Source organism: Alphaproteobacteria bacterium, from assembly GCA_033762625.1.
GTDB lineage: Bacteria > Pseudomonadota > Alphaproteobacteria > UBA9219 > RGZA01 > RGZA01.
Window position 1 is genome coordinate 115,344 of sequence record JANRLI010000005.1, and the last position, 57,281, is coordinate 172,624.

Below are 57,281 nucleotides of genomic sequence, written 5' to 3' on the forward strand. Positions count from 1 at the left end.
TTTATCAAAGCACCGCGATGGCTTGATGAAAGCGATGCAGGATAAAGGTATTCAAACGCGCGGCTTTTTCTACCCCATGCATTTACAACCCAAATTGCGCAGCGAACCCGCCGCAACACTAGCGAACTGTGAAATGCTGTATGCGGAAGGCCAGTGCCTTCCCATCCATTTCCAGTTGCAAGACAGTGATTTGCAATTCATTTGCGGCACCATCAAAGATTATTTCAAGCAAAATAGCTGAACATGCGCCCTTTCGTGCAGTATTATGATGCCATATATAGCGACAAGGATTACCACGCGGATGCAGAAATTTTGCGCGGATTAGTGAAGCATGCGTCGCGCCCAAACATTCTGGAAATTGGCAGCGGTACGGGAAACCAATCATTACAATTATGCAAATGGGCAGATGTGACCGCGGTTGAAACCGATGCTGACTTTGCAGACGTGATGCAAAAAAAATGCGCCACGCAATCTGCGATTAAACTATTCCAAGGAGATATTGGAAAATTGGCCGCGCATGGTTTTGATGCCGCCGCGGCGTATTTCCATGTGGTGAATTACATACATGACGCGGATGCGCTTGCGCATTTATTCCGTGAAACCGCAAAACGCTTAAAATCCAATGCGCCGTTCCTGTTCGATATGTGGCATGCCGAATGTGTGTTGGCAGACCCTCCACGCGATACAACGCGTAGCAAAGACTTTGATAATTATCTGGGCAGTGGAATGGTTGTCCAAACCATTCTGCCGCAACTGGATGTTACAAGCCGTAAGGTAACATTAAATTACAAGATTGTACTTCAGGGTATCACGGGCGTAGCGCCATTTACAGAAACGATACGCTTGCATCTGTGGCAGCAGAATGAAATAGTTGGTGTGCTGCAACGTGCGGGATTTACAGACGTGACATTTTACGATGGTCGTTCGTATCCGCAGGCAGCAACTCCGCAAAGCTGGGCGCTGTGGGTTACCGCGCGCAAACAATAAGGGACTAACATGTTAAAACTCCACCTTGGCTGCGGTAAAAAGAAACTGCCCGGATACGTGAATATCGATATTCTGGAAAATTCGGCAGCAGATGTGCATGCGGATTTGCGTGATTTGCCCTATAAGCCCGAAAGCGTCGATATGATCTATTCCTGCGCGGCGATTGAACATTTCGGGCGCAATGAATGGATACCGCTGCTGCGCTATTGGGGAAGTTTGTTGAAACAAGGTGGCATGTTGCGCCTTTCCACCGCTGATTTCGATGCCTGTGTTGAGCAATATAAGCAGGATGAGAATCTACCCCAACTGCTTGGCCTTTTGATTGGCGGGCAGAAAGATGATTATGACTGGCACGGCATGATATTCAATTTTGATGTCTTGAAAGCCGGATTAGAGGAAGCAGGATTTAAGGATGTGCGCCGTTATGATTGGCGCGAAACCGACATCGGTAAGGCAGGCATTGATGATTACAGCCAGGCCTATTTGCCGCATATGGATAAAACCAATGGTCGCTTGATGATGTTAAATGTGGAAGCCACCAAAAAATGAAGCCGTACGTCACCATCTCCTTTGCCAATCGCAATGATAATTATGGCGGGTTTTTGGCTGAGCGCATCCAACTGTTCATTGATTACTACGCGCATTTCGTCAAACGCTGGCCCGACCTGTTTGAATTTGTGATTATTGATTACAACCCGCCTGCAGATAAACCCAAATTACGCGATGCATTCGATTGGAGCGTTTTGGGCCATGTGATGTATTGCGAAGTGCCACCGGAAGTACACTTGCAAATTCCGGGCGCCAGTGTGCGCAAGATACAGGATTACATCGCCCGAAACATTGGCCTGCGGTATGGCAGCGCACCCTTTGGCATGGTGCTTAATCAGGATATTTTTATCAGCAGTTCCATTTTGGAAGAAATTTCCAAAAAGCGTTTATCACCATTTCATTTTTATCGCGCCGATCGCTGCGATTTTAATTTAGATCCCTGCAAGGGAAAGCCCGCTGTTGAATTTGAAAAACTGGCAGCAGAAAATACATTCGAAGTGCATCGCCGCCATGCCAGCAATTATCATGATATAAGTGTAAAAGTTGCGCCGGAAATATTGGCCAAAAGCGGGTCCGTTCCCGAACCCGGCGATACGTTAGACCCCAATAATAATGTGATTTATTGCACCTCGACCCGCACCCGCAATATTGAAGATCGATTGCTGTTTGGCAAAAAAACTGCCGCTGCGAGTGATCATTGGCGCGAGCAATGTTATTTTCACCCTAACTATTATGTGGCGATGTGTTTGCATACCAACGCATCGGGTGATTTTGTGATTGCGCCGAAGGAAGCATGGGAAAAAATCCACGGTTTTCCGGAAGATCCGAATTTTTATATGCAGACCGATGCCTATGGCGTATTCCAGCTCTTTGCAGCGGGGTACGATCAGGCGATATTCATGCAACCGCACCGCATTTATCATGCCGACCATGACCGTTCGGGCAGGGCAGGGTTTGTGGAGCCTGAATACATTGACCATGAAAAGCATTTCAACGAAATATTGAAAGGCAAGGCATCGTTCTGTTTTAATGATGCGAATTGGGGATTAAGCCACTATGCGCTGCGGTTTAAAAACCACCCATGCCCAGAAACATTGCCAGCAAATTTCATTGTGGAAAAGTAGTGGAGAAATAAATGACGCATCCCGGTTCAACCTTGGAACACGGCAAGCTAAAGGTTGAAAAGACCAAGCTGGATGGCGTGTTGCTGATCCATCCGCCTACGCAGTTTTCGGATTTTCGCGGGCAATATGTGGAAACCTATAACCGCGAGCTTTACCACGCGGCGGGCATTACCGATGATTTTATTCAAGATGACGCATCGATTACCAAGAAACATGTGCTGCGCGGCATTCACGGCGATAATGTTACGGTGAAAATGATTTCATGCTTGGTGGGTGAAATTTATGTTGTGGTTGTTAATAATGACCCAGCATCGGCACAGTACCGCCAATGGCAAGGCTTCACGATTAATGAAACCAATAATTTGCAAATCTATATTCCGCCAAAATTCGGAAATTCATTTGTGGTGTTATCGGATGTAGCGCTATTCCATTACAAACAAACGACGACGTATAACCGCGCGGGGCAGTTCACGCTGATGTGGAACGACCCTGCATTGAACATTAAATGGCCGATTGAAAATCCGATATTATCGCAGCGCGATAGCGGAAAAAGTTAAATCTTAAATCGCTGCTTCCAGTTGTTCAAAGAAATGCACGAACAGTTCGTGTTCATGCGCGGCCAATTGCGGAATGGTCGCCTGTGCACTCGCATCCAAAGCGGTTACGCTATCAAACATCTCTGCAAGATGCAGGTTTTCTTCAGCGATTAGCCCTTTCAGGCTGAGCGTCTTTTGATGCTCATGCAATACGCTTTGATATAGTCCATACGCCCAATGCGCGCGCAGTTCAATCATCAGCGACACCCATAAATAACACGCATCGTTTTTTTGGGGCGCGGTAATGCTGTGCTCAATAAAACTATCCAGCTTGCCGAAATACATTTTGGCGGCAGCGGGGGCGAGGGTAGTTGTTGATGAATAATCATCGAGCGGTCGTTTCAAAAGCGCTTCGGCCTTATGGCTGAAAAAATAGGCGTGGCGTGCTTCTTCCGCCATGTGTTTTAGAACTTCGCTATTCGGACTTTTGGTAATGTGCGAGAGCATGATTTTACGGCTGCCAATATGCTCAAGCAGCGACAGCGTATTTAAAAAACGCCCATGCGTTTCATCGTTTTGAATAACGCGGGTAAGGAATGCGCGAAAACGCCCTTCAAGCGGCTGATTTAAGGCTTCCAGACCCGATAGCATCCAGGGCGTTGCCAATGACGCGTGTGATGCGGGCGAGGTGTTGCTCGCTAATGCAGTAGGGCGGGAGGACATAAACGGTATCTCCAAGTGGGCGAAGTAAAATATTGTTCGCTAAAAAATAAGTGTAAAGCTGCGACGCCACAGAAGATAGATAACCTTGCTCCTTATGGCAAATCTCGAATGCGATGATGGTGCCACATTGGCGCGGATTGCGGATTAACGGGTGGTTTTGCAATTGGTTAAGCTGCGCGGATTGCATGGCGCAAACATTCTTAATGATGCTGTCGGTATTATTTTCGCGCCATAGTTTGAGATTGGCCAGCGCCGCCGCGCAGGACAACGCATTGCCGGTATAGGATGATGAATGCCAGAAGGTTTTTGATTTATCTTTTTTATAAAATGCGTTGTAGATGGCATTGCTGCACAAGGTTGCGCCAAGCGGTAACAATCCGCCGGTAATTCCTTTTGATACGCACATGATATCAGGCGTTATGCCTGCCTGTTCGCACGCAAAACGCGTACCTGTGCGGCCAAAGCCCGTCATCACTTCATCGGCAATTAAAATGATGCCATGCGCTGCGCATAAATCGGAAAGCGTTTTCAGAATTTCTGGCGTATACATTTTCATGCCGCCAGCGCCGAGTACCAAAGGTTCAAGAATTAGCGCGGCAATGTCGCTTCCATTCGTTTTCAATAATGCCTTGAATGCATCAACCATGCTGTTAAACGGCAGACGTTCAACTTTGAATAAAAAGGGTGCGTAGATTTCATTGAACACAGAAGGCGCGCCCGCAGCCATCGCGCCGAAGGTATCGCCGTGATAACCATGTTCAAGCGCGACAATCGTCTGGCGCGGTTTACCGTTATGCGCATGAACGCCAATTGCCATTTTCAGAGCTGCTTCAACAGCTGTTGAGCCACTGTCGGACAGGAACACATAGTCAAAAGCGTTATTGGTGAATTCCAGTAATTCTTTTGCAAGTTCTTCAGCGGGTGCGTGGGTAAAGCCTGCAAAAATCACCTGATCGAGCTTGGCCGCCTGTTCTTGCACGGCGTTGACAATCGCGGGGTGGCAATGGCCGTGGGTGTTGACCCACCATGATGAAATGCCGTCGATAATCTCGCGGCCATCCTTGGTATATAGCGATGCGCCTGAAGCGCGATCAATGAACACTTCGCTATCTTGCAGCGCGTGCTGGGTAAACGGATGCCAGAGCGGAGAAGGGGTCATATAAAATCACTTTTATTGAAATTGCTGTTAAATAGTTCGGTCAGTGATGCCGCAGAAATTTCGTTAAGTACGGGAATATGGCCCAATAGTTTTGCCATAGAAAAATCGATGATGGTTTTGATGGTGTCCTTGTTTTCGGGCCCAAGAAAAATGATGCCGTGCAAGGGAATACCATGCACCTTTAGTGCCTGCACGGATAATAAAGTATGATTAATGGTTCCAAGTTCGGTTCGCGCGCACAGAATAACCGGGGCGTTCATTTGTTTGAACACGTCAATCATCAGCACGGTGCGCGTGACGGGAACCATCAATCCGCCTGCGCCTTCAATCAATAACGTGCGCGGTGTATGGGGCGGTTTTAGCTTGGCGATATCAATTACGCGGCCTTCGCTTTCCGCTGCAATATGCGGGGAAGCGGGCATTTCAAAGGAGTACACTTCATTATGAAAACGGTTGGCGGGAAGTTGGGTGAGTTTGCGCAGTGTGTTGGTGTCGGTTTCCGTGCCGCTTTGAACCGGTTTCCAATAATCGGCATCAAGCCCAAGCATTAGCATGGCAGAGGTCAGCGTTTTGCCAATGCCCGTTCCGGTTCCTGTGATAATAAATTTTTTGCTCATGCAATTTCCCACAAGGCTTTGCCAAGCGCGGTTACATCTTCCTTGCGCAAGCTGGCATTGAGCGTGATGCGAAGGCGCGATGAACCATTGGGCACGGTGGGCGGGCGAATGGCGCGAACATCAAACCCTTTGGCTTGCAAAGCCATGGCTGCGGCCAGCGCTTTTTGCTCCTCCCCCAAAATATAGGGGATGATAGGCGTGGGTGATGGCGGGGATGGAAAAACATTGCGCGCCAAATCACACAGCGCGAATAAATAGGCGCGTTGCTCATCAGCAGCGGCGCATAGTTGCAATGCTTTGCTAACCAATAGGGCTTGCAGCGGCATGGGCGCGGTTGAATAAATGAATGGCCGCGCTTTATTGATAAGGGTTTCTATGATTTCTGAAGATGCGCAAACAAGCGCCCCCGCAACGCCCAATCCCTTACCGCAGGTATGCAGCGTGATGAGGTTTGGCGAATGCAGCCCAAAGGTCAGCCCTTTGCCTTTTTCACCGAATACACCTGTGGCGTGCGCTTCATCCACTACCAACATCGCATTATATTTTTTACAAAGGTTGATGAGGTCAGCAAGTGGCGCAAAATCACCATCCATGCTGTAAATGCTTTCCACCACTATCCAGCAGGTCTTACCGGAATTATTTTTTAGATTTTCTTCAAATGCATTCACATCATTGTGCGGGATGCGGATATGTTTGGCGGGGTTGCTTTGAATGCCATCACGCAAACTGGCATGGATAAGCCCATCAAATAAAATTATATCATGCGATGCGGGCAGTGCAGTCATCAGCGCATGGTTTGCCGAAAAACCGCTACTGAAAAATAATGCCTGCTCACATCCAAAAAATTCTGCGGCTTCATGTTCCAATTGTTCATGCGCGGGATGATTGCCGCGCAGCAGGCGTGAACCGCCCGAACCGATATCTAGCCCGTTTTGCAGTGCTTCCATGGCGCAAGCGCGCAGCGCCGGATGCGTTTTAAACCCCAAATAGTCATTCGAAGTAAAATCTATGCCCATGGCTGGTGAAAGGGCGCGAAAACGGCCTTCTTCCTTCAGCCTAGACAGGGTTGCAGAGTAACGGTTCATGTCCTAATAATAGGGAAACATTTTAAAACCATCCAGAACCATTCAATAATCACATGCCAGATTGCACTATTTCGAATTCACCCACCCGTCATGACTGGACGGTTGCCGAAATTCAGGCTTTGCTTGAATTGCCGCTGTTTGAATTATTAGACCATGCGCGCGCGGTTCACCGTGCGCATCAGCCGAATGATGTGCAACTTGCAAGTCTGCTTTCGATTAAAACCGGCGGGTGCCCCGAAGATTGCGGCTATTGCCCGCAAAGTGCGCATCATGCCAAGGAAACCGGTGTTGCCAAAGAACGCCTGATGCAAGTTGATGCCGTATTGGAAAAAGCACGTGCGGCCAAGGCAGCTGGCGCGGCGCGGTTTTGCATGGGCGCGGCATGGCGCGAAGTTAAAGACGGCGCAGAATTCGATGCGGTATGCAAAATGGTCGAAGGCGTGCGCGAATTGGGTATGGAGGCCTGCGTGACCTTGGGCATGCTTAAGCAACATCAGGCTGAAAAACTGAAGGCAGCAGGTCTTACCGCATATAACCATAACCTTGATACATCGCCGGAATTTTACGGCAATGTGATAACGACACGTGATTACGATGACCGTTTGCAAACCTTATCGCATGTGCGTGATGCGGGCATTACGGTATGTTGCGGCGGTATTATCGGCATGGGTGAGACCACGCATGACCGCGCTAGCTTATTGCAGACCCTTTCAAACCTGACGCCGCATCCCGAAAGTGTGCCCATCAACGCATTGGTTGCTGTGAAAGGAACGCCGCTGGAAAAACAAAAGCCTGTTGATCCAATTGATTTGGTACGCATGGTGGCGGCTGCACGTATTACCATGCCAAAGGCGCGTGTGCGGCTATCGGCAGGGCGTTCAACTCTGAGCCGCGAAGCGCAGTTATTGTGTTTGCTCGCGGGTGCAAATTCATTCTTCTACGGCGAAAAACTACTGACCACGCCAAATAACGATACAATTGCTGATCTGGAATTGCTCAAAGTTGCTGGCCTTGCAGCGAGCGCATAAAACCAAGGCATAAAAAAAGGGCGGCTAGTGCCGCCCTTTCTATTGATACTGTGTAAGTTATCCAGCGATGTTTTGCGATACCATGCAATACAGCATTGGCAGGGACAAAACGAAGTTGGTACGTGAGGCTAGCATCGCGGTGCGGGCAGCCTTTGCTTTTGCTGCATCGTCAACGGTTACGATGCCCAATGCTTTTTGCTGGTTTGGCCAGATGATAAACCAGACGTTTGCAGCCATAATAAGTGCAAGCCACATGCCGATGCCGATGGTGCGGCTGCCTTCCAGGGTTAGCGCGCTGACGAGATAACCTTTGATATAGGCAACCAGCAAACCAGTTACAACGGTTGCAAGCGCAGACCAGCGGAACCAGAATAAGGCTTCTGGTGCAATGAATTTGCCAACCGCTGGTTTCAGTTCAGCAGGGATTTTCGGCATGGTGGGGATTTGCACAAAGTTGAAGTACCACAGCAAGCCAATCCACAAAATGCCGCATACGACATGCAGCCACACTGCGACATTGATGTGCAGCGTTACCATTTGTGCGGCGTCATTCATCAGGTTACTGTGCAATCCAAATAATGCTGCAAGGGCCAGCACGACGCTTAAGCCTAAAGCAGGGTAAAGTTTTTCAAGAATTTTTGTCATGGAAGGAAACCTTCTAAGGGAGGTGGTGGGTGGGGTATAAGAGTATGGGCAAGCCGGACTTCGCCGTCAATATGACTAAAAAGCGCATCACGTAATGGGCTTAAATAAGGCTTTCAAAATAACTTTTGCGTTCATTAAAATACGACATTAGCGCCGTGCGTGCATCTTTGGACAGCAGCGATGTGGGCACGAAAATATCTTCTTTCACAACGCGCAGGATTTTTTCATAACCAAGTTGCGCGAGCAGTTCCACAAGACCTTCCTGCACGGGCTCGTTTTCACATAATATAACGGGCTGCATGCGGCGCAGTGTTTCAACACCGCCGCGCACGACGTTCAATTCCCAACCCTGCACATCCATTTTGATAAAATTAATCTCGGATATCTTAATGCTATCCAGCGTTTTTAAATCGGCGGTGGTGGATGTCGCGCTGCGGTTTTCAAACGTGCCAAATGAACCTGCGCCGCTATTGTGCACATCGCCTGGCATGTAAAACGATTTTTGCGTAATGGTATCGGAAAGGCCGAAGGGATAGATAATCGCATTCCTGTCTGCCAGATTTTTACGCAGACATTCCACATTTTCCTTTCGCGGTTCAAAGCAGATGACTTTTTTGAATACAGTTGAAAGCGGTCGTGCCCATAACCCCACATGTGCGCCGATATCCAGTGCGCAATTCAGCGGTATATTGATGGCGCGGCAAACGCCCACCCCCATTTCCCGCTGCAAAATTTGGTAATCCCCATGTGCAAGAAACGACTGGAAATGCGTTTCATCATCAGGGAAATAATAGCCGTATTCCAATTTCATTGTGATTCTGGGCGTGTTTTGGCCGGGTTCGCTGCTTTATTAATCAATACCATGTTTCTTCGTTATCAGTAGCTTAACAGGGTTGAATGACGAGTATAGTGCATGTGCTGCAATCGCAATAACAGCCTTTTTGTTTTGACTGGAAAGCTCGGCTAGCCTATAAAAAACCACACTTTGCTTCTAGTGCATGAAGCGCATTTAACATTTATTTATTCTTTGTGAGGAAATCAATGAACAAGCTCGAACGCCAAATGCTCGACATTCTGAAACAGGGCCGTGATGAATACGGATATCTTGCTGTTAAAGCCGAGTTCGAAGCAGAAGGTACGCGCGTTGAAGAATTGCTTCGCCTGATTGAAATTGCTCGCAAAGCAAATGTTAAAATCGGTTTGAAAATTGGTGGCTGCGAAGCGATGCGCGATTTGCTGGAATCAAAACAGCTTGGCGTCGATTACATCATCGCGCCGATGGTTGAAAGCGTTTATGCCTTAAGCAAATTTATTGATTCAAAGAACAAGGTTTATTCGGCAGACGAACAAAAAGACACTGACTTCCTGTTCAATCTTGAAACCGAAACGGCTTATGGCCAATTGCAGGGCCTTGCTGATGAAGCACGCAAGCCCGGTGGTTCCAACGGTATTGTGTTTGGCCGCGTCGATTTCTCCCTCTCCAAGGGATTCTCGCGCGAGGACATCAACGAACAGAAAGTGACCGATTATATTCTTGAAACCGCAAAGGTTTGCAAAGCCAAGGGCCTTGATCTTGTCGTTGGGGGTGGCGTTTCCATGGATGCTATTTCCGCGCTGCGTCAGGTCAATAAAATCATCCTTACCCGTTTTGAAACCCGCAAGGTTATTTTTGACGGTAAGGCGATTGAACAAAAAGAAATCGACAGCGGATTGCTGAACGCGGTTCACTTCGAATTGCTATGGCTTCTTAACAAGCGCGAATATTACGGCGCTATTCAACGTGAAGATGCCAAACGCATCGACATGCTGGAAGCGCGCTGGAAGATTTTGCAGGCCGAAGCAGAAGCGCAAGGCAAGCCTGCTATCGCCCTTGCATCCTAAGCGTGTGCTGTGTCAAACAGCGCCACATCATCTGAATTGACCAAAGCCCCGCGGGTGCTGCTGTTTGGCGGCGCAGGGGCCATTGGCTCTTCGCTTCTTGAAAAATTTCTGGCCGAAGGCTGGCAGGTTATTGCAACCGGCCGACATGCGCCAACTGCGCCTGTTGCTGATGGCGTGACATGGCTGGAGCTTGACCCGTTTGCTGAAAATTTTGATGGCAGCGCGTTAGATAAGTATGGCCAATTTTCGGCAGTGTGCTGGGCCCAAGGCGCAAACATCAATGATAGCGCCTATGATGTGGATACGCAGCAGCACATGGAATTGTATCGCGCGAATTGTTTGTTTGTGGTGATTACCTTACAAAAATTGCTGAGCCGTAAACTGCTCTCGGATTCTTCACGTTTGTGCGTCATCAGTTCTATCTGGCAGAATATTGCCCGCCAGAACAAATATTCCTATTGCATCACCAAGGCGGCTTTGCAGGGGTTAGTGTTATCCGCTGCTGCTGATCTGGCAAGCGATGGCCATTTGATTAATGCGGTATTGCCGGGTGCACTTGATACACCGATGACCCAGCGGAATTTAAGCCCCGACCAGATCAAGCAACTGGAAACCGCAACCAAATTCAACCGCATGCCGAAGTTAAATGACGTATCGAACCTCGTGTTCCATTTATGCTCGCCCAATAACACCGGCATTACCGGCCAATTTATTGCATCGGATTTAGGATATAGCCATGTCCGCATTATCTGAGTCTATTTATAATTCAGACTGCGGCGTTAGCTTTTTGGCGTTTTTTCCGCTTCCGGTGCTCACGTACTTAAACGTACGCTGCGCTCCGGTTCTCAAAAACCACCAAAAATCCTTAGCCGCAGCAAAATTCTAAACAGACTCATCTGAGAACCACCATGCAGCAAAAATTCTCTATCTCATCATCAACAGGCAACTATGATGTTGAAGTTGCTTCCGGGCTTTACCAGCAATTCATGGCGCAGGGCCAGAATCTTATTGCCATCTGCGATGAACGCTTTGCCGCAGATTTTGAAAAGGCAGGCGTAAAGGCGATTGCATTGAGGTCGGAAGAAACCGTTAAAAGCCTTGATGCCATTCCCGCCATCATCACGCAGTTGCGCAAATTGGGCACCACGCGCGATACCTTATTACTGGCGGTAGGCGGCGGTATTGTTCAGGATGTTTCCGCGTTTTGCGCAGCGATTTATATGCGGGGTTTAGACTGGATCTATATGCCAACGACCTTGCTTGGCATGGCCGATAGCTGCATTGGCGGTAAATCATCCATCAATGTCGGTGAATATAAAAATATTGTTGGCACATTTAACCCGCCGCGCCGTGTATTAATTGATCCAGCTTTCACTGCAACATTAAACGCCGAACAAATCGCTGCTGGCATGATTGAGGCGGCAAAAATCTGTTATTGCCGCGGGCTGGATAGCTGGAATGCGTATATGGCAACCACACCATCCGCCACGATGGGTGAGGGCGGGTTTGCGCGCGTTATCGCAACATCCCTTGCTGCCAAGAAATGGTTCATCGAAACCGATGAGTTTGATAAGGGCGAACGGTTATTGCTTAATTTCGGCCACACCTTTGGCCATGCGTTGGAAGGTGCATCGCATTACCGCGTCAGCCACGGGATTGCAGTGGGCGTGGGGATGCTATGCGCGCTGGCGCTCGAAGAACGCATGGGTGCAAATTACGCATCGCAGCCGCATGTTGCGGTGATGCGCCAGCATGTTGAAGAATTGTTGGCGCTGGTAACGGATTTGCCTGCTGCATTGGAAGGCGTAACTGCGCCTGATCTTTTCGACCGTTTTTCATCCGATAAAAAGCATAAGGTTGATGGTTATCGCGTCGTCGTGGTTGCTGCAGATGGCCGCGCCCAATTAAAGACCTTGCCAAAAAATGATGAAAGCCGCACACATCTCACGGCCGCGATGGAACACGTTCTGACATCGCTTCGCAAAAAAACCAACCGCGCTGCTGCGTAACTTCCGATAGGACCCCATATGAAATACAGTGATTTATTGGCTGATTGGCTTGTTGAAGCTGGCTATACCACCTGCTTTTTTCTGGCGGGCGGAAACATCATGCACATTCTGGAATCATGCAGCCGCAAGATGAAGATGGTGCCGGTGGTGCATGAAGTGGCGGCGGGAATTGCGGTTGAGTATTTCAATGAATCCCAAAGAGGGGAAACCAAAAAAAGCGAACGCGCCTTTGCGCTGGTCACCGCTGGGCCAGGCCTTACCAATATTATCACCGCCATGGGCGGCGCATATCTTGAATCGCGCGAATTGCTGGTGATTGGTGGGCAGGTAAAAACGGCAGATTTGGCGCGCGGTAAACTGCGCCAGAACGGTATTCAGGAAATCGACGGCGTTGCGCTGGCAAAACCGGTTTGTGTGCTATCTACATTAATGGATGATGTTGTTGCGCAGGATAAATTTACCGACATGGCAAAAGCGGGTAGCAGCGGCCGCAAGGGGCCGGTGTTTATCGAATTACCGCTGGATATTCAGGCGCGTAATGTTGATGAAAAAACATTAAACAAACCAACCACGTCCAAAGCCACATCATTTAATCCGATTGCAAAGGGTGATCTGGAAAAACTGGCAGCGCGCATTAAAGATGCCAAACGTCCTGTATTATTACTGGGCGGCGGAATCGACCGCGATGTTGCGGCAAGCATCCATTTCGAAAAACTGGGAATTCCCGTGACCACCACATGGAATGGCGCTGACCGTGTGCCGGCGGATATGCCAAATTATTTTGGCCGTCCGAACACATGGGGCATGCGTTATTCGAATTTGGTAATGCAGCAAGCGGATGTGCTGGTTGCATTGGGCACACGCCTTGGCATGCAACAAACCGGATTTAACTGGCAGGAATTTGTGCCCGTTGGAAAAGTCATTCAGGTGGAATGCGATAAAGCCGAATTGGAAAAAGGGCATCCGGTGGTTGATTGGCCGATTTGCGGCGATGCGAATGAGGTTTTGAAATTTTTAAGCAGCGCAAACCTTGGCGAACATAAAGAATGGATTGACCATTGCCGTTTAATCAAAAAAGAACTCCCCATGGTGGAGGAAGGCAATACAACAGGTGAAGGATTTATCTCGCCATACCATTTTGTCAGCAAGCTTTCTGCCCTGTGCGAAAAAGGCGATGTGATTATTCCATGCAGCTCTGGCAGCGCTTTTACCAGCATGATGCAGGTATTTGAATTAAAGCAAGGCCAGCGAATGGTCACCAATAAGGGCCTCGCATCGATGGGGTATGGGCTTTCCGGCGCGATTGGCGCAGCCATGGCGGCAAATGGCCAACGCACGATTTTGGTGGAAGGTGATGGCGGCTTTTCGCAAAACATTCAGGAAATCGGCACGGCTGCTGCCAACAAGCTAAACCTCAAAATCTTTATCTATGATGATAATGGTTATGCATCTATTCGTATGACGCAGAGCAATTATTTTGGTGGCCGCTATGTGGGCTGTGATGGCGCAACGGGTTTGGGTTTGCCACACTGGGCAAAATTATTCTCGGCGTGGGATGTGCCAACAATGAATTTAAAACCCGGTTTTGAAAACGATGCCGCGTTCAAAAAAGCCTTTGCTGAAAAAGGTCCGGCTGCTTTTATCGTTCCGGTTGACCCCAAGCAGACCTATTTCCCCAAAATTACCAGCCGCGTTACTGAAAGCGGCGGCATGGTATCGAATCCCTTGCACCGGATGTCGCCAGACCTTCCTGAGGCGCAGTATGCCAGACTTGCCAAATACCTTGCTTAACGCTGGTTTTTAAGGGGCAAAAAGCGCTAAGCGGTGTTTGCCAGCCAGCCTAAATAATGCTATCAAAGCCCCACAAAAAAGATGGGTAACCGGACGAGCGAGGCAAGGCCATGGAAAGCAAACACAAGGGCATAAAAGCAGTGATTTTGGCGGGCGGCAAAGGTACGCGCCTTTCCGAAGAAACTGTGTCATTGCCAAAGCCACTGGTTGAAGTTGGCGGTCGCCCCATCCTTTGGCACATCATGAAAATTTATGCCGCGCATGGCATTCGTGATTTCGTGATTTGCCTTGGCTATAAAGGGTTCAAGATTAAAGAATATTTTTTGAATTATGGCTTGCACAATGTGGACATCAGCGTCGATACGCGTGGTGGCGGCGTGCAGCTTCATCAAGAATCCCAAGAAGACTGGCATATCACACTTGCTGAAACCGGCGAAGAAACCCAAACCGGTGGCCGTGTGCGCCGTGTACGTCGTTATCTGGATGATACTCAGCCCTTCTGTTTGACCTATGGTGATGGTGTGGGCGATGTGGATATTTCCAAGAGCATTGAGTTTCATAAGCAACATGGCAAGCTCGCAACAGTTACCGCTGTGCAACCGCTGGCGCGTTTTGGTTCGCTCGACATTCAGCCCAATGGTTCGGTCAAACAATTCGTTGAAAAACCTGTTACCGAAAGCGGCCTTATTAATGGCGGGTTCTTTGTATTAAACCCCAAGGTGATTGATTATATCTCCGGCGATGACATGCCGTGGGAACGTGACCCGCTCGAAAACATTGCAAAAGATGGGCAGTTGATGGCGTTTGAACATCACGGATTCTGGCAGCCCATGGATACACTGCGCGACCGCAATCATCTGGATGCGATGTGGGAAAAAAATAAAGCGCCATGGAAAATCTGGAGCGATGAAAAGCCAAAAGAAATCGCCAATGGTGGCAAGAGGCGTTTTGCATGAGCGGTGTAAATCCACACAAGGATTTTTGGCGCGGCAAGCGCGTATTCCTGACAGGGCATACGGGGTTTAAGGGTGGCTGGCTTGCGCTGTGGCTAAAGCAATTGGGCGCAGTGGTGCATGGGTTTTCGCTGCAACCACCTACCGTTCCAAATCTCTTTACGCTTGCCAATGTGGAAGGCGCGGTTAGTCATCAGATCGGCGATATCCGTGATGGCGAAACATTAAAAAGCGCAGTAAAGAATTTTAAGCCGGATATCGTGTTGCATTTGGCAGCGCAGCCGATTTTGCGTTTATCTTATGACGAACCCGTTGAAACCTATGCAACCAACGTCATGGGTACTGTGCACATGCTGGAAGCGGTGCGCGCGGCGCCATCGGTGCAGGTGACGCTCGTTATCACGACCGATAAATGCTATGAAAACCGCGAGCAAATCTGGCCCTATCGTGAAGGCGATGCGATGGGCGGCCATGACCCCTATAGCAGCAGCAAAGGATGCGCAGAACTTGTGGTCTCATCCTATGGCCATTCCTATTTCAACAAAGGTGAGCAGGTCATTGCATCTGCCCGCGCCGGCAATGTGATTGGCGGTGGCGATTGGGCACGCGATCGATTGATGACGGATATCATTGCCGCTGTTGCGCGCGGCCAAAAACCAGTCATTCGTAACCCCGGTGCAATCCGCCCATGGCAACATGTGCTGGAGCCGCTTTCGGGTTATTTACGCGCTGTAGAAGTGTTGTGGGAGCGTCGCCCGAAAAACGGAGCTGAAGCATGGAATTTTGGGCCGGAATCTGAAAGCGAAGTTTGCGTTGGCGATGTGGCCAATACGGTTTGTGAATTATGGGGCTTTAAGGCCGGACTTGAAATCACCCCGGATGCCCGCCGTTTGCATGAAGCAACCCTGCTGCGTCTCGATAGCAGCAAGGCCCGGGTTGAACTAGGCTGGAAGCCACGCCTTACCTTGCATGATGCATTAGCCATGACCGTTGAATGGTATAAGGCGCAGCAGGCAAGCGCGAATATGAACACGGTTACCCTTGCCCAAATTCAGGCCTATCACGACAAGATTTCAACTAATGCTGCTGGGCAAGCCCGCCCATTGGCAACCGCTTCTGTTTAAACACTTTAGGAAAAATAAATGAGTACTGCTGCTGCTAAAAAACATGTCTCCCCGCAATTCTCGAATGAAACCAGCGAAGCTGAAGCCCTGCGTACGCAGATTTTGGAGCTAACCAAGAGATATGCAGAACTTGCGCATGCGCCAAAACCATTTACTGCTGGTAAATCACCCGTGCCTGTTTCGGGCCGCGTATATGGCGCCAATGAAATGACCACGCTGGTGGATAGCGCATTGGAATTCTGGCTCACCACGGGTCGTTACAACGACATGTTCGAAGAACGCTTTGGAAAAATTCTGGGCGTGAATGCAGTTTTAACCTGCAATTCCGGTTCTTCAGCTAACCTTTTGGCTGCAACCGCGCTCACCTCTCATTTGCTTGGCGCGAAGGCATTAAAGCCAGGCGATGAAGTGATTACCTGCTCAACCGGTTTTCCAACCACCATCAATCCGCTCATCCAAAACGGATTAGTGCCGGTATTTATTGATGTCGATATTCCAACCTACAACATTCGCGCCGAACAGATTGAAGCCGCAATAACACCAAAGACCCGCGCCATTATGGTTGCGCATGCCTTGGGTAATCCGTTTGATTTGGATACCGTGATGGCGGTAGCCAAGAAACATAATTTATATGTTGTCGAAGATAGCTGCGATGCGTTGGGCGCGACCTATAATGGCAAGATGGTTGGCACGTTTGGCGATATTGGTACGGTAAGCTTTTATCCTGCACATCATATCACCATGGGTGAGGGCGGTGCGGTTTATACCAACAGCGCAGTGATGAAGCGCATTCTGGAATCGGTGCGTGACTGGGGCCGTGATTGCTGGTGCAAGCCGGGCATGGACAATACCTGCAAGAAGCGCTTCGGCTGGCAGTTGGGTGATTTGCCATTTGGCTATGACCACAAATATACCTATTCACATATTGGTTATAATTTAAAGATTACCGATATGCAGGCAGCCGTTGGTTATGCCCAGCTTGACCGTCTGGATGATTTTGTTGCCAAGCGCCGCGCGAACTTCACCTATCTGAAAGCAGGGTTGAAGCAATTTGAAGATGTGCTGATTTTGCCGGAGGCAACGCCGAAATCCGATCCGTCATGGTTTGGCTTCCCGCTATCGATGCGGGATGGCGCGAAGTTCAAGCGCGATGAATTGCTGGTTTATTTGAATGAAAAGAAAATTGGCACGCGGTTGCTGTTCGGCGGAAATTTATTACGCCAGCCTTACATGAAAGACCGCCCATACCGTGTTCATGGCGAAACGCCAAATAGCGATAAGGTGATGCGCGATACCTTCTGGCTGGGCGTTTACCCCGGTATCGGGAATGCCGAAAACGATTATATCGTGGATATGATCGGCGCATTTATCAAAAACGGCGGTAAGTAATGTCCAGCGTTGCGGGAAGACTGGAATTCCCGACAGCGCTGGCTGAAGTATTACGGGCAAGCCCATGTGATATCGTCATTACTGGTGGCGGCGGGTGGATAGGGCAGGCAGCGCTTGAAATGTTGGAAAGCGCGCTGGGCGATGATGTATTGAAACGAGTTTCGGTGTTTGGTTCATCTGCGCGTGATTTAACGCTGCGTTCCGGTCGTACTATTCCTTGTTTAGCGCTGGAGCATATTCGTGTGCTGGAAGCAGGTCCAAAGCTGTTTTTCCATTGCGCATTCTTGACCAAAGACCGTTTGCTGGGTCAAAGCGTTGATGCATTCATCGCCGGCAACACGGTGATTAGTGATTGCGTTGCAGCAGCCATTGAACGCAGCGATGCGCGTGGCATCTTTATGCCATCATCCGGCGCTGTGTATAAGCGCGACCGCTCTGTTCCGCCAAGTGGCGGAACAACCGCGACTACGCGAGAGCTTGATGACGATATGCAGGCTAATCCCTATGGGGTGATGAAGCATCAGGATGAAGAGCGGTTTTTGCAAATTGCCAAGCAAAAAAACATACCGGCATGTATTCCGCGCCTGTTTAATTTATCTGGCCCGTTCATCAATAAAATCGAACTCTATGCACTGGCATCGATGATTGCATCGTGCATGGGCGGAAAGGAAATTACCATCCACGCGCCACACCGTGTTTTTCGTTCATATATTCATGTGGCTGATTTGGTGGCGCTGGGGTTTGCCATGCTGCTCAACTCCAAAAAAGACGATGTGCCTGTGTTTGATACAGCCGGCGAAGAAGTAGTGGAACTGACCGCGCTTGCCGAAAAAATCCGCGAGGTAATGGGCAAGCCCCAAACGCCAATTTGCCGCCCTCATATCATCACCGATAAAGATGATGTGTATGTAGGGAATAGCAAGCCGTTTAACCAGATGATGGACCATCACGGATTGACATTACGCAGCATTGATGTGCAAATTCGGGACACCGCCGCCTATCTTGCTAGCTTAATCAAATGACACCCCAGCTTCCTGACGAACACCAGATTTATCCAGCGGCTTCGAATCCTTTTTATATCGTTGCGCCGCCTTATGTGCGCATATCGGCGGGTGTTCGCGTGCTGCATTTGCTGTGTCACAGTTTGAATAAGTTGGGTCATACGGCATATTTGCTCATGTACCCTGCGATGCCGTGGCGCGAGCACCAAATCTGCCCAGATTTGATGACGCCTGTTTTGAATCACGATATCGTCAAAAGTCATTTTGACCGCGGCCTTACCCCTATCATGGTCTATCCGGAAACGGTAACTGGAAATCCATTTAACAGCCCATGCGTTGTGCGGTATGTACTCAATTTCCCGGGATTGCTGGGCGGTGATAAAATATATGCCGAAAATGAATTATGTTTCAGCTATGGCGAAGTGCTGGCATCGCATACACGCAACCCTACGAATATTTTATTTTTACCAGCGATTGACACGCGTACTTATCACCCGCCTGCGGCGGGACAAAAACGCAGCGGCACCTGCTTTTATGCGGATAAATATCAGGTAGCGCATCAAGGCAAGCTATTTGACATTACCAAGGACAGCATCGAAATCACACGAAATAAGCCTGATAGCCAAACACCACAGCAAATCGCCGAACTATTCCGCAAAAGCGAATTATTTTACGTGTATGAAAACACCGCGCTGGCAATTGAAGCGGTGTTGTGCGGTTGCCCGGTTGTGTTTTTACCCAATGAACATCTTAGTGATATGATCGCTGTCAAGGAAATCGGCAAGGATGGGTATGCGTGGGGCGCTGATCCTGCTGAAGTTGCCAGAGCAAAGGCAACGGTTGAGCAAGGTGCGCAGAATTATTTAAACAGTTATAAAACCTATTGGGAAGATCTGGATAAATTCATCCAGCAGTCTAAAGCGCATGTTGCAGGCAAGCCTTATACTACCATGATCACCCTGCCAAATACCTTTGATGTGATACGACAGTCTTATTATGACCGTGGTCCAGCCCGTTTCTTCCAATTGGTATTACGCCGCCTGCGAGAACTTTTAAAAATATAATGGTTTCAGTGACGGTGAAACGATGCTTATCCACAAGCTAATTAATAAAATAAAGCCTAAATCAACCCCAAACCCTCATCGCTAATAAGGATTGCACTTACCGCCATATCCTTTAAAAAGAGGGGCTATTCCTCATTTAAATGGCTTAGATTTCTGTATGACACGCATCTCCGTCTGCACGCCCTGTTTCAATGAACGCGAAAGCATCCGCCGCTGCTATGAGACAGTGCGCAAGGTTTTCGAAGAAACCATGCCGGATGTCGAGCGCGAACATATTTTTGCGGATAATGGTTCAACCGATGGCACCGTAGAAATTCTGCGCGAAATTGCCGCCAATGATCCATGCGTCAAAGTCATTCTGAATATGCGCAATTTCGGAATCATTCGCAGTTCCATGAACGGTATTCTTAGCTCGTCAGGCGATGCCGTATTCATGTTCATGCCAGCCGATTTGCAGGACCCGCCAGAACTGATGCCGCAATTTGTGAAATTGTGGCGTGAAGGGTATGAAGTCGTATATGGCACCCGCGAAATTCGTGAAGAGCACCCGCTTATGCGTAGCGTTCGCGAGATGTATTACAAAGTTTTGCGTGCATTTTCCAGTGTCCAGCTGCCAATGAATATCAGTGATTACCAATTGCTGGATAAGCGTGTGATTGATGCGATGCGCCAGTTTGATGATGCGTATCCGTTCGTGCGTGCCATGCCGTTTCAATGCACATCGCGTACTATTGCTGTGCCCTATACATGGCGCGCCCGCGCAGCCGGTGTTTCGAAAAACCGCCTTTTTAATCTGATTGATCAAGGGCTAAACGGTTTTATTGCAACAACCCATGTTCCTATTCGCTTGGCGTTACTGGCAGGCTTTCTAATTTCCGCATGCAGCATTTTGTATGCGGTAGTGAATGTGGTTGGCAGTTTGTTTGCGCCAGAACCGATGGTGGGCGCGGGTATTCGTACGTTGATTGCAGGTATGTTTTTGTTCAATGGTATAATTTTATTCTTCTTGGGTGTTTTGGGCGAATATGTACTTTCCATTCACCAGCAAGTGCGCCGCCCGCCGCGCGTCGTTGAACGGGAGCGGATCAATTTCGATACCCCGCCGCGCACCCAGCAAAGTAGTGAAGAAACCGAACAGAAACAACGGCGCGCCAGCTAAGATGGTTATTGTTATTACAGGTGCATCGTCAGGGATTGGTGAAGCGTTATGCTTGCACTATGCCATGCGCGGGAACACCATTTGCCTGTTGGCACAGAATCTGACGGCGCTGGAAAACGTGGCTGAACGCTGCCGTGCGCAAGGTGCAACGGCGTTTGTATATGGCGCCGATGTCAAGGATGCTCCAGCGATGCAACGCGCAAGCGAAGCGATAATTCATGAGGCGGGCGTGCCGGATATTGTCATTGCCAATGCTGGTATCCGTATTGAAGACCCCGCAAGCTATGTGGGTTCAAATGCTGCCTATGAAATCATGATGGTGAATTATATTGGTGTCATTAATACGTTTGCTACCTTTATTGAGCCTATGAAAAAAAATGGAAAAGGGCATCTCTGCGCGATTTCAAGCATTGCCGCATACCGCGCTACACCCAACTCGGGCATTTATTCTGCATCAAAAGCGGCGGTAAATTTATGGACCGAAGCACTGCGTCTTAAACTTGTGCCACACCATATTCATGTGACCACTGCGGCATCCGGATTTGTGCGCACGGCGATGACCGCTGATTTATCGTTTCATATGCCAGGCATTTTATCCGCAGCGCAGGCCGCCGCTATTATTTCCAAGGCGATTGCCGATAAAAAAAGCCGCATCATGTTTCCGTGGCAGTCGCGTTTCATCTGGAGCATGTTTTGCGCGATGCCGGGATGGCTTTACGATGGCGTTATTTTATGTGCCAAAAAATACTGGCCGTCCCGCAACGATTAGAAATGCGTAAGGGCTGCACGTTTTGCATGCAGTGCCGTTAAAAAATCCCGTTTTCTATTATTTTTCCGCTGTTTTGCTTGTAGTTTTGCTAGGCAATTCATACAAAGAAAAATATACTTACCGGCTTCTTGGCATCACCGTGATGCTTTTTCCCCTAATGGATGCGCGCTGCTTTATGAAATTCGAAGATTATTCCCATACGTTTTTGCATTTTCATACAACAGAAGTGCCAGCGATATTAAAAAAATACCTTTCGGGCAATGTTGGGCTCGTGGATTTGGGGGCGGGCGATGGCAACTTGCTTATATCCCTAAAAACCGCAGGCCTGCTGGATCAGTTTTCCAAAGTTGTTGCCGTTGAACTATCCCAAGAACGCTGCGAGCGGCTTCGCACCTATACCAATTTCAAAGTCATCTGCGGGGATGCCACCAATGTCAGCGAGCTGGAACCAGAAAGCTTTGATTTTGTTTTATGCACGCAGGTGATCGAACACGTGGATGAAGCCAAACTGCTTGCGCAAATTTCAAAGCTATTAAAGCCGAATGGTACCGCCTATATCGCATCGCTGATTAAAGAAAAGCATGGCTGGTGGTATTATCGTACGGCGGATGGCAAATGGGCATTAGACCCCACCCATTTGCGCGAATATGAATCAGTCGAGCAATATGAAGCAGTGATTAAAAAGGGCGGATTTACCATTGTAGAAACAGTAACCAGCCGTTTGGAACTTTCAATCATTGAGTTTGTGCTGCGTAGAATTGTCGTTCCGCTGTTCAAGCCGGAGCATATTCACAGCTTCTTTATTCAATATCCATTTGCAGACTGGATACGCAGGCATTTTAACGTGCGCCCGCCCGGTTACCATATTGTTGAAACCATCGCGAAAAAAGCACAATGAATTTGATAGCATTAAAAGAAAAAGTGGTAATGCGGTATGCGATGATCGGTGTTGTTAACACTGTGTTCGGGTTCAGTTTTTTCCCTTTTTTCTATTGGCTGTTCCATTCCATTCTGGAAATCAATATTCTGGTTACATTAAGCCATTTGTGTTGCGCGTTATTTGCATTTTTTTCTCATAAATATCTGACCTTTCGTTCTGACGAAAAGGTGCATCTGGAAGGCGGAAAGTTTATCGTAACGCAGGCAATTACATGGACCATCAATATTGCTATGTTGAATGTGGCTATGGCGTTACTTGATTGGAGCCCGTTTGTCCTGCAAATGCTGATTTCGGTTTTTTTGACGATTAGTAATTATTTTGTTTACAAGTACTTTGTTTTTCTGTCGCCAAAAGGCAAGCCGCGCGAACAGCATTAATCTATTCCACCCCAACCTGAGAATTTCTGAATGTTATCTAGGTTATTTCAAACACTGGCAACCACAGCGGTTTCCAAACTAAGCAAAGCTTATCTGTGGGTTGGCAGTGCATTCAAGAAACATACCCGATTGTCTGCGGATGATTTAAGCATTGTCGGCGCTTATTGCGCAGCCATGGGCTTGGCAAGCTGGTCTATTTTCCGTTGGCTGTCGTTTGTTGCAGCGGATATTTCCTTTGAGTGGAATAGCGGTGTTGGCCCCACGCAGATCATCTTTAATACCACATTAATTACTTATGCAATTTTGGTGTGTTCGGTAATCGGTCTCGTTGCGTTGCTATGGGTATGCGAAGCGTTACCTTTCATGCGCCGTTTACTGGTACGGCTTGCCAACGCCTGCTCGGTGCTGCTGTTGCTGTGTTCATGTGCGGCGGTATTTATTACATCTTTGGTAATCGCGCGGATTTATTTTATTATTACATTCCTGGTTTTTGTGCCGCATGCGGTGTGCTTCTTTAAAAGTCAGACTGTGATTATGATGAAAAATCATTCCAGTGGCTTTATTCGATATGCCATGCCGTTAGTGTTATTTGTGCCGCTCGCTCTGGCATTCGCACTTGCCATCAAAGCGTGGTTTCCGGTGCAAATTCCGAATGATTATATTGAAGTAGCCGATACGGTGGTGTTGCATGGAAAGGATAATGTGCAAACAAAGACCATTAGCCGCTCCGATGCTGTGGATTGCATGGAGGCGGCCAAGTACCCAGATAGCAATTCAAAATCGAATGGTTCACAACTAAAGCCGCAGATAAAAAAATCTGCCAAGGATGATGCCAGCATTCCCAGATGCCGTTTTGATATATCGTCAACCCAGTTACAGAAGCTATATGAACCTGTTCTTAAAACGGGTACATGGCAAGCGCAGGCAGGGCGTTTATTATATCATCACTCGTACGTATTTGTTCCTGCTATTCATGCGCTTCACTATGGGTTGGCGTCACCCATTCCTTATCTTTACGGTCTTGGCAACACGTTGTTTCATGCCGCATTGCTGCATCTGACATCGCCTACCCTGACCAGCTATTTTGACACTTACCCGATTGCGCAATTGACGGGCATTTTGTGTATTATGTTATTGATTTCGTATATCTCGCGTAACAGCTATGCGGCCGTGGCCGGGTTAAGCGTTGTACTCGTTGCCTTGTTTCAGTTGAAGTTTGAATTTGTGTTATTGCCACCTGGCTTTAGCCCGCTGCGCTATGCGGGGTTGGCACTGCAAGTTGCATCGATTTTTCTTTTATTCCGAGGGACCTCGCTTTTACGCCCGTTTGGCATGATGCTGGCGCTTGCAGCCTCATTTTTCTGGAATGCAGAATATGCGATGATTGGCGCTGTTGGGCAGGGCATGGCATTGGTATCGCCGCAATACCGAATATCCGCATGGGGGCGTTTTGGCTTTCTGGGCTTGGCAGCATTGATCGCTGTTGGCGGCATGGTTGGAAATGGCTGGTATTCTACAGGTTACTTGCAGGGAATGGCGTTGGGGCTGTTTGGCCTTTTCCCGATGTTACCGACGAACTATTTCCTGGTGCTTTGCGCGCTGGTTGCTACGGGAATTGGGTTGCTTATATATGCGACAAAGCAATTTACGGCTAGTGAAGCGATGGCCCGCCTATGCGTGTTGCCTATTATGGCGTTATTGGTTGTTAAGTTCCTTTTCTATGCATTGGCCGTACATCTTTTCTATAGCATGATGTTTATAGTGCCGCTCGTACTGACATATATTGATTGGTCGAACCGTCGTCATTCATCGGTGACTGTTAACCGCCGCTGGATGGAGGCATCATTTGCGGCTAGTTTCGCGTTGCTGGCCTTTATTAACTCCATTACCTATTATTCAAGCGCACTTAAGTTCCGTGAAATCATGTCGGATCCATTTGGCACTTATCAGTGGTCAGGAATTGGCGAGCACTTTAACACCAATATTCCCCCTGAACCGATTGTTAGCCGCGTTGAAGCGGTGCGCTCACAATTGCGTGCGGGGGATAGAGTGTTGTTCCTGTCGCCGTTTGATCATCTGCTATCCTTTTATACCAATCCCCAGCATTACTGCGGACATTTTGAAATCGTGTTAAACCCAATAACAACAAAAATGGTGCGGTCACTTGTGGACTGTGCGCGTGATTCCACGCAGCTGTTAATAGTATATGACGAGGCGGAAAGATACGCATGTCCTGATGGATGGCGCGCGCAGTATTATGATAGGCCTTCATGCGAGTATAAACGAAATCTCAAGCAAAACGCGCTGACCATATTACGCGCGCTGGGTGATGATATTGTTCCGGTCACAAAAATCGGGCCGCTTACTTTTTACCGAAAAAACCATTAATCATATGGAAAGCATGCGATGTCAGGCATAACGACGCTCCCTCGCAAATGGATATGGTTCTGGATTACAGCACTGCTTGTTGCGGGTTCGGTAGCGGTTTGGCATCACATGCCCATCATGCCGGATGAAATTGCCATACGCGTTCAAGCGGGCAGATTTATTCAGGATCAGGGAATGGCAACCGGGCTTTTCGCATTATGTGCCAACCGGTTGCAAGCCGTACCGGGGATTTTTATTCCTTCAGCATGGCTATTATCATTGGGCGATCTCGCTTTCTCGCCGATTGATTTGCGCGTTATATCCATTAGCGCCTTGGTGTTATGCGCTGTTATTGCAATGCGGGGTGCTTTTAAAAATGCCAATCATGCAGCAATGCTTTGGATGGTTGCTGCATTTTTGGGTGTATCCGGTTCAACGCTGGTATTTTTCCGCTTCGAAGTTTTTTTGATCATCCATCTTTGCTTGTGTATGACAGCGTTACAGGTGCTCAAAAAAAATCAACCTGGAATCTTGCATCTGGTGTTAACAGGCGCGCTGCTTTTTAGCCTGCTCACCATGGGGTATGTTCACCCGCAAGCATTTCTGTTTATCCCTTTAACTGCTTATTTGTGCTACAGGCTAATATGTGGAACGCGTATTGACGTGGTTAAACTGTTTATTGGTCTTGCGCTGTTTGCAGGTATCGCGGTGACCATTCATTTCTTTTTTCAATTGTCATGCGTTGGACATAAAGAAATCGAAATCTTTTGGGGTGAAATGATTTTTGATATGTCGCGATTGGTATCGGCTGATTTTTTCAATATTATAAAAGAAAAATTCAAGCTCTTTGCATTTTCATTTACATACAACGATTCCTATACCATCGGCTATTTGCCAGGCATTACCAAGGATATGTTTGCAGCGCGAGGCATTCTAAATGCGGCTATTGTTATTGGTTTGTTGATGGTGATGGTAACAGGCGTAATGCTGGGATGCGCCTATGTATATCGCTTTGTTGCAATATACATCCTGCGCCGTCAACAACCGGCAGGGTTTGATTTGGATGCCGCGGTAGGATTCAGTTTTATCTTTTTTCCTTCGCTGTTTTATTTACTTTACGATGCGCATCTTTATTTTTACCGGTCTTTTATCATAAATTTTTTATTCGTTATTGCTGTGGTCATCGGCCTTTCCACGATTGATAACAAACTACTCAAGACAATAACTGCCTACGCGGGAGGGGTTTTATGTCTTGTTTGTGCATTTTCCATTTACACAAATTTTGCCTATTTTTATAAACCCATACAAACCTATGAGGGCCCTTCTGCATCGCTAGATCGCGATTGGGCACACGCACCTGAACGGCTAAACCGTTTTGCCCAGAGCTGCGGGATTGATTTGACCAAAGGCGGCGGGATTATTGATGATGTTACCTATGAGGGGGTGAAGCAGTACCCGCGTGTCTATCAAATTACCTACCTTGGGCTACAAATGGGGCTTGCTAAGATAAAGCCTGAAACGGTAATAACCACTTTAAAGCCTAATTATGTATTGGCGCGCTGCAGCGAAATGGAAGCGATAGGGCTTGGTTGGCCGGCTGATAAGCAAGAAGGCGATCTTTGCTGTAAACGCTATAGCCCCGCGTCAGAATAAACCATGACCAAAAAAGTCGCCATCGTTCAGTCAAATTACATCCCCTGGAAGGGATTTTTTGACATGATTGCCGCAGTAGATGAATTCATTTTATATGATGATATGCAATTCACGCGGCGGGACTGGCGCAACCGTAACCAGATTAAAACCCCGCAGGGGCTTTCATGGCTATCGGTACCTGTCCAGTCCAAAGGAAAGTACGACCAAAAAATCAGGGATACGGAAATCGATGGGACGGATTGGGCTGCATCGCATTGGAAGTCCATATCGCTTAACTATGCGCGCGCACCGCATTTCAAGGAAATCGCCGAATGGTTGCAACCCATTTACCAGCAGCAGACATTCACCAATCTGTCCGTTTTGAACCGCACCTTGATTGAAGCGGTGTGTAACTATCTTAGTATTAAAACTGTCATTAAAAATTCATGGGATTATAAATTAATAGACGGAAAAACCGAACGCCTTGCCGATTTATGCAAACAGGCGGGTGGCAGTGAATATATCTCTGGCCCTGCGGCCAAAGACTATATCGATGATACGGTTTTCGCCCATTACGCCATTAAACTGACGTGGTTTGACTACCAAGGGTACAGCGAATATCCTCAGCTTTGGGGTGATTTTGCGCATAATGTGAGCATTGTCGATCTGCTGTTTAATTGTGGCAAAGATGCCCCGCGCTATATGAGGTTTGTCAAATCATGAAGCTATCCCCATGAAACTATCGATTGTTGCCACGCTTTATAAATCGAGCGCGTATATTGATGCGTTCCACCAGCGGTGCAGCGCGGTTGCCACGGCCTATGCAGGCGATGACTACGAAATCGTACTAGTCAATGATGGCTCGCCTGATGATAGCTTGCAGCGCGCAATTGCCCTTTCGCAAAAGGATGCGCATGTGGTGGTGGTTGATTTGTCGCGTAATTTTGGTCACCACAAGGCAATGATGACTGGCCTTGCGCAGGCAAAAGGTGAGCGCATTTTTTTAATCGACAGCGATTTGGAAGAAGAACCTGAATGGTTGTCGTTATTCCAAGCGCAAATGGATGCTGAAGATTGCGACGTTGTGTTTGGCGTTCAGGAAAAACGCAAAGGCAACTGGCTTGAGCAATGTTCAGGCCCTGTCTATTACAGCATCTTCCGCTTGTTCACTGGTATCAATCAGCCAGATAATATCGTAACCGCACGCCTGATGACGCGCCGTTATGTCGATGCGCTGCTGCTGCATAAGGAGCGCGAGCTCAATATCGGCGGTTTGTGGATTATCACCGGCTTTAAGCAGACAACACAGGTTGTCAAAAAGCACGAAACCAGCCCCACTACGTATTCGATTGCGCATAAGGTGGGCCATTTGGTCAATGCGGTAACATCGTTCAGCAGCATGCCGTTGGTATTCACCTTTTATGCCGGGCTTTTCATTTCATTTGGCGCGCTGGTTTATATCGCGCATCTTGTCATTCATTATCTGTTTGGATCCGCGCCGCCCGATGGCTATACATCCATCATTGCATCGATCTGGCTGTTTTCTGGGCTGATTATTTTCTTTCTTGGGGTGCAGGGAATTTATATCTCCAAACTGTTTATGGAAGTGAAGCAGCGCCCCTATACCATCATCCGCCGCATCTATGGCCGCAACAACGGAGGCGGCTAATGTCCAGCGCTTCCAAGCTTGCGGATGTTGCAACCTATTACACAGAAAAACTGACCGCGCACGGGCAAACTGCGCGCGGCGTTGATTGGAATGGTGAAGAAAGCCAGAACCTGCGCTTCACGCAGCTGTGCAAAATTATTGATCCGGAATTGAAGGATTTTTCAATCAATGATCTGGGGTGCGGCTATGCCGCGCTTGTAGATTTTTTGGTACAGCGCCATCCGCATTTCTCGTATAACGGGTTTGACGTATCGCAAGCGATGCTGGATGCCGCGATGGAACGCCATAAGGGTAAGCCAACTATTCGTTTTGGGTTGGCAGATAAGCCGGACGCTGTAGCCGATTATGGTATTGCCAGCGGCATTTTTAATGTGCGGTTGAAACAGACTGATGCCGAGTGGCTTCAGCATTTTGAAGCGACGCTGGATGAATTGAACCGTACCAGCCGCCGCGGGTTTGCATTCAATGCGCTCACATCCTATTCCGATGCCGATAAAATGCGCGAAAACCTTTATTACGCATCCCCTGCGACAATTTTTGACATATGCAAGAAGCGCTATTCCCGTAATGTTGCGCTTTTGCATGATTATGATCTTTACGAATTCACGATTTTGGTGAGGAAAGCATGACAATTGAAGCAACGCTTCTGTTTTTAGTGACCCTGGTTGCATGTTACATCGCTGTTCGCAAAAGCGTTGCCTTGCAAGGATTGTCCGTTCGGTTTGCCGATGTTCTTCAGCGCCGCGCTTTTCCCGCGCCATCGGATTTTGAGCATATCAAATTTGCGTTTCTGCGCATCATTTTTGGCGGATTATTGTTGAACCGCGCAGTTCAGATATTCATTTATATGTTGCCGGAAGAATATGGAACCGCGGCTGGCCTGTGCGCAATCGCTACTATTGTTTCAGCGGTATTTGTTATGGTTGGCCTCTTCACGCAGTGGTCGTTGGTTTTTTCGATGGGTTTCCTGTGGCAAACCAGCGAAGGAATTTTAAAAAACTCTACCCTTGGCAATGATATTGCTGCGGCGCTGAGCCTTTTATTATTGCTTACCAGCGCAGGAAAGTTTTTGTCGGTAGATGGTTGGATACTGAGCCGATTGAAAAACAAATCATGGTGCAATTTGCTGCTTTATGATCATGACATTCCCAGCAAACGTACCATCGCCCTTGCCAAATTCGTATCGTTGTTTGCTTATTTTTTGGTATGTGTATTTTCCATCTGCGTGCATTTGCATGAATCCGCATGGATGACAGGGGTGGCTGGCCCTTATCTGCTCAGCAATAATTTTATGACTGCGCCGCATGAATTCTTCACACAATTATTTGTGCAATATCCGATTGCAGTCATTATCGCCAAATTCTCCCTTTGGGTGATGATGGTGTGGTATCCCACCATTATTCCGTTTGTGTTAATGGGCGGGATATTCCGGTGGTATATTGTGTATTGGGGCTTGGCGTTTTTGATCTTGTCGTCATTCGTATTGCAACTTGGCTCCCTTGCCGAATTTGAATTTGTGTTCTGGGCGGGGATTTTCTGGGCCAATACTGCCCTTGATAGTCGAAAAAAACTATCTGTCTATTATGACGACACCTGCAACTTATGTGACCGCACGGTGCTGGTCATTACTGTGCTGGATATTTTCAATCGTGTGGCACTGCGTCCGTTATCAAAACATACTGAAGAATTGCGCAGTTATGGCATAAGCCATGAAGCCGCGATGCAAAATCTTTATGGTATTCAGGAAGAAAACGGCACAGCCAAACCCGGCACAGTCACTTCGGGTACGGTAAAATTCGGATATGATTTTTATATCATGCTGGCAAAGAACCTGTTCCTGTTGTGGCCGGTTTTGCCATTCTTGTATTTAGGTAAAATTCTGCTGATTGGCCCTGCCATTTACAGCCTTGTTGCCCAAAAACGCCATGCCATGTTTGGGGTATGCAAACTTCCCACCAAGAAAGTAGAACGCAGCGCGCCCGTTACTTCAGATAAATTGCCGATTGCGGGTAACGCCGTTGTGTTGCATGTGATGTTGATGGCTTTGTGCTATATCGTAGCCATTCCGTATCCTTATCTTAATATTCAGGGCTTTGATAATATTGGCGCGAAAGCGGCAGCATTTTACGGGATTGCGCCGATTAATGTCTTTAACCGCGAAGATCTGCGTATGGCCGAAAACTGGTTCACGCTGCGTGATATTAAAAATGATAGCATGGTGCCGTTATTTGCCAAGGATGGATCACGCTTGCGCATGCACCGTTCTGATCGTGTTTATTTTGGCCATACGTTACTTTTCCGCAGATCGGTCATCGATAAAGAAGGATGTTTCTTTAATGAATGGCAGGCGCAGATGGAATACCTATCGAAGGTTTATCTGCATAGTATCAATGCACCTGCTGGTACATATCCATTTGAATATGTACAGTATAAACAACCCTTACCCAACGATGCCAAGGTGAACATAGGCGAATACGTATTGGAGCCCGTTACCACCCCATGCACAAAGACTTATGATATAGATTACAAACCATGAAACAAAAGCTGGTCATCTTTGGAGCAGGAGAGATTGCGCAATTGGCGCATTATTACTTCACGCATGATAGCGATTATGAAGTCGTGGCGTTTACGGCTGATAGCGCCTTTATCAAAGAGCCCGTATTCTGCGGATTACCCGTGGTGGCGTTTGAAGAAGTCGCACAGATTTACCCGCCATCCACCCATGATTTTTTTGTGGCGCTCAGCTATTCCAAATTGAATTTGCTTCGTAAGGACAAATACCTTGCCGCAAAGGCAAAGGGCTATCGGCTCGCCAGCTATATCAGCCCCAAGGCGAGTGTGTTGAATGATGGCCGTATTGGGGAAAATTGCTTTGTTTTTGAGGACAACACCATCCAGCCTTTTGCGCATATCGGCAATAACGTGACGTTATGGAGTGGTAATCATATTGGCCATCATTCAACGATTAAAGACCATAGTTTCATTTCTTCGCATGTGGTGGTGTCGGGCGGTGTAGTGATTGGCGAGCAATGCTTTATCGGCGTCAACGCCACGCTTCGTGACCACATCACGATTGGTGATCGCTGCGTTATCGGGGCTGGCGCTATTCTTCTTTCCAATGCGGAAGCCGAAGGCGTTTATATGGGCAGTGAAACGGAACGCTCCAAAGTGCCCAGTACACGCTTGAAAGCCATATAGATGGGTGCGTGGAAAAAACTTGGAAAGCTGTATTCCTTGCCGGAAGGCGGGGTGCACCCCAAACTTCTTTCCCATACCGCCAACCCGTTGCCTGTATTGCTGGATGGCGATGTCTATCGCATTTTTTACAGTAGCCGCGATAAGGATAACCGTTCATCTGTTGGCGCGGTAGATATGGATATTGTGAAGCGCAGCGTGGTGCGTGAGCACACCGAGCCGCTTTTCGAAGTTGGCGAAAAGGGCAGTTTCTATGAAGCAGGCGTCAGCATCGGCAATTGTTATGAAGCAGACGGAAAAACCTACATGCTGTTTATGGGCTGGCAAAATCCGGATGGCGGGCATTGGCGCGGCGATATAGGACGTTTGCGTGTTATGCCAGATTTGTCATTACAGCTTGATAGTGCGCAGCCGTTTATGGGCGTTGATGCGATTGATCCCATCAGCCTTTCATATCCTTGGGTGATTAAAAACGCGGATGGCAGTTATTCCATGTGGTACGGTTCCACGCAAAGCTGGGATGCAGGAAATGGTGAAATGCTGCATGTAATTAATGGCGCGTCATCACATGATGGCCATAACTGGAAACGTGAAGGATTGGCGGTTCCATACCAGTTGGGTGTGGCGCAGGCATTTTCGCGGCCCACGGTCGCGCGGGATGAACATGGCTATAAAATGTGGTTTTCATACCGCAGCGGTGCAGGCGAGACGTACCGTATTGGGTGCGCGTCGAGCAAGGATACTAAGGAATGGAAATTGGCGTTAGACCAATCGGGGATTGATGTTTCAACCGATGGCTGGGATAGCGAGATGATTGAATATCCCTTTGTTTTTGACCACAAGGGCCAGCGTTATATGCTGTATAACGGTAACGGATACGGGAAAACCGGTTTTGGTCTGGCAGTGCAGGTATGAACGAAGCATTGAATATAAAAGCAACGGCAATACAGTTCGTGCGTTATGCCATGGTGGGGCTTGTTTCCAATGTAATGGGTTATCTGATCTATTTGCTGGTAACCTATCTGGGTATGGCTCCAAAAATTGCAATGACTTTTTTATATGGAGTTGGTGTGACCATCAGCTTCTTCGGCAACCGCTATTTGGTGTTTGCGGATGGCGGCAGATTGAAAACAACGGGCATTAAATTCATAGCGGCTTATCTCATCGGGTATTTTTTGAACCTTTCGCTGTTAATTGTGTTTGTTGACCAGATGGGGTATCCGCATCAAATCGTGCAGGCAATTGCAATTTGCGTTGTTGCGGTATTTCTGTTCTGTGCGCTTAAAGTTTTTGTCTTTAAAAAGGATGCGCCATGAAACGGTGTTTAGCATGCGGTGGATATTATAATTCCACTTACCCAAATTGCCCGCAATGCCACGTAAAACCCCAATTAATAGATGGATTTGAAGCGCATGCCCCAGCTTTCGCGCGTGAAAGCAGCGGGTTCAAGCCAGAATATTTCTCCGAGTTGGCCAAGCTTGAAGCCGCCAATTTCTGGTTTAAATCGCGTAACGCGATACTTGTATGGGCGTTAAAAACCTATGCGCAGGTTTTTGGCTCGTTCCTTGAAATTGGTTGTGGCACGGCGTTTGTATTGTCCGGAATTGCTGCGGTATTTCCAAATGCCAAATTATTTGGCAGTGAAATTTTAACCGCAGGCCTCGGTTTTGCTGCGCAGCGTTTGCCCCAGGCAAAATTCATGCAGATGGATGCGCGTGATATTCCGTTTAAAGACGAGTTTGATGTGATAGGCGCATTCGATGTGCTTGAACATATTGAAGAAGACCAACAAGTGCTGGCGCAAATTCATCAGGCCTTAAAGCCGCAGGGTATTGTTATGCTGACTGTGCCGCAGCATGAATGGCTGTGGAGTGCAGCAGATGAATATGCCTGCCATGTGCGCCGCTATACACGTGAAGAAATTGAAACCAAGGTAAAAAAAGCAGGCTTCAAAATTTTGCGCAGCACGTCATTTATTACAGTATTGCTGCCCGCCATGATGGCTTCGCGCCTGTTGTCAAACAAAGTACCCGTAAAGGAATATGATGCGCAGGCGGAGCTACGACTGCCCCAATACGTCAATTCATTGTTTTTATTGCTTTTAAATTGCGAGCTGGCCCTGATTAAATTAGGCATTAATCTGCCGATTGGTGGATCACGGCTAGTGGTCGCCAAACGTATCTAATTTTCGGAGTTGTGTTATGGCGCCATCCCGCATTCCCTTTAACCTGCCGCACATGACGGGCAAGGAAATGGAATATATTGCGCAATCGCATCGCAATGGAAAATTGGCAGGTGATGGCCCTTTTACCAAGCAATGTCATGGTTGGCTCGAACAACGCACAGGTTCTGCTAAAGCATTACTGACCCATTCCTGTACGGCTGCGTTGGAAATGGCGGCGTTGCTTTTGGATATTCGGCCGGGTGATGAAATCATCATGCCGTCTTATACCTTTGTGTCGACGGCTAATGCATTCGTACTGCGCGGCGGTGTACCGGTGTTTGTCGATATCCGGCCCGATACACTGAATTTAAATGAAAACTTAATTGAAGAAGCAATTACGCCGCGCACGCGCGCAATCGTACCCGTGCATTATGCCGGTGTTGCATGCGAGATGGATGCAATTATGGGTATTGCAAAAAAGCACAAACTTGCTGTGGTTGAAGATGCAGCACAGGGGGTGATGGCAAGCTATAAGGGTAGAGCGCTGGGCAGCATCGGCGATTTGGGGGCATATAGTTTTCATGAAACCAAGAATGTTATTTCGGGCGAAGGCGGCGCATTGCTGGTCAACCGTCCGGATATGCAGCTGCGCGCAGAAATCATCCGTGAAAAAGGAACAGATCGCAGCCGTTTTTTCCGCGGTGAAGTTGATAAATATACATGGCAGGAAGTAGGATCATCATTCTTGCCCGGCGAGTTGATTGCTGCATTCTTATGGGCCCAATTCGAACAGGCCGATGAAATTACCAAAGGCCGTATGGAGGCATGGAATTATTACCATGACCAGCTATCACACTTGGAAGGCAAAGGCGTATTACGGCGTCCACTCATTCCTAACGCATGCCAGCATAATGCCCATATGTATTATGTTTTGCTGGCTGAAGGCATTGACCGTCAGTACGTGCTGAACGAATTTAAAAAACAAGATATTTCCTGCGTATTCCATTATGTGCCGCTGCATTCATCGCCTGCTGGTTTGAAATATGGCCGTGCGCATGGTGAATTGAATGTCACGGATAAACAGGCTGAACGGTTAGTACGCTTGCCGTTATGGGTTGGGTTAAGCCGCGCACAACAAGATAATGTGATTGATATTTTAAAAGCGCTTTGATGGGCGCTTATCGGGTTTATTTGGTCAACGGATGCAACAGCGTTGCTCAACGCGTATAAAATGGTTGGGGGACGTGGATTCGAACCACGGTAAACAGAGTCAGAGTCTGTTGTCCTACCGCTAGACGATCCCCCAATTGGGTCAAAGTTTACGCGCAGATGGGCCGAAGCCAAACCTATTTTTTGCCGGTTGTTTTATCATACACATATCCAGCGCCAGCGCCCACTGCGCCGCCAATGGCCGCGCCACACGCAACACAGCCGCCTGTCATTACCGTCACGGCTGCGCCAGTTCCTGCGCCAATTGCACCGCCGGAAAGGGTGCGTTGCTGCGTTGTGTTCATATCGCTGCAAGCAGTCAGGCCAACCAAAACAGTTACAAGTAAAGCCATGGCGCGAATGCTGCGTGAAGTGAATATCGAATTCATAATAAACCTCTTATAGGTTAATAATCATAAGGCTGGGATGATGGATCTAAAATTAACCGAAAATCGTTTTTAAAACAATGTCCATTCAGCGATTTGCATTAGTTCTATAAATACATTGAAAATTCCGTTATGAATTCTGTATCTAAAATATCAATTAAGGCAGCACGACATTATGGCAGGCAAGCCTCCAAAACATAACGGGAAAAAAGCCGGATCAAAAAGTAAAAGCGCTGCAAAGCTTGGCACCAGTTCCGGGCGCCATTTGAATGTGCGCGTCAAGAAAGCCAAGAAACTGAGCAATTCATCGGTGCGATGGTTGTCACGCCAACTGAATGACCCATATGTTCATGCCGCCAAGCGCGATGGATATCGTTCCCGCGCCGCTTATAAACTGCTGCAACTGGATGAAAAATTTTCACTCGTAAAGCCTGGCATGCGCATCATTGATTTAGGCGCGGCGCCCGGCGGGTGGAGCCAAGTATTATCTGAGATTGTGTTCAAGCAGAATAAGCAAGACAAGGTCAGCCAGATTATTGCGCTGGATATTTTGCCGATGGAACCACTTACCCATGTCACCGTGTTCCACGCCGATTTCACAGCAGATGATGCGCCGGAGAAAATCCGCGGCGCATTAAATGGCAAGGCTGATTTGGTGTTAAGCGATATGGCCGCGCCTACCACCGGGCATAATGCGACCGACCATTTGCGGATTATCGGCCTTGCGGAACTTGCCTATGATTTTGCGCGTTCCGTGCTTGCACCAAACGGCGCGTTTGTATGCAAGCTGTTTCAAGGTGGTGCGGATAAGGATTTATTGGCGGTTTTGAAAAAAGATTTTGCCAGCGTCAAACACGCCAAACCTGCTGCATCACGCAGTGATAGTGCGGAAACTTACGTTGTAGCACAGGGCTTTAGGGGCATATCCGAATAATTTGTGAAACGCTGCTTTTTCGCTTTTACTTTCGTTTAAACTCGCTATATTCGCGAAGGATATGGAGAGATTTAGATGAACATATCCACCCCCCAATTCCGCGAAGCCCTAACCTTTGATGACGTGCTGCTTGTGCCTAAGGCCTCGCAAGTGCTTCCGGCTGAAGTCAATATTGCAACGCGTTTGACGCGCAATATCACCCTTGGTATTCCGCTTTTATCTGCCGCAATGGATACGGTTTCAGAACACGCTATGGCAATCGCATTGGCGCAGGCTGGCGGTATGGGTGTTATTCACCGCAACCTATCCCCAGAAAACCAAGCCGAAGAAGTGCGCCGCGTAAAACGCTTTGAATCTGGTATGGTGGTAAATCCGATTACAATTACACCTGATGCCACGCTCGCGGATGCGTTGGCGATTATGGCGCGTGAACGTATTTCCGGTATTCCTGTTGTGGAGCAGCCATCGGGCAAATTGGTTGGCATTTTAACGCACCGCGATGTGCGTTTTGCCAACCAGCCAAAACAACCCGTGCGTGAATTAATGACCCATAAAAATCTGGTCACGGTGCGTGAAGGGGTTGAACAAGCCGAAGCCAAAAAATTATTGCACCAGAATCGCATCGAAAAATTGTTGGTGGTGGATGAAGCCTATCGCTGCATCGGTTTGGTAACCGTGAAGGATATTGAAAAATCGACCGCGCATCCCCACGCTTGTAAGGATGAAAAAGGCCGCCTTCGTGTTGCTGCTGCAACCGGTACCGGTGAAAACGGCTTTAGCCGCGCCAAGGCACTGATTGAGGCGGGCGTTGATGTCGTCGTGATCGACACTGCGCATGGCCATAGCTTTAAGGTGATTGAACAGGTTAAAGCGGTTCGCGCGCTGGATAATAAAACGCAGATTGTTGCTGGTAATGTGGCAACGGGTGATGCGGCGGAAGCACTAATTGCAGCAGGCGCCGATTGCATCAAGGTTGGTATTGGCCCCGGTTCGATTTGTACAACGCGCATGGTTGCTGGCGTTGGCGTTCCGCAATTGACCGCGATTATGGATGTATCGGCAGCAGCACGTAAGCATGATGTGCCGGTCATTGCCGATGGCGGCATTAAATATTCCGGTGATTTTGCCAAGGCCATTGCCGCTGGCGCGGAGAGTGCCATGCTGGGTTCATTACTTGCTGGAAGTGATGAAGCGCCCGGTGATGTGATTTTATTCCAAGGCCGTTCATATAAAACCTATCGCGGGATGGGTTCGCTTGGCGCCATGGCGGGCGGTTCAGCCGACCGTTATTTCCAAGGCGGCATTACGGAAACACAAAAACTGGTTCCAGAAGGCGTGGAAGGCCGCGTACCGCATAAAGGCCCTGTTGCCAATATCATCCATCAATTGATGGGCGGACTTCGTGCATCGATGGGTTATACGGGCGCTGGCGATATTAAATCCTTCCAGAAGAATGCAGAATTTGTACGCATCACTGGCGCTGGCCTGCATGAAAGCCATGTGCATGATATTCAGGTAACGGCAGAAGCGCCAAACTACCGCAGAGATATGTAGTCCAGATGAAAGACGGTGCCCAACTCCAAGCCATCATGGATGTGCTGCTGGAAATCAACGATGCTGACCAGCCAGCCGATGCCACGATAGCCAAGTATTTTCGTGGACATCGTTATATTGGCTCCAAAGACCGCGCAAAGATTTCATCTGCGCTTTACGAGATTCTTCGCCATACGTACCGCCTGAATTGGTGGGTGGATGAGCTGATGGACGGAAAGCTGTCGGCCGAAGAACGTATTCGCGGCGTGATGATTGCGTTTTTATCGCTCCTTAAAAAATATCCCGCTGAAGCGGTTACGGCGGTGTTTTCGGGCGGTAAATACGCCCCTGCCGCATTGGAAGATAATGAAGCCGCGTTTCTGAAAAAGCTGGAAGGACGTACACTTGTTCACCCCAAGATGAGTGATAGTGTTCGTTTGGAATGCCCGCCATGGGCGTATGGCCTTATGAAGCCTACTTATGGCGATGCATTAGACGATGAAATGCAGGCGATGCAGGAGCCTGCCAGCGTTGATATCCGCATCAATCCCATCAAAACCAACCGTGATGATGTGCTCCAAGAACTTAGCGCGGCAGATATAAAGGCGAAGGCAACACCGTTTTCGCCACTTGGCATTCGTGTAGAAGGCCGCCCGTCCTTATCGCAAATGGCACTGTTCAAGGATGGCCGCATTGAAGTGCAGGATGAAGGCTCGCAAATTCTATCACTCATGCTGGATGCAAAAAGCGGTATGAGTGTTGTAGATTTTTGCGCAGGCGCAGGCGGCAAGACATTGGCGATTGCAGCCGCGATGAATAATAAAGGCCGCGTAGTGGCTTGCGATGTGGCTGGCAACCGTTTGGAAAAGGCAAAATTACGCTTCCGCCGCGCGGGTCTGCATAATATCGAAACCCATGAACTGAAAAACGAGAATGACCAATGGGTCAAACACAATTCGGGAAAATATGACCGTGTGTTAATTGATGCGCCATGCAGTGGCACGGGTACATGGCGGCGTAACCCCGATGCGCGCTGGAAACAGCTTGGCCCGTCCTTGGATGATTTATTGGCTATGCAGGGCCGTATTTTGAATTCAGCATCACGACTTGTGAAAACAGGCGGGCGGTTGGTGTATGCGACGTGCTCGATGCTTCGGGAAGAAAACCAGAAACAGGTTTCAGCATTTCTTGAAAACAATCCTTCATTCAAACTGGTGCCGCTCGATATTGCCATGCCTGCACAGCTTAAGAAATTGGCGAAGGGGGAGATGTTAGTGCTCACCCCCGCGCGGCATAAAACCGATGGGTTCTTTGCGGCAGTCTTGGAACGCGTGGCTTAAGCAGTTTGATTAAGCAGCCAGTGCGTCTTCCGCCGTCTGGTAACTCTTGTTCAAAGCTTCGGCTACTTCCTTATGGGTCACTTTGCCTTTGGAAATGTTAAGGCCTTTGCGGAAGCCGGCATTTTCAAGCAAGGCCAGTTTGTAGCCCTTATTTGCCAAGGCCAGAACATAAGGCAATGTCGCGTTATTGAGCGCAAAGGTGGATGTACGCGCAACGGCGCCCGGCATATTGGCAACACAGTAATGAATGACACCGTCAATCGTATAGATGGGGTCGGCATGTGTAGTTGCTTTTGATGTTTCAAAGCAGCCGCCTTGGTCAATTGAAACGTCAACCAGCACGGAGCCTTTTTTCATCTGGCTAATCATATCGCGCGTGATAAGGCGTGGTGCAGCAGCGCCTGGCACCAATACCGCACCAATGACAAGGTCAGCTTCCAATGCATAACGCTCAATCGCGTGGTCGGTTGCGTAAACCGTGCTGATGGATGCACCAAAGAACATATCCAGTTCTTTCATGCGTTCGTTTGATTTTTCAATCACGGTTACATGTGCGCCCATGCCGATGGCAACTTTAGCTGCATTGGTTCCAACTACGCCGCCACCCAGCACAACTACGTTACCCGCATTCACGCCCGGTACGCCTGATAATAAAACGCCGCGCCCGCCATATGTTTTTTCAAGGTAATGCGCGCCTGCTTGAATGCTCATGCGGCCTGCGACCTCCGACATCGGAGCCAAGAGGGGTAATCGGCCGCGTTCGTCGGTGACGGTTTCATAAGCAATAGCTATGCAGCCTGATTCCATCAGCATCATCGCCTGTTGTGGATCTGGCGCAAGATGCAGATAGGTGAACAGAATTTGACCTTCGCGCAGCATTTTGCATTCGCCGGGTTGTGGTTCCTTTACCTTCACAATCATATCGGCGCGTTTGAAGATTTCAGCGGCGGAACCCACCATTTCTGCGCCTGCTTTAATATAATCAGCATCATCAAGACCGATGGATGTACCAGCATCCGTTTGCACAATCACCTTGTGGCCATGCTTGATACATTCGCGCACCGCGGCAGGGGTAAGGCCAACGCGGTATTCGTGGTTCTTAATCTCTTTTGGAACGCCAATTAACATCGTCAGGGTCTCCTATTGCTTGTTATTTTTTGGGTATGAAATTCAGAACAAATTTGATCATGGTTGGCATAAGCGTGGGTCGGATCAACCGCGCATCAAACGGCGCCATGCGCTTATCGTTTTCCGACAGGCAAAGCTCCAGAAATTCGCGCACATTAAAATCTGCTGCGAAATTCTGTCCGCCTGCGGCAACAAAATTATCGCTGCCGCTTGCAGCATCACCCGCGATATCAAGACGGCCAAAGGCATTTAATAGCAGTGCGCCAATGCAGCGAATACGGAAGATGATGCGGTCAATTAAGGATTTATTGGCGGCCTGCCATGCTACCCAGTTCACAAAAAACAGGATATGACGGCCTTCCTCGCGGATAACGGGTTCAAAGGTATCTACCAGTGCAGGCGGAAAAAAACCGGAGCGCTTGGCAAGTTCGAACAGACCAAATGCAAAAAAGCTGTCAAAGCATTCACCATACCCCGTGCGCAGGAACGCCCATTCAGGATCTTTATCAGCTTTGTATTCAGGTTCGGGTTTTAAGGTGATGCCATAGGCATTGATCATGTGTTCCAGCACATGTTTATGACGCGCTTCTTCGAACGCGTTCAGTGCTACGGCTTCTTTCAGCAAGGTGTCATTCAATGTATCGGCAAGGCGTTGCACGCGAATGGATGCAAAGCCTTCGGTTTGCACGGCCACATCCCAAAAGGGCAGCGATGTAATGCGTTGCAACGCATCGGGCTCCAGTTTTGGCCATTCGATAACCGCCGGCTTATACGCATCGAAGGTATCCAGCAGCATGCGGCAAAAGGCGTGCTTATGCTCGGGAGAGCCGATCTTTAGAGGTGGCTGGGTGGGGATTTCGTGGACTGAAAACGCGGCGTGGGACATAAGAAACCTCGTCTATGGATGATGGGCGAATTAAGGCCAATTTGCTTTTAAATGCAATCGTTAATGTTTAGGCCTTTTTTAATCGATAAGCACTTGCCAATTAAGGGTTTGCGAGCCACATAATGTCGCATGACCACACGATTATCCATCTTCAGCAGCCCTTTATTGCTTGGCTTTGACCAGTTCGAACGCACCCTTGAGCGATGCACCAAGGGTAGCGATAGTTATCCGCCCTATAATATCGAGCAGACAGGCGAGCATACGTTGCGCATTACCTTGGCGGTGGCCGGTTTTGGTATGGACGATTTATCGGTGCACACCGAAGACAGCCAATTGGTCATTCGCGGACGCGCGCGCGAAGAATCTTCCCCAGACCCGCAGCGGATTTTTTTGCATAAGGGAATCGCCGCGCGCCAATTCCAGCGGATCTTTGTGCTAGCGGAAGGCATCGAAATTGGTGCCGCATATCTTGATAATGGCCTTCTGAATATTGATTTGCGCCGCCCGGTGGTTGAACCAAAAATCCAGTCGATTCCCATTACCAAAGGCCACACGCCGTCAAATAACCGGGTTTCCATCAAGACCGACCATAACAACGAACGCTGAGTTCATCAGTGTTTACGCATGTATATAACCCAGTCTTGTGGCAGTTAATCTTCTGTTAAGAATACTGAAACGGTCTTTAATCATTCATTATCTTCTATGGGCTTAGAATACGTCCTTCAACGATTGAGGGTGTTCATGAGCCGTGATCTGCCAAGCAAGAACAGTGAATTGAAAAAAACAATTTCACGCCAAGACTTTAACAGTTTTGGCCTTGAAGATATGGCTTACGTCAAGACCGTTGATGTTGAAGGACAAAAATTGCATGCCGTGCATGCGGCAGACGGCACACCACTTACCGTCATCAACACGCGCGATTTGGCATTTGCCACCGTGCGCCAGCACGAGATGGAACCACTGTCGGTTCACTAGGGCGTTTGCCCGTTTCACGTTATTGATTGGTTACGAAATATACGCCAGGTATAGTGAAATGTGTATTTGGCGCTGCCAGGCATGTTCCCAAATCGATTTTAAACTGCTTGGAAAGTTTCGCGTTTTCTTTTTCGGTCATTTCCGACCAATAGACACCGCCATTTAAATCAACCGCCACAGCAAGAAAGGCGAGCGATGTTTCATCGCGCTTCAAAAAATCCTTGATAAAGGTGCCGCGGTCAAAGCGCAAATAGCTTTTGGTTGTATTAAACGGTTTGGTCATTCCCGAGCGTTCAAACACAGAATTTTCATGGCTGAGGCACAGATAACCCGCGCGGCCCGAGCGTACAACTTCATAGAAATTTGATTTACGTTCCCATGCAGGCATTTCAACCGCAAGGTAAGCAATGGCACTGACGATGCCAACCCACACCAACGGATTTTTTGCGTATTTAAGGCCAATGCGTTTGACGTTGGCAAATAGCTGGTCCTTGTTGATTTCAATCTTTGGCAATTCGACAGGTTTTTTGGGAGCAGGTTTTGCTGCTGCTTTCTTGGTACCGACTTTTTTCGGGACCGTTTTTTTATCTTTAGTTGGCGGCTTCCACATTCTTTTCGCCTTCCGAAAGCAGGGCGTAGAGAGCCTTGGCATCGCTGGCAGCGCGTAACTTGTCGCAGAACGCCTTTTCACGGAACATACGGCTTATTTTGGCAAGTGCTTTTAAATGGTCTGCGCCGGCATCATGGGGTGCAAGCAGCATAAACAACAAATCAACGGGCTTTTCATCTATCGCTTCGAAATCAATCGGCTGCGATAAACGGGCAAAGAACCCGAATACTTTATCGGTGTTTTCAACCTTGCCATGTGGAATGGCAATGCCGTGGCCGACGCCAGTTGTGCCCAGTTTTTCACGGGCAAATAGCACATCAAACACCACATGTTCGGAAAGACCTGTAATCGGCGCTGCGAGCTTTGCAAGTTCGTGTAGCGCCTGTTTTTTATTCTCGACATCCAGATTGGCAAGAATATGCCCTTCACGAATAAGGCCATCGTTTGGTTCACGTTTGGTCATGATTTTCTTTTCCGGGTTTTTGTTTTCGGATGTTTCTTGTTTGCGTGCGAGCATGGAACACCGTTTTTATTTCTTTGACGCAGTGTTTTGGGGGGCGTTGGCGGGGTCAACCCAGCCAATATGTCCATCGGCGCGGCGATAAACCATGTTCAGCTTGCCATGCGCGCGATTGTTGAAAAGTAATGCTGGCAATTCAGCCAAATCAAGCTTCATCACTGCTTCGCTGACGGTGAGATGTTCAATATTGGTGGTGGTTTCTGCAACAATAAGCGGGGTGTGCGCCTCGTTGGCAGCGCCGGATTCTTCGTTCTCAGGATTTAAAACATATTTACGCGCAACCATCGCTTCAAAGGCGGCGTGCTTGTCACCTTGATGTTGGTGCATATCAAGCAACCGCTTTTTATGGCGAGAGAGACGCTTGGCGATACGGCCAGCTGCTTCATCAAAAGCGGGATAAGGATCATTCGCCGCGTAATTGCTTTGCAACATAATGCCCCGTGCGGCATGTACGGAAATGTCGGCGCGGTACAAATGGGCCTCGCGCGAGAATACAACGGTGGCATCAAGGGGAGTATTGAAATACTTGCTTACCACATCGGACAGATGCTGCTGGACGTGCTGGCGAAGGCTGTCGCCGACATCAATCTGTTTGCCTTTGACTTGAATCTTCAATTCGGTTGGCGCTGCGTCGTTATCTGGCAGTTGTGCATGTGTCGTCATTGGTTTTTTAGACCCTTCTTATTGAAATCAATGATGGATGTTGGATTGACCCCCGCCGTGCTTTTTTAAAATGTGCAACCGATGAGGTTGGAATAAGCGGCTGGGTTCGTGGGGTAACAGGTCAATAATGTTTTCATGCCAGTATGATGCTGCGAATGCGAAAAGCTGTCAAGAAAACTATCTTTTTCATGGTTATTTTAGGCTTAATCATTAGAACAAAAGCAGATAATTCGCCTGATAAAAGCTGTGCATAAAATAAATGATTAGATTTTAATACGCTTTTCGCGGCGGCGTTGCGCAGACGTTGCGATGTGCATGGCTTCACGGTATTTCGCAACGGTGCGGCGTGCAATTTCGACGCCTTCACGTTTTAGAATTTTTACCAAATCCTCATCCGATAAAACAGCGTTTGGTGTTTCACCTTCAATCAATGCCTTAATTCTGTGGCGAACGGATTCGGCAGAATGGGCGCTTAAGCCAGAGCACCCATTAATCGAAACCGAGAAGAAGTATTTAAGTTCAAACATGCCACGCGGCGTTGCAATGTATTTATTGGATGTTACGCGGCTGACCGTGGATTCATGCATGCCGATGATGCTCGCAATATCGCGAAGAGTCATGGGTTTCAAAAATTCAACGCCGTGCTGGAAGAACATGTCTTGCTGCCGCACGATTTCGCTAGCAACTTTCAAAATAGTGGTGGCGCGTTGATGAAGGGCGCGCACCAGCCAGTTAGCCGATTGTACGCGTTCGGATAAGTAATCCTTTTCCTGCTTCTTGATAACCTGACCTTGTACTTTTGATAAATAGCTTTCGTTAATCAGAACGCGGGGTAATGTTTCCTGATTGAGTTCAATCACCCAGCCTTTGGCGGCAGAGCCACGCATCAACACATCAGGAATGATGGTTGGCGCGGTATCATGATCGAACGCCAGCGCTGGCTTTGGGTTGAGGCAGCGGATTTCGCTGACCATTTCTGCAAAATCCTCGGCATCCACACCGCACAACTTCATCAATTTGTCTTTTTCGCGCGCTGCCAATAGATCAAGGTGTTCGACCATGGCTTGCATCGCGGGATCAAAGCGGCCTTTTTCCTTCAATTGCAGGGCAAGGCATTCTTTTAAATTGCGGGCGAAAATACCAACGGGTTCGAATTTTTGCAGACGGAGCAATACATCTTCAATTTTTTGTACTTCACAGCCGAGTTTTTCTGCCATCAGCTTGATGTCAGCGGTCATATAACCGGCTTCATCAAGGCTATCCATGAGCATAAGCGCAATCATGCGTTCGCGCTGGTCAACCACATCCAGCTGCATCTGGCCCATCAAATGGTCGCGCAGGCTAACGCCGTGGGAAAGCGTGCTTTCATGTTCGCCCGCATCTTCATTACGGCCATCATGTCCAGCGCTACGGCTTTGGGAAGAAAGGTTCCATGACCCTTCATCGCTGCTATCTTCGCTTGTACTTTCATAGTTACCCTGATCGCTGGCTTTATCGGCAGCAATAATTTTACCATCATCTTTTATTTCTTCTCCGGCATCATTTTCAAAGGCTGCATCAAATGATGTGTCGTCCGCCTTTTCCAATAAAGGATTTTTTTCCATTTCGGTTTCGAGGTAGCTGGATAATTCGATATTGGACATTTGTAGAAGTTTAATCGCCTGCTGCAGCTGGGGGGTCATCACCAGGTTTTGCTGGAGAGCCTGCGAGCCACGCATTTCCATACGGGGATTATGTGCTTGAGGGTTACCTTGAGGGCTAGCCATGACGATTTCCGGTTTCTATGCAAGAATTGTTCCAATTCGGAAAATCTTACAGACGAAACCTTTCGCCAAGGTAAACACGGCGCACATCGTCATGGGCAATAATTGCCGATGGTGCGCCTTCCATCAGCACTTTTCCATCGTGAATAATGGTTGCGCGATCAACTAAATCAAGGGTTTCCCGCACATTGTGGTCGGTAATCAGAACGCCAATACCCCGGGCCTTTAAATGCAAAATAAGTTCACGAATATCGGAAATCGCAATCGGGTCGATACCTGCCAAGGGTTCATCCAGCAGGATGAAGCTGGGGCGGGTGGCAAGGGCCCGCGCGATTTCAACGCGGCGGCGTTCACCCCCCGACAGTGCAAGTGCAGGTGCACGGCGAAGATGCGTAATGGAAAATTCGGCCAATAAACTATCCAGCATCGCTTCGCGGCGGTGTTGGTCTTTTTCATGGATTTCAAGAACGGAGCGCAGATTATTCTCAACATTCATCCCGCGGAAAATGGATGCTTCCTGCGGCAGATAACTGATACCCAAACGTGCGCGGCGATACATGGGAAGGCCGGTGATGTCATGGCCATCTAATGTCATAATGCCTGCATCAGCATTAATAAGGCCGGTTAGAATATAAAAGAAAGTTGTCTTACCCGCGCCGTTTGGCCCCAGCAGGCCCACAATTTCACCGCGCTGCACATCAAGGCTTACATCGCGCAGGACAGGGCGGTTTTTATAATGTTTGGCGATATTGAATGCCGCTAAGCCCGGTGTGTCGCTGACAATCGGCAGCGCATCGGTGGTAATCTCGCCATGCTTGTCTTTTAAGTATATGGGTTTGATGTTCATGGCTATGGCTTATCGCTTGGCTGTACCGGTTTGCCCTTGGCGGAGCGGATAAGCGCATGCACGCGGCCCTTGCCGGTATTCATAATTTTACTGGTGCCGGTTTTGAAATTTGCTTCGACCTTATCACCCTTCAGTTGATTGGAACCTTGGGTAATAAATACATTACCATTCAGCGTAGCGGTGTTGGGTGTTACGTAATAGATGGCCTGGTCACAGATTACGACATCCTTGGCAGACGTAATATGGACATTCCCATTCGCGGTCATCGTGTCCGCTTCCAATTCGCCCTTTGCATTCTTTTTGAATTGAGAGATTAATTCATTGGCATGCACTTGGCGGCCTTCACGTACCGCGAGCGCATCGCCCTTGGCAATCGCACGGTTTTCAATTTCCCAATATTCAAGGCTATCACGTGCCGTAACGGTATCGGTTGCGGTTTGGAATTTCAGATTATCGCCGCGCAAAATAGCCTTGCGGGTGTCGATATCATATTCGGCTGTCTGGCCAATAGCCGTTTGTGTTTTGCCCGTTACCTTTACGCCGCCTTCGGCTGTTAAGCGCCATACTTCGCTGGAGCCATCGGGTTTCTTGCGGTCATAGGCTTTTAAAACATCCGCTTCAATCATGACATCGCCCTTTTTGGCTTTGGCGTGACCCGAAGCAATATAAACACGCTCCTGTTCATGCCATTCAAGGCTTTTATCGGCGGTGATATCAATCGCATCATCGCCCGCTTTGCCGCCAAACAGATTAGGTGCAGGTTGTTTATTGGCTGGTGCGGGGGATTGTGATGCGAGAGGCGCATCAGCAGGCGCGGGAATAAATGCAGCATCGGGCTGGCTGGTTGCGCCTTTTACCGGTGGCACAGGCTCCGCATTTAACGGAAGTGCAATCAGCATCAAAGCAAGAAGTAAAAAATAATTCATCGGTTATGGCTTGGATGCTGGCTGCGCTGGTTGAACGGGTGTTGCTGGCGTGGGTACATTTTGCCCTTGATTGCTTATAGAAGGCAAGCCACCACCTGATGAACCGCTACCCATCTTTAATTTTGCCGATGTTTGGCCTGTGAATATAATGGTTTTGCCACCATCAATCGCTTTAAATCCTTCGCCTTTTACTTCGCCGAAATTGCCCTGAAGGGTAACGGGTTTGTTACCTTCGGCATTTTTGCTGTTCATATCAATATGCGCTTCTTCGGTCGTAAAGGTCGTGCCATCGCTATGGCGAAGGACGATTCCTTTTTGAACATTCAGCGTGCCGCTTTTTTCATTGTATTGCGCGCCTTTGCCTTCGGCATCAAGGGTTTTGCCGTTATCCAAATCAATTCGTGCTTTGGGGTTTGATAAATCGGTAACGCCTGCGGCATTGGGTTGCTGGCGCGCGGTATCCGCTTTTACTTCATAAGGGCGGTTTTGCGCATCATGACTTGTGTAAACAGGCGCCACCATAGCGGCATCCATTGCAGTTAATTTTTTTGGTTCAACATTACTGCCATTTACATTCGGCAGGACAACCAGCACCAATAAAATGCATGCAGCGGAAATGGGCAGGATAAGTTTAAGGCTGCCCACAATACGGCTATAGCGCGTGATGGCGCCCGCACTTACGACACGGGTTTCCGGCATCAACCAGTCTGTCTTGGGGGTGTCATCGGTCATTTAACCAATACCTGCCTTTAACAAATCATGCATGCGGATAATGCCCTGCACCGCATTTTTTTCATCCAGCACGAAAAAGCTGGTGACTTTCTTTTCATTCATCTTGCCCAATGCTTCGACGGCTAAGGCATGCGGCCCGATGGTTTTGGGGGCGCGTGTCATGATGTCCTGCGCTGTAAGCTGCAATAAATTATCTTTCATATGACGTCGCAAGTCGCCATCGGTGATGATACCTTGCAAAATATTGTTGGTATCAATTATGCCGCAGCAGCCAAAGGTTTTATTGGTCATAATCAGGATAATATCGCTGACCTTGGTTGTTGGTGCAGCCACCGGAACAGCTTCGCCGGTGTGCATGATATCGCGCACCAATAGTAATTTGCGGCCAAGCTTGCCACCTGGATGAAATACCTTGTAATCGCTGCTGGTAAAGCCATTGCGGTGCAGCAGCGCAACCGCGAGTGCATCGCCCAGCGCCATCATCATGGTGGTGGATGATGTGGGCGCAAGACCCATGGGGCATGCTTCGGCTGCTTTTGGAACTTCCAATACCAAATCGGATTGCCCGCCAAGATTGGAATCCTTGCCGCTGGTCATGGCAATAAGCGGAATGCTGAAACGGCGGGTGTAAGCAATAATGTCTGATAGCTCGCTTGCTTCACCGGAATTGGAAAGCGCGAGCACGCAGTCATCGCGCGTAATCATGCCCATATCGCCATGGCTGGCTTCGGCGGGATGAACAAAGAATGCAGGCGTTCCGGTGGATGCCATGGTTGCAGCAATCTTGCGGGCCACATGACCACTTTTGCCGATGCCGGTTACGGCAACGCGGCCTTTGATACCACTGACGATTTCAACCGCTTTGGCAAAGCGTTCATCAAGGCTGGCGCTAAGTTCCTGAAGCGCACGGATTTCGGTTGCCAATACATCCTTGGCATGATCAACGGGATTGGTAAGTTTTGCAGCTGCGTGCGCCATTTATGACCTCATTTTATGAAGCATAAAATGGGCTAATGCCCACAATAAGGCAACTTTAAATAATTCAGGGGAAATAAGGGTTTAGTGCGCAAAAATATCGGTTTCGGGCCAGCCTGCAAGGTCCAGCGCGGCGCGGATAGGAAGAAAGGCAAAGCAGGCTTCCGCCACTTCCTTGCGGCCTTCGCGTTGCAGCATGACGTCTAGTTTTACTTTGAGCGCGTGTAAATGCATGACATCGGATGCCGCATATTCCAGCTGTTCCTTGGAAAGTTCGGCAGCGCCCCAATCTGAGCTTTGTTGTTGCTTGGAAATTTCAATGCCCAGCAAATCTTTCGTTAAATCTTTTAGGCCATGACGGTCGGTAAATGTACGGGCAAGGCGTGATGCAATTTTAGTGCAATAGATGGGGCCAGTCATAACACCGAGATAAGCCTGCATCGATGCGATATCAAACCGCGCGAAATGAAACAGCTTGGTCACTTTCGGATTAGTCAAAAGTTTTTTCAAATTAGGCGCTGAATAATCACCATTTGCAAATTGCACAAGATGCGCATCGCCATTCCCGTCGGAAAGCTGCACAAGGCATAAACGGTCACGTTGTGGATTAAGCCCCATGGTCTCCGTATCCATCGCAACGATGGAACCGAAATCAATATTTGCCGGAAGGTCGTTTTTGTGGAGATGGATCATGGGAGGACTTATCTAAGCTAGAATGATTAAAATGTAATAAAGACAAGCTAAGCCGTATTGTCCAGCACAAACCGGAAGCGCCAGATTTCTTTGGCAATTTCTATTGGTTTTCTGCAATCAGCTTTTTTATTTTTGCAAAGGCGATGTCGCGGTCTTCTGTCGTATCGATGGTGCTGATCAGACGGCGGTTCTTGTCATACAGATAGATGCTGGCGCTGTGGTCCACCATGTAATCGCCGCCATCCCCATTTTCAGGATTCATGGGGGGCATTTTTTTATAATAAATGCCATATGCTTTGGTAATGGCGGCAACTTGTTCGGGTGTTCCGGTTAAACCCGTGATGCGTTTATCGTATGATTTTAAAAAACTGGAAAGGCGCTTTACATCATCGCGCTCAGGATCAACCGAAACGAAAACAGGATTGATGCGCGATGCATCTTTGCCCAATTTCTCCAGCCAAATGCCCATATCCGCCATCGCGCCGGGGCAGATCGCAGGGCAATGAGAAAAACCGAAAAAAATCATGCTAGGTTTGCCTGTGACAAAAGCCTCAGTCACCGGTTTGCCTTTGTGGTTCAGCATGGCAAAGGGTTCCTTCACATCCATGACAGGAACGGGGGCTTCTTGCGCACCATTCGTATTGATCGGCGGCTTCACCAAAAACCAGATGCCCAGAACGGCAATCACCAGCCATGCAATGATGCGTATTGTTTTAAGTTTGTTCATTGGAGTGTCAGTTTCTCAAGGAAGTGAATGTAAATGCGGCCAACATGGCATTCATGTATTGTTTAATTATATCATCGGCTGTCGAAAGACCAATATTTTTTGATGTTTTTATAAAACAATACCTTGATTACCTAAGATGTTTTTAATTCTGTGCAGGCTTTATGTACAATAAGCCACGCACTATGCAAAGCAAGGCCGCTCATAATCGCCGCAACAATTATATCTGGCCAGCTAGTCCCCGTGCCTAATACGCCCAAAGCTGCAAGTATAACCGCGAGATTGCCGATAACATCATTGCGGGTACAAAGCCAAACTGACTGACGATTACTATCCCCTGATTTGTATTTCCATAAAAGTACAAGCACGAGCCCATTTGCGGCGAATGCAGCAAGCCCGACAACCCCCATCGTAGTTGCGTGCGGAAGAGTGCCAAGAATGGTTTGCACAACAGTTGCGCCAGCAACCCATAGTCCAAATAATCCCATCGCGGCACCTTTCAGGAGCGATGCTTGCGCCCGTTGATGCAACGCCATATTTAAAACGAACAAGCTGATGATATAATTGGCGGCATCGCCAAAAAAATCGAGCGCATCTGCCTGAAGAGAAACCGAGCCTGCCGCAAGACCAGCGGCAAGCTCGATTAAAAACATGACAAGGTTGATGATAAACGCGGCCCAAAGTACCCGGCGATATGCAGGTGTATCATCACCGGGTTCTGGGGTTATAGCACAGCAATCCTTGCCCATTTTTTCTCTATTTCCTCAGCGCGGCATCAATCCAGCTAATCACATCTTGTGCGTTATCGACATGGCCAAGTTGCTCGCCATTCACGAAGATAGTGGGGGAATGGTTTATTTTCAATGTTTGCTGAGCCATAGCAACATTTTCAGTGATGCGGGCTTCAACCCCTTTGTTTTCCATGCAAGTGTAAAACGCATCCTTCGTGATGCCCGCTGCTTCCGCTGCGGCACGCAATGGGCCCATAAACGCATGGGTTGCAGACCATGCGTTATTTTCAATTAATACATTTAGCATATCAAAGAAATGCTCTTTGCCTTTGCAATGCGCCAGTAGGTACGCATGAAATGCAGAGCTTGCCATCGGCAGTTCACGAAATACCAAGCGCACTTTACCGGTGTCGATATATTCTTTTTGCAAGCTTGAAAGCAGTGACTTGTGAAGACTGCCGCAGTGTGGGCATCCCACATTAAGATATTCGATCACAGTGACTTTGGCATTTTCTTTGCCAAGCACAAGGTCAGTGGGTTGAACTTTCAAGGCTTTTGCTGCCGTTTCCTTACGTTCCTGATCAAGCGACTTTCCTGCCAATACCGCATCGATTGTTTTGGCAGCTTCAACAGGTGTGTGGAATTCCTCTGCAGCCTCACCGTTCACAAAAAAGCTAGGCGTGGAACTCACACCCATTTTTGTTCCATCAAGACGGCTCGCAGCGATTTTTTTGTCCAGATCCTTATCGGCAAAACACGTTTCCAGTGCCTTGCGATCAAGACCCAGATTGCTGCTATAACCGAAAAGAGCATCATTAAGGTCTTCAGCCGCTGTCCACTCTTTTTGCTTTTCAAATAGCAACTTCACGGCAGCAAAGTATTTTTCATCACCGCTTTGTTTTGCTGCACAATGTGCCAATTTTGCTGCAATGAGCGCTTTGGCGTCCAACGGAAAGTCGCGATAGATGAACCGTACTTTGCCTGTGTCGATATAATCCTTCTGGATGGAAGGCATGGTTTCTGCATGAAACTTGGCACAATGTGAACATGACAGCGAAGCATATTCAATCAGTGTAACTTTGGCGCTTTCTTTGCCGAGGACGCGGTCAGTGGATAGTTTGGTTTTTAACTCGGTTACTTCAAGTGCGAAGAGGGGTGAAGCAAAAAGAAAAATAATTAAGAACGTAAATAAATGGCGCATGGCGCACTCCTTCTGGAAGGTTGTTATTGTAAGAAAAAACAAAAACGACCTAAACGATGGGTGGCTCTAGAAGCGGTGCAACATTGCGGCTGGAGACAGAAGTCTCAAAAGCAGGCAAGAGTTTGCCAAGCTGCTTGGTAAGGAAAGACTGATAAAATGAGGGAAACATGTTTTGTGGTTGCTCAGCGCAGCAGGGGCAATGATCAGTATCAGCTGCGATGTTGCCCTTATCATCGCAACGTGATTCAATCTTTCCTGCACCAGTTTCAACGCACATACCTGCAGCTAAAGGCAGGCTTGTGAGTGTGAAAACAAAAACAAGTAGGATGCAAAGCAAACGCATGAAAAGAGCTTACAATTCTGGACAAAGATCAACAAGCTTGATTAAAAACATCTGGTGAGCGGTATGTTACACGTCGTATAAATAGATGCTTCACGCTGAAGCTGTAATGGTGCCCAGAAGAGGACTCGAACCTCCATGACCTTTCAATCACTAGTACCTGAAACTAGCGCGTCTACCAATTCCGCCATCTGGGCATTATACTTAGTGGTATGGGGCGGCAACCTATAGCTAGCCCCTTTAAAAAGCAAGTGAGTAGCGAATGCCCCATGGACGATTAATAAGTATAGAACAGATAACGCAATGCCGCGAATTGGTGGCCCGGTGGCGCAGCCAAGGCGCAACCATTGGGTTTGTGCCAACCATGGGCGCATTGCATGAAGGGCATCTAAGCCTTGTTAAGAAAAGTCTGGAGGCTGGCCATAAAACGGTGGTGAGCATTTTTGTGAACCCAAAACAATTTGGCCCGAATGAAGATTTTGCCAAATACCCCCGCGTGCTGGATGTGGATGCGCAGTTATTGAAAGATGCGGGCGCGGATATGCTGTTCGCGCCAACAGCAACCGAAATGTATCCGGATGGGTTTGCAACCAAGGTGAGTGTCACTGGCCTGACCGATTATTTATGTGGCCCGTTTCGCCCCGGGCATTTTGAAGGCGTTGCAACGGTGGTCACTAAATTACTCAATCAGGTGCAAGCGGATGAAGCATTTTTTGGCGATAAGGATTGGCAGCAATTGCAAGTCATCAAACGTCTTGCGCGTGATCTGGATATTCCAACGCGCATCACCGGTGTGCCGATAGTGCGGGAAGAAGATGGCCTCGCGCTCTCGTCGCGCAACCGTTATCTCGATGCAGCGGATAGGGCAAAAGCGTCATTGCTGAATATCACGCTGCGCAGCGTGGCCGACGAAATCATGGCGGGTGATAACATTGAAGACGCATTAAAGGCCGCGCGCGTTGGGTTATTTGAAAACGGCTTTAAGGTAGATTATCTGGAACTTGCTGATGCCAGCACCTTGGCGCCCGTGCGCAGCCTTGATAATCCTGTGCGGCTTTTTGTTGCGGCGCGCCTTGGCGCGACCCGCCTTATTGATAATATGGCAGTTAATTAAGCCTCTTGCATTGATGCGGTAAAATCAGCATATTGCCGCTACGTATTGCACAAGATGCAAAAAGGGCCCTTAGCTCAGCTGGGAGAGCGCTACGATGGCATTGTAGAGGTCAGCGGTTCGATCCCGCTAGGGTCCACCAGTTTTTTATAATTCAGATTTAATTTTTTTAATCTTAGAGTTGAAATATGCAGGATTAGATCTAGGTCTCTCCTTGCAAACGAGATAGTCGAAACGTGTTAAGAGGTCACAAGCCGACAAAAAACTAAAAAAACCTCTACAGTTGGCCTTATGTGCGTGTCGACTACCGTAAGGGACCCCGCACACGAGTATTGGAGATAGCACATGATTTGTGCATTTTTCTCTCTCGAAGCCAGCCAGTCGATCTTTAAGGTTAGTCTGGGGTTTGGATGGAAATTCCGTCCTAAATGGCTTCAGCTATCTACCTTTGGGTAGACTGTCTTGAGAACTAGAGGGCATCTCGAAAGAGATGCCCTTTTAGCTTAGTTATATTTGCCGCATTAATCGTACACATGTAAGCTTAATTTAAAAAAGCTGACGCAAATATATGAGCGCGGTTAGCACTTAAAAAATCTAAGCCGAATTATGCCGGTGCATCACAAACGGCTTGGTCGTGGGCGTGGATGATGGCGTTGCGGCGGCAATTGCTGCGGGACGCGGGGTTGGGTTTACAAGATTGCTTGCAATCTGCTGGGAAAAAATGCGCATTCCTTCAGCGTTTAAATGCAAGCCGTCGGGGACGCGCGATGATTTGTCATGCAGTGCGCGGTTATCCAGACTTGGTATAAATTGTACATTCAGCCGTTTGCTCAAATTCTCAAGCTCGCGTGATAATTCGGGAATGCGGTCAAGCGCCGCTTGATGATGTGTTTCTAAAAACGGCGCTGCGCCCGCATTGGGTCGTAGATAAGGAACGGGCCCTGCAACAATCACGCGCGCACCGTTGTTCTGGAATTCACGAATAAGGTTTTCATAATGTTGCAAGAACGTGGCCTTGTTCATATAGCCGGGGTTACGATGCAGAAACTGGTTATCCCAGCCCGCGCGTTTGCCCATCGTATAAAAATCATTGTGACCGATATTGAATAACACCACATCACCGGGTCTTATGCCTGCGGCAATCATCGGCCCATCGCGCAGCCAGTTGCGGTCACTGCGGTTATAGGAAATGGCGCTGCCGCCTACCGCGCGGTTATCCACGCGCAAATTGGATCCATGCTGTTGCAACGCACGTTGCAGATCGCTTGTTATATGCGCTGTAATGGAATCGCCCAGCACGATAAGTCGTGGGCGGTTTGTCTGGCCGTTTGCGCGTGTAGCGCGCGGCTGTTCATCGATCCTTGATACCACTTTTAATACATCCTCTTGAAAATATACTAATCTTCCCGCGTTGCTAATCGCTTAATCCGCTATAATCGGTTGATTTTCCTAGCTGCTTTGCTGCAAATGCGAAGCTGAATTCTTGCCCGTTGCTGCGAACTGGGTCACGCTGAAATCCTTGCCTGCCTCCCCTCAATCAACATCGGAGTAACCTTATGACTTACTCAACACCCAACAAACTTTTAGCGGAATTTTTTGGAACCTTTTTGCTTGTGCTGGGCGGTTGCGGTAGCGCCGTGTTAGCAGCGGCTGTTCCAACCCTTGGTATCGGTTTTACCGGCGTCTCGTTGGCGTTTGGTTTAACCGTATTATGCGGCGCCTATGCCTTCGGCCCGATTTCGGGTGGCCATTTTAATCCGGCGGTATCGTTTGGTTTGGCAGTGGCCGGACGTTTTTCATGGAAGGATTTTGTGCCCTATGTGATTTCGCAAGTGCTTGGCGCATGTGCGGCGGCGGGTGTGATTTATCTTGTTGCAACGGGTAAAGCTGATTCATCGATTGGCGGCTTTGCAGCCAACGGATATGGCGAACATTCACCAGCGGGCTATACGTTTCAAGCGGGCGTTATAATCGAAGTGGTGCTGACCGCGTTATTCTTGCTGGTGATTTTGGGTGCAACCGAAAGCCGCGTGCCTGCCGGCTTTGCGCCAATCCCGATTGGCCTTGCGCTTACCCTTATCCACTTAATCTCCATTCCCGTAACCAATACATCCGTCAATCCTGCGCGTTCAACGGGTCAGGCGTTGTTCGTAGGCGGCTGGGCTATTGAACAGCTTTGGGTATTCTGGGTTGCGCCGCTTGCTGGCGGTTTAATTGGCGGATTGTTGCACAAAACTTTTTTTGCGCAAAAATAAGATCCCCCTGAAATAAAAAGCCTGAAGGAGAAACCCTTCAGGCTTTTTTTATTGATTGTTCGTCCGGTCTAGCGGCTGCCCTGTCTGACCTTGGTAATGCCGGGATGGGATTCTTCCAGTAATTCCAAACGCTGCTGCACGATTTCCATGGTGCGGCCTTCGCAGCTATCGGTAACGCGCTGGTATTCTTCCTTTGTATCCACTTCCTTCTGGCGTTCTTTCAAATCATCTTCAACGCCGCGCATCAGCTTATTAACTTCCTGGTTTAGGACCGAATTAATCTGGTCTTCCACCACAACGGCAGATGCGGATTGCACTACGCCGATTTTCTTTGCGATGTCACGCATCGCAATGCGGATTTTTTCGGAATGGTCTTCCAGAAGCGCGCGATCAACGGCTTTGTGTTTTTCTTCATGCGCGAGCACAACTTTGAATGGGCAGGAGCGTTTGGGGAATTCCTTGGCCACATAAATCTTGTTGTCTTTAAACCCGAATTCGACCTGAATGGATTTAATCTGGCCACAGGTGGTCTGGCTGTAGCCTGCGCGCATTTTCATGATGTCGCTGTTGACGCGAAAATACATCTCGCCTGTTGAAAGTCCAACGGGCCATGCTTCGCTGTGAAGACTGTCTTTGCCTTTTCCACCTTCCGATAAATCGCGGATTTTGAGCATCGGCGTTGTGTAATCATAATCCACTTCATCGTATTGAACTTTTACATCCACCTCGGTCGGGACGTAATTATTGCATCCTTCCGTATTGGATGCCGCGAACACAGTCGGCGCCTGAAGAACAATGGAAAAAAATGCGGAAAAAAATAAGGCAGCAAGCAGAAGGAGGTTTTGCATAATGTTTCAAGAAT

At 48.4% G+C, this 57,281-nt stretch carries 60 protein-coding genes and 3 tRNA genes (1 of these 63 only partly in view); 38 read left to right on the forward strand and 25 right to left on the reverse strand.

Annotation, left to right across the window (positions count from 1 at the left end; genetic code table 11):
* The 5 genes in view from SFW65_02725 to SFW65_02745 are tightly spaced (at most 11 nt apart) and all read left to right on the forward strand, a layout consistent with a single transcriptional unit that may run on beyond the window.
* Window positions 1-241: the 3' end of a DegT/DnrJ/EryC1/StrS family aminotransferase gene (locus SFW65_02725; GenBank protein MDX1922029.1), read on the forward strand. Its footprint begins 860 nt before the window's first position; only the last 241 of its 1,101 coding nucleotides appear in the window; its start codon lies off the left edge, out of view; it ends in the stop codon at window positions 239-241.
* Between the two features lie 2 nt (window positions 242-243).
* Complete coding sequence (locus tag SFW65_02730; protein MDX1922030.1) at window positions 244-987, forward strand: class I SAM-dependent methyltransferase; 744 nt, start codon at window positions 244-246, stop codon at window positions 985-987.
* Window positions 988-996: 9 nt separating this feature from the next.
* Window positions 997-1,536, forward strand: a complete 540-nt coding sequence (locus SFW65_02735) for a methyltransferase domain-containing protein (protein MDX1922031.1) — start codon at window positions 997-999, stop codon at window positions 1,534-1,536.
* Window positions 1,533-2,660 carry a hypothetical protein gene (locus SFW65_02740; GenBank protein MDX1922032.1) on the forward strand — a complete coding sequence of 376 codons (1,128 nt, stop codon included), beginning with the start codon at window positions 1,533-1,535 and terminating at the stop codon, window positions 2,658-2,660. Before SFW65_02735 ends, SFW65_02740 begins: the two co-directional genes overlap by 4 nt.
* 11 nt (window positions 2,661-2,671) lie before the next feature.
* On the forward strand, window positions 2,672-3,217 hold the full coding sequence (locus SFW65_02745; protein ID MDX1922033.1) for a dTDP-4-dehydrorhamnose 3,5-epimerase family protein: 546 nt from the start codon (window positions 2,672-2,674) through the stop codon (window positions 3,215-3,217).
* Window positions 3,218-3,220: 3 nt separating this feature from the next.
* Here SFW65_02745 and SFW65_02750 read toward each other — a convergent pair whose 3' ends face one another.
* Genes SFW65_02750 through SFW65_02765 form a run of 4 tightly spaced genes read right to left on the reverse strand, consistent with a single transcriptional unit; the run spans window position 3,221 to window position 6,780 of the window.
* Window positions 3,221-3,847: a hypothetical protein gene (locus SFW65_02750; protein ID MDX1922034.1), complete on the reverse strand. Its 627-nt coding sequence runs from the start codon at window positions 3,845-3,847 to the stop codon at window positions 3,221-3,223.
* A complete protein-coding gene (locus SFW65_02755; GenBank protein ID MDX1922035.1) occupies window positions 3,810-5,078 on the reverse strand; it encodes an adenosylmethionine--8-amino-7-oxononanoate transaminase in 1,269 nt (422 codons plus the stop codon). The genes SFW65_02750 and SFW65_02755 overlap by 38 nt, the downstream gene beginning before the upstream one ends.
* Window positions 5,075-5,695, reverse strand: coding sequence for a dethiobiotin synthase (gene bioD, locus SFW65_02760; GenBank protein MDX1922036.1), 621 nt, complete (start codon window positions 5,693-5,695; stop codon window positions 5,075-5,077). Before bioD ends, SFW65_02755 begins: the two co-directional genes overlap by 4 nt.
* Entirely contained in the window at window positions 5,692-6,780 is a 1,089-nt protein-coding gene (locus SFW65_02765) for an 8-amino-7-oxononanoate synthase (GenBank protein ID MDX1922037.1), read from the reverse strand. The genes bioD and SFW65_02765 overlap by 4 nt, the downstream gene beginning before the upstream one ends.
* A 53-nt stretch (window positions 6,781-6,833) precedes the next feature.
* On the opposite strand from SFW65_02765, the gene bioB reads away from it, so the two are divergent.
* A complete protein-coding gene (bioB, locus tag SFW65_02770) occupies window positions 6,834-7,808 on the forward strand; it encodes a biotin synthase BioB (GenBank protein MDX1922038.1) in 975 nt (324 codons plus the stop codon).
* 57 nt (window positions 7,809-7,865) lie between these two features.
* Here the strand turns inward: bioB and SFW65_02775 are convergent, their stop codons facing one another.
* Both SFW65_02775 and SFW65_02780 read right to left on the reverse strand, forming a co-directional pair.
* The gene (locus SFW65_02775; protein MDX1922039.1) at window positions 7,866-8,363 is read right to left on the reverse strand and encodes a urate hydroxylase PuuD; all 498 of its coding nucleotides are present in this window, start codon (window positions 8,361-8,363) and stop codon (window positions 7,866-7,868) included.
* A gap of 190 nt (window positions 8,364-8,553) precedes the next feature.
* Window positions 8,554-9,264 carry an FkbM family methyltransferase gene (locus SFW65_02780; GenBank protein MDX1922040.1) on the reverse strand — a complete coding sequence of 237 codons (711 nt, stop codon included), beginning with the start codon at window positions 9,262-9,264 and terminating at the stop codon, window positions 8,554-8,556.
* A 230-nt stretch (window positions 9,265-9,494) separates the two neighbouring features.
* Here SFW65_02780 and SFW65_02785 point away from each other — a divergent pair, with 230 nt between their 5' ends.
* From SFW65_02785 to rffA, 24 genes are all read left to right on the forward strand, one after another.
* Window positions 9,495-10,334, forward strand: a complete 840-nt coding sequence (locus SFW65_02785) for an aldolase (protein MDX1922041.1) — start codon at window positions 9,495-9,497, stop codon at window positions 10,332-10,334.
* 9 nt (window positions 10,335-10,343) lie between these two features.
* Entirely contained in the window at window positions 10,344-11,087 is a 744-nt protein-coding gene (locus SFW65_02790) for an SDR family oxidoreductase (GenBank protein MDX1922042.1), read from the forward strand.
* A gap of 155 nt (window positions 11,088-11,242) precedes the next feature.
* Window positions 11,243-12,343 carry a 3-dehydroquinate synthase family protein gene (locus tag SFW65_02795; GenBank protein ID MDX1922043.1) on the forward strand — a complete coding sequence of 367 codons (1,101 nt, stop codon included), beginning with the start codon at window positions 11,243-11,245 and terminating at the stop codon, window positions 12,341-12,343.
* Window positions 12,344-12,361: 18 nt separating this feature from the next.
* Entirely contained in the window at window positions 12,362-14,134 is a 1,773-nt protein-coding gene (locus SFW65_02800; GenBank protein MDX1922044.1) for a thiamine pyrophosphate-binding protein, read from the forward strand.
* A 131-nt stretch (window positions 14,135-14,265) separates the two neighbouring features.
* Window positions 14,266-15,090 carry a glucose-1-phosphate cytidylyltransferase gene (rfbF, locus tag SFW65_02805; protein ID MDX1922045.1) on the forward strand — a complete coding sequence of 275 codons (825 nt, stop codon included), beginning with the start codon at window positions 14,266-14,268 and terminating at the stop codon, window positions 15,088-15,090.
* On the forward strand, window positions 15,087-16,211 hold the full coding sequence (gene rfbG, locus SFW65_02810) for a CDP-glucose 4,6-dehydratase (protein MDX1922046.1): 1,125 nt from the start codon (window positions 15,087-15,089) through the stop codon (window positions 16,209-16,211). The genes rfbF and rfbG overlap by 4 nt, the downstream gene beginning before the upstream one ends.
* Window positions 16,212-16,229: 18 nt before the next feature.
* Window positions 16,230-17,600, forward strand: a complete 1,371-nt coding sequence (gene rfbH / locus SFW65_02815) for a lipopolysaccharide biosynthesis protein RfbH (protein MDX1922047.1) — start codon at window positions 16,230-16,232, stop codon at window positions 17,598-17,600.
* Window positions 17,600-18,622 (forward strand): NAD(P)-dependent oxidoreductase, encoded by a 1,023-nt coding sequence (locus tag SFW65_02820; GenBank protein MDX1922048.1) that lies wholly within the window; start codon window positions 17,600-17,602, stop codon window positions 18,620-18,622. Before rfbH ends, SFW65_02820 begins: the two co-directional genes overlap by 1 nt.
* Window positions 18,619-19,665: a hypothetical protein gene (locus tag SFW65_02825; GenBank protein ID MDX1922049.1), complete on the forward strand. Its 1,047-nt coding sequence runs from the start codon at window positions 18,619-18,621 to the stop codon at window positions 19,663-19,665. Before SFW65_02820 ends, SFW65_02825 begins: the two co-directional genes overlap by 4 nt.
* Window positions 19,666-19,822: 157 nt before the next feature.
* Window positions 19,823-20,824: a glycosyltransferase family 2 protein gene (locus SFW65_02830; GenBank protein MDX1922050.1), complete on the forward strand. Its 1,002-nt coding sequence runs from the start codon at window positions 19,823-19,825 to the stop codon at window positions 20,822-20,824.
* 1 nt (window position 20,825) lies between these two features.
* Window positions 20,826-21,593, forward strand: a complete 768-nt coding sequence (locus tag SFW65_02835) for an SDR family NAD(P)-dependent oxidoreductase (protein MDX1922051.1) — start codon at window positions 20,826-20,828, stop codon at window positions 21,591-21,593.
* A gap of 142 nt (window positions 21,594-21,735) precedes the next feature.
* Entirely contained in the window at window positions 21,736-22,491 is a 756-nt protein-coding gene (locus tag SFW65_02840) for a class I SAM-dependent methyltransferase (GenBank protein ID MDX1922052.1), read from the forward strand.
* On the forward strand, window positions 22,488-22,910 hold the full coding sequence (locus SFW65_02845) for a GtrA family protein (GenBank protein ID MDX1922053.1): 423 nt from the start codon (window positions 22,488-22,490) through the stop codon (window positions 22,908-22,910). The genes SFW65_02840 and SFW65_02845 overlap by 4 nt, the downstream gene beginning before the upstream one ends.
* A 30-nt stretch (window positions 22,911-22,940) precedes the next feature.
* Complete coding sequence (locus SFW65_02850; protein MDX1922054.1) at window positions 22,941-25,298, forward strand: hypothetical protein; 2,358 nt, start codon at window positions 22,941-22,943, stop codon at window positions 25,296-25,298.
* 117 nt (window positions 25,299-25,415) lie between these two features.
* Entirely contained in the window at window positions 25,416-26,930 is a 1,515-nt protein-coding gene (locus tag SFW65_02855) for a hypothetical protein (protein ID MDX1922055.1), read from the forward strand.
* A 3-nt stretch (window positions 26,931-26,933) separates the two neighbouring features.
* Complete coding sequence (locus SFW65_02860; GenBank protein ID MDX1922056.1) at window positions 26,934-27,632, forward strand: WbqC family protein; 699 nt, start codon at window positions 26,934-26,936, stop codon at window positions 27,630-27,632.
* Between the two features lie 10 nt (window positions 27,633-27,642).
* Window positions 27,643-28,578 carry a glycosyltransferase family 2 protein gene (locus tag SFW65_02865; GenBank protein MDX1922057.1) on the forward strand — a complete coding sequence of 312 codons (936 nt, stop codon included), beginning with the start codon at window positions 27,643-27,645 and terminating at the stop codon, window positions 28,576-28,578.
* Window positions 28,578-29,207 carry a class I SAM-dependent methyltransferase gene (locus SFW65_02870; GenBank protein MDX1922058.1) on the forward strand — a complete coding sequence of 210 codons (630 nt, stop codon included), beginning with the start codon at window positions 28,578-28,580 and terminating at the stop codon, window positions 29,205-29,207. Before SFW65_02865 ends, SFW65_02870 begins: the two co-directional genes overlap by 1 nt.
* Window positions 29,204-31,114 (forward strand): DUF393 domain-containing protein, encoded by a 1,911-nt coding sequence (locus SFW65_02875; GenBank protein MDX1922059.1) that lies wholly within the window; start codon window positions 29,204-29,206, stop codon window positions 31,112-31,114. Before SFW65_02870 ends, SFW65_02875 begins: the two co-directional genes overlap by 4 nt.
* Window positions 31,111-31,776, forward strand: a complete 666-nt coding sequence (locus SFW65_02880; protein ID MDX1922060.1) for an acetyltransferase — start codon at window positions 31,111-31,113, stop codon at window positions 31,774-31,776. The genes SFW65_02875 and SFW65_02880 overlap by 4 nt, the downstream gene beginning before the upstream one ends.
* Window positions 31,777-32,688, forward strand: coding sequence for a hypothetical protein (locus tag SFW65_02885; protein ID MDX1922061.1), 912 nt, complete (start codon window positions 31,777-31,779; stop codon window positions 32,686-32,688).
* A complete protein-coding gene (locus tag SFW65_02890; GenBank protein ID MDX1922062.1) occupies window positions 32,685-33,089 on the forward strand; it encodes a GtrA family protein in 405 nt (134 codons plus the stop codon). The genes SFW65_02885 and SFW65_02890 overlap by 4 nt, the downstream gene beginning before the upstream one ends.
* Window positions 33,086-33,958 (forward strand): class I SAM-dependent methyltransferase, encoded by an 873-nt coding sequence (locus tag SFW65_02895; GenBank protein ID MDX1922063.1) that lies wholly within the window; start codon window positions 33,086-33,088, stop codon window positions 33,956-33,958. Before SFW65_02890 ends, SFW65_02895 begins: the two co-directional genes overlap by 4 nt.
* 16 nt (window positions 33,959-33,974) lie before the next feature.
* Complete coding sequence (gene rffA, locus SFW65_02900; protein ID MDX1922064.1) at window positions 33,975-35,108, forward strand: dTDP-4-amino-4,6-dideoxygalactose transaminase; 1,134 nt, start codon at window positions 33,975-33,977, stop codon at window positions 35,106-35,108.
* Between the two features lie 61 nt (window positions 35,109-35,169).
* On the opposite strand, the gene SFW65_02905 is transcribed toward rffA, so the two are convergent.
* A tRNA-Gln gene (locus tag SFW65_02905) sits at window positions 35,170-35,243 on the reverse strand.
* A gap of 40 nt (window positions 35,244-35,283) precedes the next feature.
* The gene (locus SFW65_02910) at window positions 35,284-35,535 is read right to left on the reverse strand and encodes a hypothetical protein (GenBank protein ID MDX1922065.1); all 252 of its coding nucleotides are present in this window, start codon (window positions 35,533-35,535) and stop codon (window positions 35,284-35,286) included.
* 172 nt (window positions 35,536-35,707) lie between these two features.
* On the opposite strand from SFW65_02910, the gene SFW65_02915 reads away from it, so the two are divergent.
* From SFW65_02915 to SFW65_02925, 3 genes are all read left to right on the forward strand, one after another.
* A complete protein-coding gene (locus SFW65_02915) occupies window positions 35,708-36,466 on the forward strand; it encodes an RlmE family RNA methyltransferase (protein ID MDX1922066.1) in 759 nt (252 codons plus the stop codon).
* A gap of 75 nt (window positions 36,467-36,541) precedes the next feature.
* On the forward strand, window positions 36,542-38,020 hold the full coding sequence (gene guaB, locus SFW65_02920; GenBank protein ID MDX1922067.1) for an IMP dehydrogenase: 1,479 nt from the start codon (window positions 36,542-36,544) through the stop codon (window positions 38,018-38,020).
* Window positions 38,021-38,025: 5 nt separating this feature from the next.
* Window positions 38,026-39,339, forward strand: a complete 1,314-nt coding sequence (locus SFW65_02925; GenBank protein MDX1922068.1) for an RsmB/NOP family class I SAM-dependent RNA methyltransferase — start codon at window positions 38,026-38,028, stop codon at window positions 39,337-39,339.
* A 9-nt stretch (window positions 39,340-39,348) separates the two neighbouring features.
* Here SFW65_02925 and ald read toward each other — a convergent pair whose 3' ends face one another.
* The gene (ald, locus tag SFW65_02930; protein MDX1922069.1) at window positions 39,349-40,467 is read right to left on the reverse strand and encodes an alanine dehydrogenase; all 1,119 of its coding nucleotides are present in this window, start codon (window positions 40,465-40,467) and stop codon (window positions 39,349-39,351) included.
* 22 nt (window positions 40,468-40,489) lie between these two features.
* Window positions 40,490-41,353 carry a ferritin-like domain-containing protein gene (locus tag SFW65_02935; protein ID MDX1922070.1) on the reverse strand — a complete coding sequence of 288 codons (864 nt, stop codon included), beginning with the start codon at window positions 41,351-41,353 and terminating at the stop codon, window positions 40,490-40,492.
* A gap of 129 nt (window positions 41,354-41,482) precedes the next feature.
* Between SFW65_02935 and SFW65_02940 the strand changes: the two genes are divergently transcribed.
* Together SFW65_02940 and SFW65_02945 are read left to right on the forward strand one after the other, a co-directional pair.
* A complete protein-coding gene (locus SFW65_02940; GenBank protein ID MDX1922071.1) occupies window positions 41,483-41,959 on the forward strand; it encodes an Hsp20 family protein in 477 nt (158 codons plus the stop codon).
* Between the two features lie 135 nt (window positions 41,960-42,094).
* Window positions 42,095-42,328, forward strand: coding sequence for a DUF1150 family protein (locus tag SFW65_02945; GenBank protein MDX1922072.1), 234 nt, complete (start codon window positions 42,095-42,097; stop codon window positions 42,326-42,328).
* Between the two features lie 19 nt (window positions 42,329-42,347).
* Here the strand turns inward: SFW65_02945 and SFW65_02950 are convergent, their stop codons facing one another.
* The 13 genes from SFW65_02950 to SFW65_03010 all read right to left on the reverse strand — a co-directional run bounded on the left by SFW65_02950 (window position 42,348) and on the right by SFW65_03010 (window position 53,250).
* A complete protein-coding gene (locus SFW65_02950) occupies window positions 42,348-42,938 on the reverse strand; it encodes a hypothetical protein (protein ID MDX1922073.1) in 591 nt (196 codons plus the stop codon).
* Entirely contained in the window at window positions 42,919-43,401 is a 483-nt protein-coding gene (ptsN, locus tag SFW65_02955; GenBank protein ID MDX1922074.1) for a PTS IIA-like nitrogen regulatory protein PtsN, read from the reverse strand. The genes SFW65_02950 and ptsN overlap by 20 nt, the downstream gene beginning before the upstream one ends.
* A gap of 66 nt (window positions 43,402-43,467) precedes the next feature.
* Window positions 43,468-44,121: a ribosome-associated translation inhibitor RaiA gene (raiA, locus tag SFW65_02960; GenBank protein MDX1922075.1), complete on the reverse strand. Its 654-nt coding sequence runs from the start codon at window positions 44,119-44,121 to the stop codon at window positions 43,468-43,470.
* A 263-nt stretch (window positions 44,122-44,384) separates the two neighbouring features.
* On the reverse strand, window positions 44,385-45,845 hold the full coding sequence (rpoN, locus tag SFW65_02965; protein MDX1922076.1) for an RNA polymerase factor sigma-54: 1,461 nt from the start codon (window positions 45,843-45,845) through the stop codon (window positions 44,385-44,387).
* An 88-nt stretch (window positions 45,846-45,933) separates the two neighbouring features.
* Complete coding sequence (gene lptB / locus SFW65_02970; protein ID MDX1922077.1) at window positions 45,934-46,731, reverse strand: LPS export ABC transporter ATP-binding protein; 798 nt, start codon at window positions 46,729-46,731, stop codon at window positions 45,934-45,936.
* A gap of 2 nt (window positions 46,732-46,733) precedes the next feature.
* Window positions 46,734-47,657, reverse strand: coding sequence for an LptA/OstA family protein (locus SFW65_02975; protein MDX1922078.1), 924 nt, complete (start codon window positions 47,655-47,657; stop codon window positions 46,734-46,736).
* A gap of 3 nt (window positions 47,658-47,660) precedes the next feature.
* Window positions 47,661-48,389, reverse strand: coding sequence for an LPS export ABC transporter periplasmic protein LptC (gene lptC / locus SFW65_02980; protein MDX1922079.1), 729 nt, complete (start codon window positions 48,387-48,389; stop codon window positions 47,661-47,663).
* Window positions 48,390-49,367 (reverse strand): KpsF/GutQ family sugar-phosphate isomerase, encoded by a 978-nt coding sequence (locus SFW65_02985; protein ID MDX1922080.1) that lies wholly within the window; start codon window positions 49,365-49,367, stop codon window positions 48,390-48,392. It abuts the gene before it with no gap.
* An 81-nt stretch (window positions 49,368-49,448) separates the two neighbouring features.
* On the reverse strand, window positions 49,449-50,057 hold the full coding sequence (locus tag SFW65_02990; protein ID MDX1922081.1) for a ribonuclease H-like domain-containing protein: 609 nt from the start codon (window positions 50,055-50,057) through the stop codon (window positions 49,449-49,451).
* A 100-nt stretch (window positions 50,058-50,157) separates the two neighbouring features.
* Entirely contained in the window at window positions 50,158-50,784 is a 627-nt protein-coding gene (locus tag SFW65_02995) for an SCO family protein (GenBank protein MDX1922082.1), read from the reverse strand.
* Between the two features lie 131 nt (window positions 50,785-50,915).
* Window positions 50,916-51,530, reverse strand: coding sequence for a cation transporter (locus SFW65_03000; protein ID MDX1922083.1), 615 nt, complete (start codon window positions 51,528-51,530; stop codon window positions 50,916-50,918).
* Between the two features lie 7 nt (window positions 51,531-51,537).
* Window positions 51,538-52,713: a thioredoxin domain-containing protein gene (locus SFW65_03005; GenBank protein ID MDX1922084.1), complete on the reverse strand. Its 1,176-nt coding sequence runs from the start codon at window positions 52,711-52,713 to the stop codon at window positions 51,538-51,540.
* 450 nt (window positions 52,714-53,163) lie between these two features.
* A tRNA-Leu gene (locus SFW65_03010) sits at window positions 53,164-53,250 on the reverse strand.
* Between the two features lie 65 nt (window positions 53,251-53,315).
* On the opposite strand from SFW65_03010, the gene panC reads away from it, so the two are divergent.
* Complete coding sequence (gene panC, locus SFW65_03015) at window positions 53,316-54,167, forward strand: pantoate--beta-alanine ligase (GenBank protein ID MDX1922085.1); 852 nt, start codon at window positions 53,316-53,318, stop codon at window positions 54,165-54,167.
* A 63-nt stretch (window positions 54,168-54,230) separates the two neighbouring features.
* Window positions 54,231-54,306, forward strand: a tRNA-Ala gene (locus tag SFW65_03020).
* A 452-nt stretch (window positions 54,307-54,758) separates the two neighbouring features.
* Here SFW65_03020 and SFW65_03025 read toward each other — a convergent pair.
* Window positions 54,759-55,535, reverse strand: coding sequence for an SGNH/GDSL hydrolase family protein (locus tag SFW65_03025; protein ID MDX1922086.1), 777 nt, complete (start codon window positions 55,533-55,535; stop codon window positions 54,759-54,761).
* 185 nt (window positions 55,536-55,720) lie between these two features.
* Between SFW65_03025 and aqpZ the strand changes: the two genes are divergently transcribed.
* Window positions 55,721-56,419 (forward strand): aquaporin Z, encoded by a 699-nt coding sequence (gene aqpZ / locus SFW65_03030; protein ID MDX1922087.1) that lies wholly within the window; start codon window positions 55,721-55,723, stop codon window positions 56,417-56,419.
* Window positions 56,420-56,487: 68 nt separating this feature from the next.
* On the opposite strand, the gene SFW65_03035 is transcribed toward aqpZ, so the two are convergent.
* The gene (locus SFW65_03035) at window positions 56,488-57,195 is read right to left on the reverse strand and encodes a hypothetical protein (protein MDX1922088.1); all 708 of its coding nucleotides are present in this window, start codon (window positions 57,193-57,195) and stop codon (window positions 56,488-56,490) included.
* Window positions 57,196-57,281: the final 86 nt, after the last annotated feature.

Coding starts and splice junctions, on each gene's coding strand:
- SFW65_03000 (MDX1922083.1), bottom strand. CDS start 51,530: ATGGGCAAGGATTGCTGTGCTATAACCCCAGAACCCGGTGATGATACA.
- SFW65_02990 (MDX1922081.1), bottom strand. CDS start 50,057: ATGATCCATCTCCACAAAAACGACCTTCCGGCAAATATTGATTTCGGT.
- SFW65_02870 (MDX1922058.1), top strand. CDS start 28,578: ATGTCCAGCGCTTCCAAGCTTGCGGATGTTGCAACCTATTACACAGAA.
- ptsN (MDX1922074.1), bottom strand. CDS start 43,401: ATGACCAAACGTGAACCAAACGATGGCCTTATTCGTGAAGGGCATATT.
- SFW65_02910 (MDX1922065.1), bottom strand. CDS start 35,535: ATGAATTCGATATTCACTTCACGCAGCATTCGCGCCATGGCTTTACTT.
- SFW65_02860 (MDX1922056.1), top strand. CDS start 26,934: ATGACCAAAAAAGTCGCCATCGTTCAGTCAAATTACATCCCCTGGAAG.
- aqpZ (MDX1922087.1), top strand. CDS start 55,721: ATGACTTACTCAACACCCAACAAACTTTTAGCGGAATTTTTTGGAACC.
- SFW65_02750 (MDX1922034.1), bottom strand. CDS start 3,847: ATGCTATCGGGTCTGGAAGCCTTAAATCAGCCGCTTGAAGGGCGTTTT.
- SFW65_02890 (MDX1922062.1), top strand. CDS start 32,685: ATGAACGAAGCATTGAATATAAAAGCAACGGCAATACAGTTCGTGCGT.
- SFW65_02850 (MDX1922054.1), top strand. CDS start 22,941: ATGTTATCTAGGTTATTTCAAACACTGGCAACCACAGCGGTTTCCAAA.
- ald (MDX1922069.1), bottom strand. CDS start 40,467: ATGTTAATTGGCGTTCCAAAAGAGATTAAGAACCACGAATACCGCGTT.
- bioB (MDX1922038.1), top strand. CDS start 6,834: ATGCCAGATTGCACTATTTCGAATTCACCCACCCGTCATGACTGGACG.
- SFW65_02735 (MDX1922031.1), top strand. CDS start 997: ATGTTAAAACTCCACCTTGGCTGCGGTAAAAAGAAACTGCCCGGATAC.
- SFW65_02755 (MDX1922035.1), bottom strand. CDS start 5,078: ATGACCCCTTCTCCGCTCTGGCATCCGTTTACCCAGCACGCGCTGCAA.
- lptB (MDX1922077.1), bottom strand. CDS start 46,731: ATGAACATCAAACCCATATACTTAAAAGACAAGCATGGCGAGATTACC.
- SFW65_02995 (MDX1922082.1), bottom strand. CDS start 50,784: ATGAACAAACTTAAAACAATACGCATCATTGCATGGCTGGTGATTGCC.
- SFW65_03005 (MDX1922084.1), bottom strand. CDS start 52,713: ATGCGCCATTTATTTACGTTCTTAATTATTTTTCTTTTTGCTTCACCC.
- SFW65_02765 (MDX1922037.1), bottom strand. CDS start 6,780: ATGAACCGTTACTCTGCAACCCTGTCTAGGCTGAAGGAAGAAGGCCGT.
- SFW65_02745 (MDX1922033.1), top strand. CDS start 2,672: ATGACGCATCCCGGTTCAACCTTGGAACACGGCAAGCTAAAGGTTGAA.
- SFW65_02795 (MDX1922043.1), top strand. CDS start 11,243: ATGCAGCAAAAATTCTCTATCTCATCATCAACAGGCAACTATGATGTT.
- rpoN (MDX1922076.1), bottom strand. CDS start 45,845: ATGGAAATGCGTGGCTCGCAGGCTCTCCAGCAAAACCTGGTGATGACC.
- raiA (MDX1922075.1), bottom strand. CDS start 44,121: ATGACGACACATGCACAACTGCCAGATAACGACGCAGCGCCAACCGAA.
- SFW65_02875 (MDX1922059.1), top strand. CDS start 29,204: ATGACAATTGAAGCAACGCTTCTGTTTTTAGTGACCCTGGTTGCATGT.
- SFW65_02945 (MDX1922072.1), top strand. CDS start 42,095: ATGAGCCGTGATCTGCCAAGCAAGAACAGTGAATTGAAAAAAACAATT.
- SFW65_02785 (MDX1922041.1), top strand. CDS start 9,495: ATGAACAAGCTCGAACGCCAAATGCTCGACATTCTGAAACAGGGCCGT.
- SFW65_02780 (MDX1922040.1), bottom strand. CDS start 9,264: ATGAAATTGGAATACGGCTATTATTTCCCTGATGATGAAACGCATTTC.
- guaB (MDX1922067.1), top strand. CDS start 36,542: ATGAACATATCCACCCCCCAATTCCGCGAAGCCCTAACCTTTGATGAC.
- rfbG (MDX1922046.1), top strand. CDS start 15,087: ATGAGCGGTGTAAATCCACACAAGGATTTTTGGCGCGGCAAGCGCGTA.
- SFW65_02880 (MDX1922060.1), top strand. CDS start 31,111: ATGAAACAAAAGCTGGTCATCTTTGGAGCAGGAGAGATTGCGCAATTG.
- SFW65_02840 (MDX1922052.1), top strand. CDS start 21,736: ATGCTTTTTCCCCTAATGGATGCGCGCTGCTTTATGAAATTCGAAGAT.
- SFW65_02940 (MDX1922071.1), top strand. CDS start 41,483: ATGACCACACGATTATCCATCTTCAGCAGCCCTTTATTGCTTGGCTTT.
- SFW65_02915 (MDX1922066.1), top strand. CDS start 35,708: ATGGCAGGCAAGCCTCCAAAACATAACGGGAAAAAAGCCGGATCAAAA.
- SFW65_02985 (MDX1922080.1), bottom strand. CDS start 49,367: ATGGCGCACGCAGCTGCAAAACTTACCAATCCCGTTGATCATGCCAAG.
- SFW65_02740 (MDX1922032.1), top strand. CDS start 1,533: ATGAAGCCGTACGTCACCATCTCCTTTGCCAATCGCAATGATAATTAT.
- SFW65_02730 (MDX1922030.1), top strand. CDS start 244: ATGCGCCCTTTCGTGCAGTATTATGATGCCATATATAGCGACAAGGAT.
- lptC (MDX1922079.1), bottom strand. CDS start 48,389: ATGACCGATGACACCCCCAAGACAGACTGGTTGATGCCGGAAACCCGT.
- SFW65_02825 (MDX1922049.1), top strand. CDS start 18,619: ATGACACCCCAGCTTCCTGACGAACACCAGATTTATCCAGCGGCTTCG.
- SFW65_02885 (MDX1922061.1), top strand. CDS start 31,777: ATGGGTGCGTGGAAAAAACTTGGAAAGCTGTATTCCTTGCCGGAAGGC.
- SFW65_02865 (MDX1922057.1), top strand. CDS start 27,643: ATGAAACTATCGATTGTTGCCACGCTTTATAAATCGAGCGCGTATATT.
- SFW65_02975 (MDX1922078.1), bottom strand. CDS start 47,657: ATGAATTATTTTTTACTTCTTGCTTTGATGCTGATTGCACTTCCGTTA.
- SFW65_02830 (MDX1922050.1), top strand. CDS start 19,823: ATGACACGCATCTCCGTCTGCACGCCCTGTTTCAATGAACGCGAAAGC.
- SFW65_02835 (MDX1922051.1), top strand. CDS start 20,826: ATGGTTATTGTTATTACAGGTGCATCGTCAGGGATTGGTGAAGCGTTA.
- SFW65_02895 (MDX1922063.1), top strand. CDS start 33,086: ATGAAACGGTGTTTAGCATGCGGTGGATATTATAATTCCACTTACCCA.
- SFW65_02855 (MDX1922055.1), top strand. CDS start 25,416: ATGCCGGATGAAATTGCCATACGCGTTCAAGCGGGCAGATTTATTCAG.
- SFW65_02925 (MDX1922068.1), top strand. CDS start 38,026: ATGAAAGACGGTGCCCAACTCCAAGCCATCATGGATGTGCTGCTGGAA.
- bioD (MDX1922036.1), bottom strand. CDS start 5,695: ATGAGCAAAAAATTTATTATCACAGGAACCGGAACGGGCATTGGCAAA.
- SFW65_02775 (MDX1922039.1), bottom strand. CDS start 8,363: ATGAATGACGCCGCACAAATGGTAACGCTGCACATCAATGTCGCAGTG.
- SFW65_02820 (MDX1922048.1), top strand. CDS start 17,600: ATGTCCAGCGTTGCGGGAAGACTGGAATTCCCGACAGCGCTGGCTGAA.
- rfbH (MDX1922047.1), top strand. CDS start 16,230: ATGAGTACTGCTGCTGCTAAAAAACATGTCTCCCCGCAATTCTCGAAT.
- SFW65_02950 (MDX1922073.1), bottom strand. CDS start 42,938: ATGTGGAAGCCGCCAACTAAAGATAAAAAAACGGTCCCGAAAAAAGTC.
- SFW65_02935 (MDX1922070.1), bottom strand. CDS start 41,353: ATGTCCCACGCCGCGTTTTCAGTCCACGAAATCCCCACCCAGCCACCT.
- SFW65_02800 (MDX1922044.1), top strand. CDS start 12,362: ATGAAATACAGTGATTTATTGGCTGATTGGCTTGTTGAAGCTGGCTAT.
- SFW65_02845 (MDX1922053.1), top strand. CDS start 22,488: ATGAATTTGATAGCATTAAAAGAAAAAGTGGTAATGCGGTATGCGATG.
- panC (MDX1922085.1), top strand. CDS start 53,316: ATGCCCCATGGACGATTAATAAGTATAGAACAGATAACGCAATGCCGC.
- rffA (MDX1922064.1), top strand. CDS start 33,975: ATGGCGCCATCCCGCATTCCCTTTAACCTGCCGCACATGACGGGCAAG.